The 57,671-nt window shown below is 69.0% G+C and carries 44 protein-coding genes, 5 pseudogenes and 2 CRISPR repeat arrays; of the genes and pseudogenes, 25 read left to right on the forward strand and 24 right to left on the reverse strand.

Features of this window, described 5'->3' with window-relative positions:
* Positions 1-726 precede the first annotated feature (726 nt).
* The 5 genes from dgoD to AB0K02_RS23975 are packed head-to-tail and all read right to left on the reverse strand — an operon-like array spanning position 727 to position 5,161.
* Positions 727-1,872, reverse strand: a complete 1,146-nt coding sequence (dgoD, locus tag AB0K02_RS23955; RefSeq protein WP_365994563.1) for a galactonate dehydratase — start codon at positions 1,870-1,872, stop codon at positions 727-729.
* Complete coding sequence (locus AB0K02_RS23960; protein ID WP_365994564.1) at positions 1,869-2,621, reverse strand: SDR family NAD(P)-dependent oxidoreductase; 753 nt, start codon at positions 2,619-2,621, stop codon at positions 1,869-1,871. Before AB0K02_RS23960 ends, dgoD begins: the two co-directional genes overlap by 4 nt.
* 40 nt (positions 2,622-2,661) lie before the next feature.
* Complete coding sequence (locus AB0K02_RS23965) at positions 2,662-3,603, reverse strand: sugar kinase (RefSeq protein ID WP_365994565.1); 942 nt, start codon at positions 3,601-3,603, stop codon at positions 2,662-2,664.
* On the reverse strand, positions 3,600-4,235 hold the full coding sequence (locus AB0K02_RS23970) for a bifunctional 4-hydroxy-2-oxoglutarate aldolase/2-dehydro-3-deoxy-phosphogluconate aldolase (RefSeq protein WP_365994566.1): 636 nt from the start codon (positions 4,233-4,235) through the stop codon (positions 3,600-3,602). Before AB0K02_RS23970 ends, AB0K02_RS23965 begins: the two co-directional genes overlap by 4 nt.
* Positions 4,232-5,161, reverse strand: a complete 930-nt coding sequence (locus tag AB0K02_RS23975) for an SMP-30/gluconolactonase/LRE family protein (RefSeq protein WP_365994567.1) — start codon at positions 5,159-5,161, stop codon at positions 4,232-4,234. The genes AB0K02_RS23970 and AB0K02_RS23975 overlap by 4 nt, the downstream gene beginning before the upstream one ends.
* A 138-nt stretch (positions 5,162-5,299) precedes the next feature.
* On the opposite strand from AB0K02_RS23975, the gene AB0K02_RS23980 reads away from it, so the two are divergent.
* Together AB0K02_RS23980 and AB0K02_RS23985 are read left to right on the forward strand one after the other, a co-directional pair.
* The gene (locus tag AB0K02_RS23980; protein ID WP_365994568.1) at positions 5,300-6,544 is read left to right on the forward strand and encodes an ROK family protein; all 1,245 of its coding nucleotides are present in this window, start codon (positions 5,300-5,302) and stop codon (positions 6,542-6,544) included.
* A gap of 190 nt (positions 6,545-6,734) precedes the next feature.
* Positions 6,735-7,274, forward strand: a complete 540-nt coding sequence (locus AB0K02_RS23985; RefSeq protein WP_365994569.1) for an ATP-binding protein — start codon at positions 6,735-6,737, stop codon at positions 7,272-7,274.
* Positions 7,275-7,409: 135 nt separating this feature from the next.
* On the opposite strand, the pseudogene AB0K02_RS23990 reads toward AB0K02_RS23985, so the two are convergent.
* Positions 7,410-7,574 (reverse strand): annotated as a pseudogene (locus AB0K02_RS23990) (IS5/IS1182 family transposase); the annotation flags it as partial.
* Between the two features lie 469 nt (positions 7,575-8,043).
* On the opposite strand from AB0K02_RS23990, the gene AB0K02_RS23995 reads away from it, so the two are divergent.
* The gene (locus AB0K02_RS23995; protein WP_365994570.1) at positions 8,044-8,637 is read left to right on the forward strand and encodes a hypothetical protein; all 594 of its coding nucleotides are present in this window, start codon (positions 8,044-8,046) and stop codon (positions 8,635-8,637) included.
* Between the two features lie 176 nt (positions 8,638-8,813).
* On the opposite strand, the gene AB0K02_RS24000 is transcribed toward AB0K02_RS23995, so the two are convergent.
* The 5 genes and pseudogenes from AB0K02_RS24000 to AB0K02_RS24020 form a co-directional block, all read right to left on the reverse strand.
* Positions 8,814-9,851: an ABC transporter permease gene (locus AB0K02_RS24000; protein WP_365994571.1), complete on the reverse strand. Its 1,038-nt coding sequence runs from the start codon at positions 9,849-9,851 to the stop codon at positions 8,814-8,816.
* Positions 9,848-11,356: a sugar ABC transporter ATP-binding protein gene (locus AB0K02_RS24005; protein WP_365994572.1), complete on the reverse strand. Its 1,509-nt coding sequence runs from the start codon at positions 11,354-11,356 to the stop codon at positions 9,848-9,850. Before AB0K02_RS24005 ends, AB0K02_RS24000 begins: the two co-directional genes overlap by 4 nt.
* Before the next feature lie 185 nt (positions 11,357-11,541).
* A complete protein-coding gene (locus tag AB0K02_RS24010; protein ID WP_365994661.1) occupies positions 11,542-12,582 on the reverse strand; it encodes a substrate-binding domain-containing protein in 1,041 nt (346 codons plus the stop codon).
* Between the two features lie 60 nt (positions 12,583-12,642).
* A pseudogene (locus tag AB0K02_RS24015) lies at positions 12,643-12,848 on the reverse strand (sugar ABC transporter permease); the annotation flags it as partial.
* Positions 12,849-13,359: 511 nt separating this feature from the next.
* Positions 13,360-14,343, reverse strand: coding sequence for a LacI family DNA-binding transcriptional regulator (locus AB0K02_RS24020; protein ID WP_365994573.1), 984 nt, complete (start codon positions 14,341-14,343; stop codon positions 13,360-13,362).
* A gap of 387 nt (positions 14,344-14,730) precedes the next feature.
* On the opposite strand from AB0K02_RS24020, the gene AB0K02_RS24025 reads away from it, so the two are divergent.
* Positions 14,731-16,167 (forward strand): RICIN domain-containing protein, encoded by a 1,437-nt coding sequence (locus AB0K02_RS24025; RefSeq protein ID WP_365994574.1) that lies wholly within the window; start codon positions 14,731-14,733, stop codon positions 16,165-16,167.
* A 117-nt stretch (positions 16,168-16,284) separates the two neighbouring features.
* Positions 16,285-18,705: an RICIN domain-containing protein gene (locus AB0K02_RS24030; RefSeq protein ID WP_365994575.1), complete on the forward strand. Its 2,421-nt coding sequence runs from the start codon at positions 16,285-16,287 to the stop codon at positions 18,703-18,705.
* 59 nt (positions 18,706-18,764) lie between these two features.
* On the opposite strand, the gene AB0K02_RS24035 is transcribed toward AB0K02_RS24030, so the two are convergent.
* Positions 18,765-20,516 (reverse strand): beta-galactosidase family protein, encoded by a 1,752-nt coding sequence (locus AB0K02_RS24035; protein WP_365994576.1) that lies wholly within the window; start codon positions 20,514-20,516, stop codon positions 18,765-18,767.
* A 90-nt stretch (positions 20,517-20,606) separates the two neighbouring features.
* Positions 20,607-21,266 carry a hypothetical protein gene (locus tag AB0K02_RS24040; RefSeq protein ID WP_365994577.1) on the reverse strand — a complete coding sequence of 220 codons (660 nt, stop codon included), beginning with the start codon at positions 21,264-21,266 and terminating at the stop codon, positions 20,607-20,609.
* On the opposite strand from AB0K02_RS24040, the gene AB0K02_RS24045 reads away from it, so the two are divergent.
* The 3 genes from AB0K02_RS24045 to AB0K02_RS24055 are packed head-to-tail and all read left to right on the forward strand — an operon-like array spanning position 21,235 to position 25,681.
* A complete protein-coding gene (locus tag AB0K02_RS24045) occupies positions 21,235-23,889 on the forward strand; it encodes a DUF6531 domain-containing protein (RefSeq protein WP_365994578.1) in 2,655 nt (884 codons plus the stop codon). The two genes, AB0K02_RS24040 and AB0K02_RS24045, sit on opposite strands and share 32 nt — an antisense overlap.
* Positions 23,890-23,900: 11 nt before the next feature.
* Positions 23,901-25,010: an RHS repeat-associated core domain-containing protein gene (locus tag AB0K02_RS24050; RefSeq protein WP_365994579.1), complete on the forward strand. Its 1,110-nt coding sequence runs from the start codon at positions 23,901-23,903 to the stop codon at positions 25,008-25,010.
* Positions 25,007-25,681, forward strand: coding sequence for a histone-like nucleoid-structuring protein Lsr2 (locus tag AB0K02_RS24055; RefSeq protein ID WP_365994580.1), 675 nt, complete (start codon positions 25,007-25,009; stop codon positions 25,679-25,681). The genes AB0K02_RS24050 and AB0K02_RS24055 overlap by 4 nt, the downstream gene beginning before the upstream one ends.
* A 144-nt stretch (positions 25,682-25,825) precedes the next feature.
* Here the strand turns inward: AB0K02_RS24055 and AB0K02_RS24060 are convergent, their stop codons facing one another.
* Positions 25,826-26,575, reverse strand: a complete 750-nt coding sequence (locus AB0K02_RS24060) for a transposase family protein (RefSeq protein ID WP_365994581.1) — start codon at positions 26,573-26,575, stop codon at positions 25,826-25,828.
* Between the two features lie 258 nt (positions 26,576-26,833).
* On the opposite strand from AB0K02_RS24060, the gene AB0K02_RS24065 reads away from it, so the two are divergent.
* Positions 26,834-26,989, forward strand: coding sequence for a hypothetical protein (locus AB0K02_RS24065; RefSeq protein WP_365994582.1), 156 nt, complete (start codon positions 26,834-26,836; stop codon positions 26,987-26,989).
* 38 nt (positions 26,990-27,027) lie between these two features.
* Positions 27,028-27,402 (forward strand): hypothetical protein, encoded by a 375-nt coding sequence (locus tag AB0K02_RS24070; RefSeq protein ID WP_365994668.1) that lies wholly within the window; start codon positions 27,028-27,030, stop codon positions 27,400-27,402.
* A gap of 54 nt (positions 27,403-27,456) precedes the next feature.
* On the opposite strand, the pseudogene AB0K02_RS24075 reads toward AB0K02_RS24070, so the two are convergent.
* The 3 genes and pseudogenes from AB0K02_RS24075 to AB0K02_RS24085 form a co-directional block, all read right to left on the reverse strand.
* Positions 27,457-27,537 (reverse strand): annotated as a pseudogene (locus AB0K02_RS24075) (AAA family ATPase); the annotation flags it as partial.
* A gap of 78 nt (positions 27,538-27,615) precedes the next feature.
* On the reverse strand, positions 27,616-28,482 hold the full coding sequence (locus tag AB0K02_RS24080; protein ID WP_365994583.1) for a GNAT family N-acetyltransferase: 867 nt from the start codon (positions 28,480-28,482) through the stop codon (positions 27,616-27,618).
* An 83-nt stretch (positions 28,483-28,565) separates the two neighbouring features.
* Positions 28,566-29,057 (reverse strand): hypothetical protein, encoded by a 492-nt coding sequence (locus tag AB0K02_RS24085; RefSeq protein ID WP_365994584.1) that lies wholly within the window; start codon positions 29,055-29,057, stop codon positions 28,566-28,568.
* A gap of 88 nt (positions 29,058-29,145) precedes the next feature.
* A CRISPR array of direct repeats spans positions 29,146-31,125; the repeat unit is 29 nt; unit sequence GGGACCATCCCCGCGCGTGCGGGGAGCAG.
* 349 nt (positions 31,126-31,474) lie between these two features.
* On the opposite strand from AB0K02_RS24085, the gene cas3 reads away from it, so the two are divergent.
* The 6 genes from cas3 to cas6e all read left to right on the forward strand — a co-directional run bounded on the left by cas3 (position 31,475) and on the right by cas6e (position 40,067).
* Complete coding sequence (gene cas3, locus AB0K02_RS24090; RefSeq protein ID WP_365994585.1) at positions 31,475-34,597, forward strand: CRISPR-associated helicase Cas3'; 3,123 nt, start codon at positions 31,475-31,477, stop codon at positions 34,595-34,597.
* Positions 34,598-35,034: 437 nt separating this feature from the next.
* Positions 35,035-36,681 (forward strand): type I-E CRISPR-associated protein Cse1/CasA, encoded by a 1,647-nt coding sequence (gene casA / locus AB0K02_RS24095; RefSeq protein WP_365994586.1) that lies wholly within the window; start codon positions 35,035-35,037, stop codon positions 36,679-36,681.
* Positions 36,678-37,259, forward strand: a complete 582-nt coding sequence (casB, locus tag AB0K02_RS24100; RefSeq protein ID WP_365994587.1) for a type I-E CRISPR-associated protein Cse2/CasB — start codon at positions 36,678-36,680, stop codon at positions 37,257-37,259. The genes casA and casB overlap by 4 nt, the downstream gene beginning before the upstream one ends.
* A 47-nt stretch (positions 37,260-37,306) precedes the next feature.
* Positions 37,307-38,446 (forward strand): type I-E CRISPR-associated protein Cas7/Cse4/CasC, encoded by a 1,140-nt coding sequence (gene cas7e, locus AB0K02_RS24105; protein WP_365994588.1) that lies wholly within the window; start codon positions 37,307-37,309, stop codon positions 38,444-38,446.
* Positions 38,443-39,237 (forward strand): type I-E CRISPR-associated protein Cas5/CasD, encoded by a 795-nt coding sequence (cas5e, locus tag AB0K02_RS24110; protein WP_365994589.1) that lies wholly within the window; start codon positions 38,443-38,445, stop codon positions 39,235-39,237. Before cas7e ends, cas5e begins: the two co-directional genes overlap by 4 nt.
* A 2-nt stretch (positions 39,238-39,239) precedes the next feature.
* Entirely contained in the window at positions 39,240-40,067 is an 828-nt protein-coding gene (gene cas6e, locus AB0K02_RS24115) for a type I-E CRISPR-associated protein Cas6/Cse3/CasE (protein ID WP_365994590.1), read from the forward strand.
* Positions 40,068-40,107: 40 nt separating this feature from the next.
* Positions 40,108-40,561: a CRISPR direct-repeat array (repeat unit 29 nt; unit sequence CTGCTCCCCGCACCCGCGGGGATGGTCCC).
* A 103-nt stretch (positions 40,562-40,664) separates the two neighbouring features.
* Here the strand turns inward: cas6e and AB0K02_RS24120 are convergent.
* Positions 40,665-41,126, reverse strand: a complete 462-nt coding sequence (locus AB0K02_RS24120; protein ID WP_365994662.1) for a DUF1877 family protein — start codon at positions 41,124-41,126, stop codon at positions 40,665-40,667.
* A gap of 293 nt (positions 41,127-41,419) precedes the next feature.
* Here AB0K02_RS24120 and AB0K02_RS24125 point away from each other — a divergent pair.
* The 6 genes and pseudogenes from AB0K02_RS24125 to AB0K02_RS24150 all read left to right on the forward strand — a co-directional run.
* Positions 41,420-42,136 (forward strand): annotated as a pseudogene (locus AB0K02_RS24125) (IS701 family transposase); the annotation flags it as partial.
* A 119-nt stretch (positions 42,137-42,255) separates the two neighbouring features.
* Entirely contained in the window at positions 42,256-42,879 is a 624-nt protein-coding gene (locus AB0K02_RS24130) for an SCO6880 family protein (RefSeq protein WP_365994591.1), read from the forward strand.
* A gap of 123 nt (positions 42,880-43,002) precedes the next feature.
* Positions 43,003-44,244 (forward strand): ATP/GTP-binding protein, encoded by a 1,242-nt coding sequence (locus AB0K02_RS24135; RefSeq protein ID WP_365994592.1) that lies wholly within the window; start codon positions 43,003-43,005, stop codon positions 44,242-44,244.
* 163 nt (positions 44,245-44,407) lie between these two features.
* Positions 44,408-46,273, forward strand: coding sequence for a TraM recognition domain-containing protein (locus AB0K02_RS24140; RefSeq protein WP_365994593.1), 1,866 nt, complete (start codon positions 44,408-44,410; stop codon positions 46,271-46,273).
* Positions 46,274-46,593: 320 nt separating this feature from the next.
* Positions 46,594-47,142 (forward strand): hypothetical protein, encoded by a 549-nt coding sequence (locus AB0K02_RS24145; protein ID WP_365994594.1) that lies wholly within the window; start codon positions 46,594-46,596, stop codon positions 47,140-47,142.
* Between the two features lie 332 nt (positions 47,143-47,474).
* Positions 47,475-48,430, forward strand: a pseudogene (locus tag AB0K02_RS24150) (transposase); the annotation flags it as partial.
* 37 nt (positions 48,431-48,467) lie between these two features.
* On the opposite strand, the gene AB0K02_RS24155 reads toward AB0K02_RS24150, so the two are convergent.
* On the reverse strand, positions 48,468-48,935 hold the full coding sequence (locus AB0K02_RS24155) for an SMI1/KNR4 family protein (protein WP_365994663.1): 468 nt from the start codon (positions 48,933-48,935) through the stop codon (positions 48,468-48,470).
* Between the two features lie 104 nt (positions 48,936-49,039).
* Between AB0K02_RS24155 and AB0K02_RS24160 the strand changes: the two genes are divergently transcribed.
* Complete coding sequence (locus AB0K02_RS24160; RefSeq protein WP_365994595.1) at positions 49,040-49,309, forward strand: hypothetical protein; 270 nt, start codon at positions 49,040-49,042, stop codon at positions 49,307-49,309.
* Between the two features lie 239 nt (positions 49,310-49,548).
* Here AB0K02_RS24160 and AB0K02_RS24165 read toward each other — a convergent pair whose 3' ends face one another.
* Positions 49,549-50,061 carry a hypothetical protein gene (locus tag AB0K02_RS24165; RefSeq protein ID WP_365994596.1) on the reverse strand — a complete coding sequence of 171 codons (513 nt, stop codon included), beginning with the start codon at positions 50,059-50,061 and terminating at the stop codon, positions 49,549-49,551.
* Positions 50,062-50,260: 199 nt separating this feature from the next.
* Between AB0K02_RS24165 and AB0K02_RS24170 the strand changes: the two genes are divergently transcribed.
* Complete coding sequence (locus AB0K02_RS24170) at positions 50,261-50,647, forward strand: hypothetical protein (protein WP_365994597.1); 387 nt, start codon at positions 50,261-50,263, stop codon at positions 50,645-50,647.
* Positions 50,648-51,183: 536 nt separating this feature from the next.
* On the opposite strand, the gene AB0K02_RS24175 is transcribed toward AB0K02_RS24170, so the two are convergent.
* Entirely contained in the window at positions 51,184-52,956 is a 1,773-nt protein-coding gene (locus AB0K02_RS24175) for a hypothetical protein (protein WP_365994598.1), read from the reverse strand.
* A gap of 1,264 nt (positions 52,957-54,220) precedes the next feature.
* Between AB0K02_RS24175 and AB0K02_RS24180 the strand changes: the two genes are divergently transcribed.
* Positions 54,221-54,763: a hypothetical protein gene (locus tag AB0K02_RS24180; protein ID WP_365994599.1), complete on the forward strand. Its 543-nt coding sequence runs from the start codon at positions 54,221-54,223 to the stop codon at positions 54,761-54,763.
* A 13-nt stretch (positions 54,764-54,776) separates the two neighbouring features.
* Here the strand turns inward: AB0K02_RS24180 and AB0K02_RS24185 are convergent, their stop codons facing one another.
* The 3 genes from AB0K02_RS24185 to AB0K02_RS24195 all read right to left on the reverse strand — a co-directional run bounded on the left by AB0K02_RS24185 (position 54,777) and on the right by AB0K02_RS24195 (position 57,605).
* Positions 54,777-54,911 carry a hypothetical protein gene (locus tag AB0K02_RS24185; protein WP_365994600.1) on the reverse strand — a complete coding sequence of 45 codons (135 nt, stop codon included), beginning with the start codon at positions 54,909-54,911 and terminating at the stop codon, positions 54,777-54,779.
* Between the two features lie 424 nt (positions 54,912-55,335).
* On the reverse strand, positions 55,336-56,241 hold the full coding sequence (locus AB0K02_RS24190; protein ID WP_365994601.1) for a phosphotransferase: 906 nt from the start codon (positions 56,239-56,241) through the stop codon (positions 55,336-55,338).
* A gap of 32 nt (positions 56,242-56,273) precedes the next feature.
* The gene (locus AB0K02_RS24195; protein ID WP_365994602.1) at positions 56,274-57,605 is read right to left on the reverse strand and encodes a helix-turn-helix transcriptional regulator; all 1,332 of its coding nucleotides are present in this window, start codon (positions 57,603-57,605) and stop codon (positions 56,274-56,276) included.
* Positions 57,606-57,671: the final 66 nt, after the last annotated feature.

The following is a 57,671-nucleotide window of genomic DNA, read 5'->3' on the forward strand; positions in this document are numbered from 1 at the left end:
GCTGTCAACGTGCAGCCGCCTGAGAAGTCCTGCCTGAGCACGCCCCGAGGCCAGGTGACGCATCATCCGATCCAGCACGGCGGCATCGCTGTCCGGTCTCAAACCACTGGTACTGGTCTTCCATCTGCGCATCGGCGTACCAGAGGGAGGGGCTGCGACATTCGTACCAGTACTTGGTGGGGACCTTCAGGGAGAGAGTCGCGGAGGCGATGACGTCGAACGGCGCCAGCGTCGAGGTGGTGCGCCCGATCTGGGCGGCGGTCTCCCTCGGTCCAGACAGCTGAGCATCGTTGATCCGGACGCTCGACCCTCCCTGGGTGCCCTTGCGGACCTCCGCGCTCGGGGCGGCCGTCGTGAGGGTCGTGCGCTTCGGCGACGTCGGACAGGACGGCGACCGCCTCGTTGAGTGGCAGAAGGCAGGACCCGTGTCGGCATCCTGCGAGGGCGCCTGCTTCAGGGAAAGCTCGTCGCGCCTGGGCACGAGGCCTGGGTGGACTCCTCTCGGGAGTGCCGACACTCTATTGAGCTGAGCCCTTACCGCCGCGCCCCCAACCGCCAAGAGAGGCGGTCAGGGCGCGGCGTTGCGGTCGCTGTTGGGAGCAGGCGACTACCGGCGGCGCGGGATGGTGAAGCGGGAGGGAAGTCCTGGTGCCGACGCCGAGGGCTGAGGCACGCGCCCCGGCCCCGCCCCGGCGGCGCTTGGCTTGCGCCGCAGAGCGGATCCCGTCACCATTCGGCGAGCGAGCCGTCCCGTCGGCGCCAGATCGGGTTGCGCCACCGGTGGCCCGTTTCGGCGGCACGTTCCACGGCCTTCTCGTCGACATGGATGCCGAGGCCGGGCTCGGTGAGGAGCTCGACGTGTCCGTCCTCGTAACGGAACACCGACGGGTCGACCAGGTAGTCGAGGAGGTCGGAGCCGGTGTTGTAGTGGATGCCGAGACTCTGCTCCTGGATGAGCAGGTTAGGCGAGGCGAATCCGACCTGCAGGCACGCGGCTAGCGCGATCGGGCCAAGCGGACAGTGGGGCGCGAGCGCGGTGTCGTACGCCTCGGCCATCGCGGCGATGCGGCGGACCTCGGAGATACCGCCAGCGTGCGACAAGTCCGGCTGGGCGATGGCGATGCCCTGACCCAGCACCTTCTTGAAGTCCCAGCGCGAGTAGAGGCGCTCGCCGGTGGCGATGGGGATGCTGGTCGACCGGACGATGTCGCCGATGTGGTCGCTCAGCTCCGGGACGACCGGCTCCTCGACGAAGAACGGCAGGTACGGCTCCAGCAGGGGCAGTACCCGGCGCGCCATGGGGATCGTGAGCCGGCCGTGGAAGTCGACGGCGATGTCGAAGCGGTCACCGACCGCCTCGCGAACGCCGGCGACGCGCTCGACGATGCCGTGCACGGCGTCGGGCGTGTCGATGAAGTCCAGCTGGGGCGAGGCGTTCATCTTGATCGCTGTGAACCCCTCGGCCTTGCGGACGAGGGCCTCCTCGGCGACGTCGGCCGGGCGGTCGCCACCGATCCAGCTGTACACGCGGGCGCGGTCGCGGACATTGCCGCCCAGCAGCTGCCATACGGGGACGCCGAGTGCCTTGCCCTTGATGTCCCACAGGGCCTGGTCGATGCCGGCCACGGCACTGGAGAGGATCGGGCCGCCCCGGTAGAAGCCGCCCTTGGTGAGCATCTGCCAGTGGTCCTCTATGCGCATCGGGTCCTGGCCGAGCAGGTAGTCGCTGAGCTCGTCGACGGCGGCGGCGACCGTGTGCGCGCGGCCCTCGACCACCGGTTCGCCCCAGCCGGTGATGCCTTCGTCTGTGTCGATGCGCAGGAAGCACCAGCGGGGGGCGACGAGGTAGGTGCGCAGGGATGTGATCTTCACTTGGACTCCTTCTTGACGGACCATCCGCCATCGACGGTGAGATCGGCGCCGGTGATGTAGGAGGCGTCGGCGGAGGCCAGGAAGGCGACGGCGGAGGCAACTTCGTCGGCCGCGCCGAGCCTGCCGAGCGCGGTAGCCCGGGCCGACAGCTGCTGGTCGGCCTCGCTCACCTGGTCCCATACGTCGGTGAGGATGGGACCGGGCAGCACGGAGTTGAACCGGACGTGCGGCCCGTATTCGACGGCCAGTTGGCGGATCAGTGCGCAGATGCCGCCCTTGGCGGCGGCGTAGGCGGGGCGGCCGGGCAGGCCGAAGTTGGCGTGCACACTTGAGGTGGCGACGAAGCAGCCGCGCGTGGTGCGCAGGTCGTCGACGAAAGTGCGGACCCCGAGGTAAAGGGCCTTGAGATTGACCGCTATCTCCTTGTCCCAGCCGTCGCCCGTCAGTTCGTGGGCTGCGGCGTCGACGTGGGTGAAGGCGTTGTTGTGGACGATGTCGACTGGGCCTGCGAAGTCGCGCGTGCGCTCGTGGAGGTACTGCCAGCTCGCCTCCGCGGAGACGTCGCAGTGGACGTAGGCGGCACGGCCGCCGTCGGCGAGGATGTTCTTGGCCACGGCCTCGCCGGCCGAGTCCGCGATGTCTGCGAGGATGACGGTGGCGCCCTCGGCCGCCAGCCGCAGGGCACTGGCCGCTCCGATGCCGGAGGCGGCTCCGGTGACCAGCGCAGTCTTTCCTGTGAAGCGTTGCATGGAAGTTCCTGTTCGTTCCGATCGGGTCGCGGGCGAGGGGTCAGCGGATGACGTCGTCGCCGGTGAGCAGCGGGAGTTCGCCCTGTCGCGGCAGGCCTTCCCAGTCGCCGTGGACGGAGACGGCGAAGGAGCCGCACGTCGCCGCGGTGAGCAGCCGTTCGGCGGGAGGTGCGCCGTCGAGGTGCGCCGCCAGGTATCCGGCGACGAAGGCGTCTCCGGCGCCGATCGGGTCGACGACCGTGACCGGCACGGCCGGCTGGGCCAGTACGTCGCCGTCGACGGCGACCAGGGCGCCCGCGGCCCCGAGCTTTACGATCGCCTGCCGGGGGCCGAGCGCGGTGAGCGCGCGGGCCGTCTGCTCCGGGGGCGCGTCGCCGACGAGGAGCTGCGCCTCCTGGGGCCCGGCGAACACGAGGTCGGCGTGGCGGACGAGGAAGCCGAGTTCGGCGGCCGCGTCGTTCCTGGACCACAGCAGCGAACGGTAGTTGACGTCGAGCGAGACGGTGACACCGGCCTCGCGGGCGACGACCACGGCGTGGCGCACGGCGCGCCGGGCGCTGTCGCTCAGTGCGGGGGTGATGCCGGTGACGTGCAGCAGTCGGGACGCGGAGATCAGTTCGTCGTCCACGTTCTCGGGGCCGAGGCACGAGCCGGCGAGCCGCTTGCGGTAATAGGCGGAGCGGGTGCGGTCGGCGGTGCGGCGTTCGCGCAGCATGAGCCCCGTCGCCAGGGCGGGTTCGGTGCGGACGCGGGAGACGTCGACGCCTTCGGCCCGCAGACCGGCGACGATCATCGCTCCGGCGGCGTCGGCCCCGACCTTTCCGATCCACGCGGCGGGGTGGCCGAGCCGGCTGACGCCGATTGCGACGGTCGCCTCGGCCCCCGCGAACGACAGACTGGCGATCCGGCCCGGTGCGAGCGGCCCGGGCTCGTTCGCGGAAACGACGACCATGGCCTCGCCCAGGGTCACGAGGCCGGTCATCGGGGTACTCCGTCCAGGAGGCCGAGGAGCCGGGCCGCGCGGTCACCCAGGGCGCCGAGGTCGCCGCCTTCGCAGGCGTCGCCGACGAGGGGGCTGCCCATGCCGAGGGCGGTGGCGCCTGCCCGGAGGTAGGCGGGGGCGTCCTCCAGCCGGATGCCTCCTGTGGGCACGAGCGGCACGTCAGGGAGGGGTGCGCGGATGGCGCGGACATATTCCGGACCCCCGATGGAGGCGGGGAAGAGCTTCACCATGGCAGCCCCCGCCTGCCAGGCGGTGAGGACCTCTGTCGGCGTCAGGGCACCCGGCAGCACCGGCACACCGAGCTGGCGCGCGGCGGCGACGACTTCCGGCGAGGTCGCCGGGGTGATCAGGTACTCGGCGCCGGCGGCGACCGCTGCTTCGGCCTCGCGGGGGGTGGTGACCGTCCCGGCCCCCAGTGCGAGCCCGTCGGGCAGGCTCTGTGCGTAGTCGCGCAGGGCGTCCAGTACTCCGGGGGTGGTGAGCGTGAACTCGACGGCGCGGACACCTGTCTGGCGCAGGGTGTCGGCGACTTCGGGGAACCGGTCCGCGCTGTGGGAGCGCAGGATCGCCACGACCGGGACGGCGGCGAGGGCGGACGAGAGCGTGGTCATGCCGTCTCCTGGTGCTGGGATGCGAGGTCGTCGAAGGGCACGGTCGGCAGCCCGGCGATGCCCGTCCGGCACACGAACAGCCGTCCGGCGTGCCGCTGTTCGCCCAGCTGGTCCTCGGTCAGTTCCTCGGTGGCCGTGGTGATCACGAGGGTGTCGAGCGCCGGGCCGGCGAACGCGACGCTCGTCACGTGCGAGGCCGGAACGTCCACCACGGTGTGGCAGACCCCGTCGGGCGCGAAGGCGCGTACGTGGCCGGCGCCCCAGACCGCGACCCAGATGTTGCCCTCGCCGTCCACGGTCAGACCGTCGGGTACCCCGCCGTCGAATGCGGCGAAGGGTCGGCGGCCGGCGGGAGTGCCGGTGGCGAGGTCGTAGTCGAAGACGTCGACCCTCCCCGTGGCGCTGTCGGCGTAGTACATCAGGGCGCCGTCGGGGCTCCAGCCGAGCCCGTTGGAGATGGTCACGGACTCCAGGAGCACCCGCAGTCCGTCCGGGCCCAGCTGGTAGAGCGAGCCTGCGCCGGGCGTCGCGTCGAAGGCCATGGTGCCCGCGAGCAGTCGCCCGCGTGGGTCGCAGGTGGCGTCGTTGAACCGTCGTCGCACGCCGTCGGTGGGGAGGGCCAGGGACGCGAGTTCCTCCTGGCGGCCGTCGTCTCCGACGCGGATGAGCGACGTGGACACTGCGGCGATCAGCGACCCGTTCCGGGTGGGCTGGACGGCGCCCACCGTGCCGCTGAGGGCGAGTGTGGTCCGCGGCAGTATGTCGGGCAGTCCGCCCCCGTCGGCGCGCGGGACCAGGGAGCCCCGGCAGATCAGGCCCGCTGTGATGTCGACCCAGAGCAGTTCCTGCAGGTCGTGGTCCCATACCGGGCCCTCGCAGAGCCTTCCGGGGTCGGGGCTGCAGGGGCGGGCCCTCAAGTGGCGCATATCAGTCTCCTTGTTCCATGGGTAACGCTAACCATTTGTCTAACCCTTGTACATAGTCTCCCTGGTGATTTTTCCAAGGGTCGGAATAAGATCGTCGTGACCAGACAAGCCCGGCACGACACGCGAAGGACGAGACACGTGGCCCACCGCACCTCGCAGGACATCAGGTTCCTGAACCGGTTCGAGGTGATGCAGCGCTTCTACGCGGACGGCGGGGCGAGGACCCGGCAGGAGCTGGCGGCCGCGACCGGGCTCTCCTTCGCCACGGTCGCCAACCTCACCGCCGAGCTCATCGACGCCGGGGTGCTCGTGGAGTCGGGGAGGCTGGAGTCCGGCGGCGGACGCCCCCGGGCCCTGCTCGCCGTGAACGCCGAGCGCGGCGCCCTGATCGGCGTCGACGTGGCCGAGACCTCCGTACGCACCGAGCTCTTCGACCTCACACTGCGCCAACTGCATGTCATGGAGCGGCCGCTGCCTGCGGACGGCGTGGCGCCGGATGTCGTCGTGGCGGCGATCGAGGCAGGCGTCGACGCCGTGCTGGCAGCTACCGGGACGCCTCGCGAGCGGGTGCTCGGTGCCGGGGTCAGCGTCCCCGGCCTCGTCGAACGGGAGGGCGGAGTCTCCACGTACTCGCCCTACTGGTCGTGGCGCGACGTGCCGATGCGCTCCCTGCTCGCGGAACGCCTCGACGTGCCACTCCATCTCGACAATCCGCTCAAGGCGAGCACGCTGGCCGAGATGTGGTTCGGCGGGGGGCGCGAGGTGGACGATCTCGTCGTCGTCACGCTCCGCGCCGGCGTCGGGGCCGGCTTCGCCATCGGCGGCACGCTGTACCGGGGCGCCACCAACAGCGCCGGCGAGTGGGGCCACACCTGCTTGGTGCTGGACGGCCGCCCCTGCCGCTGCGGAAGCCGCGGCTGCGTGGAGGCGTACGTCGGAACCCGCGGCGTCATCGAGACGCTGCGCGCCGTGGCCCCCGCGGACCCACTGGCGCACCTGCCCGACGACGCGGCGACGCTACGCTCCCTCGCCCTCCGCGCGGCGGACGGGGACAGTGTCGCGACCGAGGTGATCGCACGCACGGGCAGGTATCTGGGGGCAGCGGTGGGGAGCCTCGTGAACCTCTTCAACCCCCAGGTGATCGTGCTCGGCAACCAAGTGATGGAAGGGCTCGGCGAGCAGCTGCTGGCCGCGACCCGCTCGGCCCTCGCCGACCACGCCCTCGCCCAGCCCCTGCGTGCCGTCGACCTGCGGCGCAGCGCTCTGTCGCACAACGCGGTCACCTGGGGCGCCGCAGCGTTCGCCCTGGAGGGGTTTCTCGGGGACCGGGAGCTGTTCGGCTCGGTCAGCCGCACCAGAGCCGCACGCAGCCGCACCAAGTGACGCCTGTCACGCCTTGAGAAGGGTGCGAAAGGGGGCTACTGTTTACGTAAACACACGCTGTTTACGTAAACATCCGTCGGCGATCGACTACCTCGAGATCGTCCACCCCGGTCGAAGCCGCCGAGGAACACGCCCGGCGTTCGCGGACCGTCGTCCCCCCGCCGCCCCCTCTGCCCCCTCAGAGGTAGCCATGTACCTGAGCACCAGCGCCCACGGATCCCAGTCGTCCCCCGCCAGGCCCCGCGACGCGCACGTCGCGCTGCTGGCCGTGCCGGCCGACGCGGCACACGTCCCCGTGGCGCGCCACTTCGTGACTGCCGTCCTATATCGGTGGGGGCTGGTACAGGAGTCGTGCGAGACAGCCGAACTCGTCGTGGCCGAGCTCGCCGCCAACGCGGTCCAGTACGGAGGCGGGGAAGTGACCCTGCGCCTCTCTCACTCCCGGGAGACCGGCTACCTGTACGTCGCCGTGCTGGACTCTGGCCACATCCCTCGCCCAAGGCTGGGCCGTGACTGCGACCCGTGCGAACGCGGTCGGGGCATGGGCATCGTCGAGTTCGTGGCGCAATGGGTGCAGATCGAGCAACGCCCCGGCGGCCGCTGCGTCACGGCCTGCATCAGTGCACCGGCATCGGCGGTCCGCCCCCTCCCGGGCCGCGCTGCCGCAGGAGCCGCAGTGGGCGCAGAAGCCGAGCGGACCGTCTCCGCCCAGTACTGCAAGCGTGCTTGAGTATGACGGGGCGGCAGCTCTACGGGCTGCGGCCTCGTCGCATGTCATGGCTGCGATGGGCTGGGTGCTGCTCACCGGCGACGCACAAGGGACCAGCGCAGAATGAGCCCGGTGCCGTGGCGGGCACTGCGGGCGTATGCGGTGCGTGATGCCGCGCCCGCGTAACCATCGCCGCAGGTGAGGGTGATCGTAGTCCTGGCCTGCGGGCTTCCTCGGCAAGAGCGGATCGCGGTACGCCTTTCACCAGGGGGATCAGGGCCTGGCTGTCGTGCAGGTTCGCCCCGAAATTCCGACGGACAGACTCGGTCGCCGACACCTGGCCGGCCTCCCACGCCGACGGGATCGCCTGCGTCACCGGCGATCCCGCGGTCAAGGCGATGTCGGCTCGAGCTGTCCGGTTCGGCGAGGGCGCCGAAGGAGGGGCCGACCGCTTGTGCCGCGATGATCCGATGCCCCGGCAACTCGTCATCCTCACGAGCCCCGAGGCGTCGGCCGAGGCGACGTGATCGTCGGACGACGATCACGAGGACCGCCTCCGGAACACGACCCCGTGGCTGCGTGCGCGAGAAGGGGCAGCACTTGACACCAATTTGGGAGGCACCAGGCCGTCGGGGCAGGGGCTGGATGTTCACCAGTTCCGACAGCAGCGGCCCTTCTTGGGAGTTGAGGAGTATCAGGCTGGTAAAGGGCTTGCACTCTCCGTGACGAACTACTCGTACTGACGATGCGCCACTGCTTGAATGACGCCCACGGGGAAAGGGGGCCCACAGTGGACCAGGGGATCGCGGCACTTGCGGGAGCAGCGATCGGCGGCGCGACCGCCACACTGGCTGCGCTCATCATCAGCCGGGCCACACGCCACCAGGCCCGCGCCCAGCACCACCTGTGGCGGTCCCAGACTCGCCGAGAGGTTTACACGGCATACGCCGCCGCGCTCGACGCCGCCCTGGACGCCATCGCCCCCGTACGGATGCAGGCCACCAAGCTGCTGGTCGCGTACCTGCGGCCGACCGGCGCGGTCGAGAGCGTCGCGCTGGAGCAGTCCGGGGAAGCAAGGACGGAGGAGAGGCGACGTGCCCGCGAGCTGGTTGCCGCTTTGCGTCCTTTCAGTGCCAAAGCCGCCGTTGAGGGGCCGGAACCTCTCCGTGAGGCGGTGCGTAAGTTGACGCGGAATACCGGCGCCTACCTGTCCTCCTGCATGGCCACGCTGGAGTCCTCATCCGCCCTGACAGACGAGGCGTTGCGGACCCTGGCCCAGGAGACGATGGAAGAGGCCCACCGAGCCGTCGATCGCTCACGCAAGGCGTTCTTCGAGGAGGTCAGCAACGCCCTGGAGAGCAAGCCCGGGCCGCATCGCAGTTGATGAGGAACGGCGGCGCCTGCCTCGGGGTGCCTCCCGTTCCCGTGAACATCGACGCGAGATCGATCGGGCCGCCTCCCGAGACGGTGAACAGATGCTGTCGGAAGTCGTGAACATGGCCAAACCCGTCCGTCGCCGTTGTGAGCGGCGCCGGACGGGGAAACAGTGTGGGCGGAGCGTCAGTGAGGCAGGCCGACGGCCCGTTCGCCGCTGCGGCGCTGCTGGATGACGACGGCGATGACCAGGAGCGCGCCTTGGGCGACGTTCTGCCAGAAGGTGTTGATGCCTTCGACGGTCAGGCCGTTCTCGAGGCAGCCGAGGAGCGCCACCGCGAGCAGCGTGCCACCGATGCCTCCCTTGCCTCCCTTGAGAGCAGCGCCGCCGAGTGCGGCGGCGGTGATGGCCTTGAGTTCGAGGCCCTCGCTGCCGGAGACGGGCTGGCCGGAGCCGGTGCGGGCGGTCAGCATGATGCCCGCGACGGCGGCAACCACGCCGATGAGGGTGTAGACGAAGATCAGGTACTTGTTGATGCCGATGCCGGCGAGCCGGGCGGCGGTGTCGTTGCCGCCGATGGCGTACAGGTTGCGGCCGATGTCGGTGTACTTGAGCAGCAGGTGCGCGGTAACGGCCACGACGATCAGGATCCAGACCATGACCGGCAGACCGGCGATCTTGCCGCGTCCGAGGAAGACGAAGACGTCGTTGTTGAGCACGTAGCCCTGGGCGCGTCCGTCGGACAGCAGTTGGGCGAGTCCCTTGTAGGCGGCGAGCCCGGCGAGTGTGGCGATGGTCGGGTTGACCCGTCCGTAGACGATGATCAGGCCATTCAGCGCACCGATGGCCACACCGACGCCGATCGCGGCGGCCATGCCGAGGAAGGCCCCCGAGCCAGTGCTGGTGAAAACCATGGCGCTGACGACGGACGCCACGCCGACCTGCGAGCCGACGGAGATGTCGAGGCCGCCGCAGATGATGACGACAGTCTGCACGATCGCGAGCAGTCCGGTGATCGTCGCCGCCTCGGCGATGACCTGCATGTTGGACAGGCTCAGGTAGTTGTCGTTGAGGACGCCGAACAGGACAAGGACGACGACGAGCGCACCGATGAGGCTGATGTTCTGACCGCCGATGCCGGCGACGAGCTTCGGCCGGCCCGACGCGGGGCCGTCGCCCTGGGGCCCCTTCACGGCCGGGGAGGAAGTGCTGGTGAGGGTCATGATGTGGCTCCGGGGGCGGTGCCGACGATGTCATCGGCCATGGCGAGTTGGAGGATGGACTCTTCGGTGGCTTCGCTGCGGTCGAGCTCGCCGGTGATCCGGCCGCCCTGCATGACGACGACCCGGTCGGCGAGGCCGAGGAGTTCGGGCAGTTCGGAGGAGATGACGAGCAGCGCGACGCCCTCGGCGGCGAGGTCGGCGATGATCTGGTGGATCTCCGCCTTCGCGCCGACGTCGATGCCGCGGGTCGGCTCGTCGAGGATCAGGACCTTCGGCTTGCGGGCCAGCCACCGGGCGAGGACGACCTTCTGCTGGTTCCCGCCCGACAGCTTGCGCACCTCGTGGTTGATCGACGGGGTGCGGACCCGCAGCCGGTCGGAGTACTCCTGCGCGAGCCGGCGTTCGGCCGTTCGTCGCACGAAGCGGAAGCGCCGCAGCCTGTCCAGTACGACGAGGGAGGTGTTGTCCCTGATGGACTGCTGCAGAAACAGCGCCTGGGCCTTGCGTTCCTCAGGGGCGAGCCCGAGGCCGGCGCGGATCACGTCGCCCGGCCTGCCGCTGCGCAGGCGTGCCCCGTTCAGGGTGGCGGTGCCACTGCGGACGGGCAGGTCGCCCGCGAGCGCGAGGGCGAGTTCCGAGCGCCCGGCCCCGATGAGGCCTGCCAGGCCGACTACTTCGCCGGCATGGATCCGAAGCGAGATGTCGGTGACGTCGTCGGTCGTCAGGTTCTGGACGTCGAGCACCAGCCGGTCGGTGGCGACACGTCGGCGTACGAACATGGCGGACAGGTCGCGGCCCACCATCAGGCGCACGAGTTCGCCCTCGTTGGTGAACCTGGCGTCCTGGACGCCGACCAAGCTGCCGTCGCGCAGGACCGCGATGCGGTCGGCGAGCTGAAAGATCTCCTGCATGCGGTGGGAGACGTACACGATCGCGATGCCCTGTTCGCGCAGCCGTCGGATCAGCGCGAACAGTGCGTCCACCTCGTGCTCCGACAGTGACGAGGTGGGCTCGTCGAATGCAATCAGCCGTGCGGTCGTCCCGCCGGTCAGCGCGCGCATGATCTCGACCAGCTGCCGCTGCGCGGGCGTGAGCTGCGACCCGAGCAAGCCTGGGTCGAGAATGTGTGCGAAGCCCAGCCGCTCGAGGTCGGCCCTGATGCGCCGGTTCAGTTCGGTCCGGTCCAGCATCCGTCCGTGCTTGCGGGGCAGGGCGCCCGCGTAGACGTTCTCAGCGACCGAGATGTGCGGGATGATCTCGGGCTCCTGCGGGATGATCCGGATACCGGCCGCCCGGGCGCGGGCGGGGGTGTCAAGTTCGACGGGCTCGCCGTCGACGAGCGTGTGTCCTTCGGTCGGCTGATGGTCGCCCGTGAGGATCTTCAGCAGCGTCGATTTTCCCGCGCCGTTCTCTCCCATCAGGGCGGTGACCTGCCCGGCCGGGAAGTCGAGGGTGACACCGCCGAGTGCCTGCACCGCGCCGAAGCGCTTGGTGAGACCCGCCACCCCGACGGACGGGGGTGGAGGTGCCGCGTCGGACGTGCCGCCTGAGGGTTTCGGGGCGGGTGTCGGGGGATGCGCTTGGGTCATGGATCGGTTCACCTCGAAGGCATGGTGCAGGCGTGGTCGGGAGGCGCGGGGTGGGGTCACCGGCCGGCAGCCGTTCGGTGGCGGCCGCCGGCCGGGAGTACTCAGCTGCAGGTGAGTCCGGCGCCCTTCCACGAGGCGTGGTCGACCATGGTGGTCGGGGCGAACGCTTCGGCGGGGAAGTCCTTGCCATTCTTGAGCTTGTCGTACATGGTCTGCACGGCCAGGGCGCCGACGTCCTTGCCGTTGATGAACAGCGCGGCCTTCATGCCGGTCGGCTTGTCCGACTGCCATTCCTTGCAGGCCAGGTAGGCGCCCAGGCCCACGCCGACGACCTTGTCGGGCCCGACGCCGGCGTTCGCGAGCGCGGTGACGCCGCCCATGACGTTCTCGTCGTTGCAGCCCCAGATCACCCAGTTCTTGACGCCGGAGTTGGCGGTGACCGTCGCGGCAATCTTGTCCTGGGCGCCGGTGGGCGTGTTGTCGGTGGGCACGTCGATGGTCTCCACGCCGGGCACGGCCGCGTCGAACGCCTTCTTCGCCGCGGCGACGCGGTCGCCGCAGACGGTCACGTCCTGCTTCCACGCCGAGACGACGCGGGTGTCGGCGGCCGTCCAGCCGGCCTTCTTGAACTCGGCGGCGGCGCGCTTGCCGACCTCCCCGCCCATCTGTGCGCCGCTGAACCCGATCCTCGGCACCAGGTCGTCCTTGCCGCAGGCGTCGGGATCGGGGCCGGTCTTGCAAATCTGGTCGTCGGACGTCAGCAGCGCGACCTTGCCGTCCTTCGCGGTCTGGACGACCTGCGGGCCCACGGCCGGGTCCGGGACCACGATGATGACGCCGTCGGTCTTCTGCGCAATCGCCGACTGCACTTCGCTGACCGTCTTGTTGGCATCGTTGCCCAGATTGACGATCTTGAGGTCGATGCCGAGCTCCTTCGCCTTCTCCTTCGCGCCCGCGGCCTCACCGATGAAGTACTCCTGGTCGCCCTGCTTCTGGAGGTAGGTGATCGAGATCTTGCCGTCGGCCCTGGCGACCGGATCGTCGGTGGTGGCCTCCTTGCCCGACGAACAGGCCGTGCTCAGGCCAAGGGTGAGCACAAGGCCGGTGGCGGCGGCCACGCGGCGAGAGGGGGAACGGAACATCAGGAGCTCCTTTGTGCTGCCAGCAACCGCCGCGTCAGGGACATTCGGGGGCGGTACGAGGAGAGGCACGAAAGACCTGCCGCCGATCAGCCGGTCCCGGAAGAGGCTCAGATGGGCGGCGTATCCGATCGGCGCCAGGAAGACGAGTCCGAAGACCGCGACGAACGGGCCGGCGAATCCCCACCCGACGAGGCCGTGCCTCCCGGGGGGCGGCGCCGTCGTGGCCTGGGTGGGACTGCCTGTGCGGACGTCGACAGGAGCGTCATGGTGGTTCCTTGCGTCGTTGACCGACCGGTCTGGAACGGAATGAGGGAGGCAGAAGCCTCGGGCCGGAAGGTCCGGAAGAAGACTGTTCCGATCACCGATGTTTACGCAATCATCGGTGACGTGATGGTGACACCACCGTCAGACGGGCGTCAAGCACTGCGCGGGAGCGAATAAATGGGATTTTTTAGTGATGAACATGAACATCGTAGCCACTCCAGGAGGGGTGACGTCGCCCTTCCATACAGGGCAGGGCGACGCCCGAGGCGGATTCCGCCAGGCTGCGCACCGACGGCCGAGGAGACGCAGCCGAGGACGGATGGGCAGCACCCGCAGCCCCCCTTCCTGCGGTCGGGAGGAGGCGCGATGCCCGGTCCGGCCGAAGAGAGCGGGCGGCAGGAGGCGACGCCGCGCCGGATGAGAATGGCCTGGTCAGCCGCGCGAAACCGGTCGTGCCCGCAGCGGCCTCGCCGGCACGCTGCGCCGCCGTGCGCCGTCGGCCGGAGCGGCCCGTCAGGCGGACGGAGGCGCGGTGCTGGCCCGCACCACGAGCGTGGGTTCCACGGCGAGCCGGTTGGGACCGTTGCCGCGGCGTTCTATCTGCTCCAGCAGCAGGGTCACGCAGTGCCGGCCCACCACGTCGAAGTCCTGGTGCACCGTGGTCAGCGGCGGCTCGAAGAACCTGGCCTCGGGCACGTCGTCAAAGCCCGCCACGCTGACCTCGTCCGGCACGACCCGTCCCGCCTCGTGCATGGCGCGGAGCACGCCCAGTGCCATCTGGTCATTCGCCGCGAACACGGCGGTGACGTCGGGGATCTGCGCGAGCGTCCGACCGGCCAGGTATCCGGACTCGGCGGTCCAGTCCCCGTACAGGGTCGGGCGCACGGGGGCTCCAGCCGCGACGAGGGTGCGCTCCCATGCCTCGGCGCGCCGCTGCGCGGCGAAGGAGTCGCGCGGGCCGCTGACGTGGTACACCGTGCGGTGCCCCAGCTCCAGCAGGTGGCCGACCACACTCTGTGTGCCGCGGGCCTGGTCGAAGTCGACGTTGGGGTAGCGGTGCCCGGTGTCGCCGTCGGCGACGACCACCGGCATCGTGGGCGGAAGGTTCAGCGACGGCGTGTCGAGCATCTTCGACTCGATCAGCACTATGCCGTCGACGGACTGCAGCGTCAGGTGCCGGAAGGCCTGCCGCACGGCGGCCTCGGTCTGCGCGCGGATGCCCATGAAGTTGACCGAGAAGCCCGCCTCGCGCGCCGCTTCCGCTATGGCCGCCAGCGTCCGCGCGTTGCCGTGTGCGCCGACGTCGAAACTGACCACGCCGAGGGCTCCGAACTTGCCCGTGACCAGTGCGCGGGCCGCCGCGTTCGGGCGGTACCCGAGGGCCTGCATCGCGTCCAGCACCTTGGCGCGAGTGGTCTCGTCCACATTGTCGTGGTTGTTGGCCACACGTGAGACGGTCTGGGAGGACACGCCCGCCTTCGCCGCGACCTCGGCCATTGAGGGCCACTTCCGTGGTGCGCGCGAGCGGCGTGCTCTTGCTGCCTTCTCCGCCACGTCGACCGCCTTTCCCCGGGCCCCTCGCGGGTCTGCACACAGTGCGCCACCCCTACGCAATGTTGACGCAAACACGCTCGCGGGTCAAAAACCTGGACCGGCTCCGTCCAAATCCTTGACAGCACCTCTCGCCGCCCACAAACTTCCGGCTACATCATGTTTACGCAAACATTACGTAGATCCGGTGATCGAGACCGTCTCGGCCGGCCCCTGCTCCCCCGGCCCGGCCGCCTCCTCCAGGCGCCTCACCGCTCCGATATGCCGGGCGGCCGTCACCCGCGCTGCCCGCGCGGGAGCACCCGGTCCGAAGACACCACGAGGTATCGCGACATGCGACTGAAGAAATCCGGGACGGCGGCATTCCTCTCCGCTCTTGCCGCCCTCCTTCTCTCCCTGCTCACAGCCGTGGGTACCGCGCACGCCGCCCCGGTGACCATCACCAACGGGACGCAGTTCACCGACCCGAACGGCAACCCCGTGCACGCGCACGGCGGCGGCGTGATCAAGGTCGGCACCTACTACTACTGGTTCGGCGAGAACCGGAACGCCGACAACTCCTTCCGCTACGTCTCCGCCTATCGGTCGACGGACCTGAAGACGTGGGAGTTCCGCAACCATGTCCTGACCCAGGCCACCCATCCCGAGCTGCAGTCCGCGAACATCGAGCGTCCCAAGGTCATCTACAACGCCGCCACCGGCAAATTCGTCATGTGGATGCACAAGGAGGCCGCGTACGACTACTGGGAGGCCCGCGCAGCCGTCGCCGTGTCCGACACCGTGGACGGCGACTACACCTGGAAGGGAAGCTTCCGGCCCGTGGGGCAGATGTCCCGCGACATCACCACCTTCGTCGACACCGACGGCACCGGCTACATGGTCTCCGCCGCCGCCGACAACGCCGACCTGCACATCTACCGGCTGACCGCCGACTACACGGCCATCGACGCGCACGTCAAGAAGCTGTGGCCGGGCGCCTACCGTGAGTCGCCGGCGCTGTTCAAGCGCGACGGCGTGTACTTCATGCTGACCTCCCATGCCACCGGCTGGTCCCCGAACCAGCAGAAGTACGCCACCGCCACCAGCATCACCGGTGACTGGAGCGACCTGAAGGACATCGGCGACTTCCGCACCTACGACTCGCAGACCGCCTACGTCCTGCCCGTCCAGGGCACCTCCGCCACCTCCTACCTCTACATGGGCGACCGCTGGGGCAACTCCATGGGCGGCATGGTCAACGACTCCCAGTACGTCTGGGCGCCGCTGCGCTTCCCCACCCCCACGACCATGACCATGGACTATTACCCGCAGCTCACCATCGACACCGCCGCCGGCACCATCCAGGGCGTCGGCACCTGGGAGAAGCTGACGGCCGTGCACAGCGGAAAGTGCGCCGACGTCGCCGACCGCAGCAACGCCGAAGGCGCCGGCCTCATCCAGTGGGGCTGCGGCACCGCCGTCAACCAGAACTACTGGTTGAAGAGCCTGGGCAGCGGCCGCGTGCAGATCGTGGCCCGCTTCAGCGGCAAGTGCCTCGACGTCAACGGCGGCTCCACCGCCGACGGCGCCCGCGTCGTGCAGAAGACCTGCTCCAGCGCCACCAGCCAGCAGTGGGCGCTGAAGAGCAGCGGCGGCCAGATCCAGCTCGCCGCCCGCCACAGCGGCAAGTGCCTCGACGTCGCCGACCAGTCCTGGTCCGACGGCGCGTGGCTGCAGCAGTGGACCTGCAACGGCGGCGACAACCAGAAGTGGCGGCGGACGGCAGCCTGACCCGTCCACCGTCCTACGGGCCCGCCGGAACGCGCCCCGCCGTCTCTGTCAGGGGCCGCGCGCCGGCGGGCCCACCCCTTCCCCCTGTACCACCTCCCCTGTTCGAAGGAGAACAAGGTGCAACGTTCGTCCCTCGCCCCGCCCGCACCCGGGCCCCGCGGCAAGGGCCGGCCGGTCCGTGCCCTGGCCGCCGCGGCCGGCGTGGCCGCCCTCACCCTGGGCACGCTCGGCTCCCCTCCGGCCGCGGCAGCCGAGGGCCCGGCCGCGCTGACCGTCCGCCTCGACCCCAGCTACCAGCAGCCTTCCTTCGAGGGCTGGGGCACCGCCCTGGCCTGGTTCGCCAATGTCACCGGCGGCTGGCCCGACGCCCAGCGCAACGCGCTGGCAGACGCCCTCTACGGGGCTGACGGGCTGAACTTCACCATCGCCCGCTACAACATCGGCGGCGGTGACAGCCCCGAGACCACCCCGTACATGCGCGCGGGCGGCGCGATCCCCGGCTACTGGAACCGGCCCGGTCCGGAAAGCCCGAACTGGTGGAACCCAAACAATCCCGACCACTGGAACGCCACCGCGGACGCCAACCAGCAGTGGTGGCTCAGTGCGGCCAAGGCCCGCGGCGCCGACACCTTCGAGGCCTTCTCCAACTCCGCTCCCTACTTCATGACCAACAGCGGAGTGGTCTCCGGCAACTGGGATCCCGGCCAGGACAACCTCAAGCCGGACCAGTACGAGAACTTCGCCGCCTACCTCGCCGGCTCGCTCCAGCGAGCCCAGCAGGTCACCGGCGTCACCTTCGACTCGCTCTCCCCAGTCAACGAGCCGAACACCAGCTACTGGAAGGCGTACGGCCGTCAGGAGGGCTCGCACTGGGACCCGGCCTCCCAGGCCCGCATGATCAGCACCACGCGCGTGGCCCTCGACGCGAAGGGCATGACCACTCCGATCGCGGCCATGGACGAGACCAACCCCGGGATGTTCCGCACCAACTGGGAGCAGTACGGCCCCACCGTCCGCGGCGAGGTGGGTCGGCTGAACACCCACACGTACGCCACCGGCGGCCGCACCGGGGTGCGTGACATCGCCAAGGGCGAGAACAAGCCGCTGTGGATGTCGGAGGTCGACCTCGGCGGCAGCGTCGGGCAGAGCTTCACCGACATGAGCCCCGCCCTGGACCTGGCCCGCCGCATCAACGACGACATCCGCGAGCTGGAGCCGCGGGCCTGGGTGCTGTGGCAAGCGATCGAGGACTACGAGAACATGACCCCGGGCCGTGAGAACTCCAACTGGGGCCTGGTCCAGACCGACTTCACGCCCGAGGACGCGGCCACCGAGCCGCTGCGCAAGAACAAGAAGTACTGGGCAATGGCCCAGTACAGCCGCTTCGTGCGGCCCGGCGCCAAGGTCATCGCCACCGACGACTGGGACACCCTCGCAGCCCTGCGCCCGGACGGCGGAGTCGTCGTCGTGCACACCAACTCGACCGGTCAGGCGCGTGACGTCACGCTGGACCTCGACGGGTTCCAGACCACCGGCGGAGCCGTCCAGCGCTGGGTCACCGACGGCAGCCGCAACCTCGAACGGCAGAGCGACCTGACCGCCGCCGGGGCCGTGCGGACGACCGTCCCGGCAGGCTCCGTGACCACCTTCGTGCTGCCCGGCGTCAGCGGCGTCGACACCACCACCACCTCCGTGCCCACCGGCGCCCGGCAGCTGCTCAACGACCGCAGTGGGCTGGCCCTGACCGCCGGCACCGTCAGCGGCAAGAGCGCGCCGGTGCAGCAGACGCGCCGCGCCGGCGACACGGCCCAGCAATGGACGTTCACCAAGCTGTCCGCCACCGACTGGGGCAACACCGCCACCTATCGGATCGCCAACGCCAAGACCGGCAAAGCCCTCAACGTCGCCCAGGGCGCCCTCGGCTTCGCCTCCCCAGGGACCTCGACCTCCCAGCAGTGGATCCGCTCGTCCGTGGGCGACGGCCACACCACCCTGATCAACAAGGCCACCGGTCTGCTGCTGGAGATCACCGGTGAGTCCACCTCCGAGGGCGCTCCCGCGGGTGTCTACCGGCCGACGACCGGCAGCCACCAGTCCTGGAGCGCCCCCTCGACGGCCGCCGAAACCTGGCGGCCGCTCACCTTCCGTCACAGCGGAAAGTGCCTCGACGTGAGTGGGGCCTCGACTGGGGACGGCGCCCAGGTGGGGCAGTACGGCTGCAACAGCGGCCTCAACCAGCAGTGGTTGCTGCGCACGACGGCCACCGGTTTCGCGGAGGTCGTGGCCCGGCACAGCGGCAAGTGCCTGGACGTCAGCGGCCTGTCGACGGCCGAGGGCGCCCAGGTGTTCCAGTACGGCTGCAACGGCGGCCGCAACCAGGAGTGGGCCGTGCGGGACGCCGGCGACGGTCACGTGACGTTCAGGGCGCGGCACAGCGGCCTGTGTCTGACGGTCAGCGATGCCTCCACGGCCGACGGAGCCGCCGCGGTGCAGTCCGCCTGCACCGGCGCCACGGCACAGCAGCTCAAGATCGGCTGATACACGCGAAAGAGGCCGGGCACCGGTTCCGCCGGTGCCCGGCCTTCGTATGCGCGCTCTCACTCCTCGGTCGGCCCGAGGTCCGCTTCCTCGCGCAGCGACACGGTACGGGCGCGATGGGCCGCGTGCAGCTCCAGGACCACGATCTCGTTCTCCCCCTGGCGCAGGACCGGGGCCGGAACGAAGAGTGAGCGCTGGGGGCCGCGCGACCAGTGGCGGCCGAGGTGGAAGCCGTTGATCCAGGCGTTGCCCTTCGTCCAGCCCGGCAGGTGGAGGAAGGTGTCGGCCGTCTCGGTCAGCTCGAAGACGCCGCGGTGCAGCGCGGGGCCGATGGGCGTGGCCGTCGTCGGCGCGAAGGGCACGTCGGCGAGGGAGTCGAGCCTGAGGGGACGGCTGCTCCACCCGCGCAGTTCGCGGCCGTCCAGCAGGATGTTGCCCAGCAGGCCCTTGCGGTCGTGGATGCCCTGCCCGTAGTTCACGCGCCCCTGGTTCTCCACCAGCAGGGTGAGGACGCAGCCCGGGCGCGGCACGGTGAACGCGAGGGCGTGCTCGTGGTTCTCCCGCTCCAGCACGCCGGCCGGCTCGCCGTCGAGGAAGACCTGGGCGCGGTCGCGGACCTGCTCCACCTCCAGCAGTGCGGGGCCGACAGCGGGCAGCACGGTCTCGTACTGGACGAAGCCGAAGTCCTGGCCGAGCTCCTCCATGGTCAGGGGGCGGTCCGCCTCGACGGCGCCGCCGAGCTTCGCGGCGCAGGAGAGCAGTTCGGCGGTTTCGGTCAACCGCACATTCTCCAGAGAGAGTTTGGGCCCCTTCGGCGGCAGCGGCGCGGCGGGCACGCCGGTGTGCCTGGCGATGACGTCACGGAACGCCGTGAACTTCTGGGTGGGGTCACCAGCCTCGTCCAGGGGCGCGTCGTAGTCGTAGGAGGTGATGGTGGGCCGGTAGGTGTGCTTGTCGTTGGCGCCGTTGGTGAAGCCGAAGTTGGTGCCGCCGTGGAACATGTAGAAGTTCACGGAGGCGCCCGACGCCAGGAGTTCGTCGAGTTCCCGGGCCGCGTCGTCGGTGTCGCGGACCACGTGGTGGCCGCCCCATCGGTCGAACCAGCCGATCCAAAACTCCGTGGTCATGAACGGGTCGTCCGGTCGTCGTTCACGCAGGTTCGCCAGGTGCTGCCCGGAGCGGCTGCCGAAGTTGGCGGTGGCGAGGGTGTCGGGCAGCGCGCCGCGCTCGAGGTCGGCGGGCTGGTCACAGGTGAACAGCAGGACGTCGACTCCGCAGCGGCGCATGGTGTCGGCGAGGTGTTCCAGATAGGCGGTGTCATCACCGTACGCCCCGTACTCGTTCTCCACCTGCACCGCGAGGATCGGGCCGCCGTTGGTGGCCAGCCGGGACCGCAGAGGAGTCATGAGCCGGGTCAGATAGTCGTCGGTCGCGGCCAGGAACCGGGGGTCGCGGGAGCGCAGCTCTATGTCTGGTTGGGCCAGGAGCCACGAGGGCAGGCCGCCCCCTTCCCACTCGGCGCAGATGTACGGACCCGGCCGCAGCAGGACGTACAGTCCCTCGGCGGCGGCGAGATCGATGAAGCGCGGCAGGTCGAGCGGGCCGTCCATCACGAACGTGCCCGGCCGCGGCTGGTGGAGGTTCCACGGGACGTACGTCTCCACCGTGTTGAGCCCCATGAGGCGCGCCTTGCGCAGGCGGTCGGCCCACTGGTCGGGATGGACCCGGAAGTAGTGCAGCCCGCCCGACAGGATGCGGAAGGGTTCTCCGTCGAGCAGGAAGCCGGACGAATCTCGGTGAAGGACGGGCATGGGCTGCGACTCCTGTTCAGGGGATCGGGCGGCCGAGAGGCCGCCCATCACTATGTTTACGTAAACACCACCGCGCGGCAAGCCTTCTTCTCATAGCGGCAGGTACCAGCCGGTGAGCAGCTCCCGCACCGCCTCGGCGCGGTGCACCTCGTACAGCCGATCTTGGGCTGCCGCGTCGTAGGCGATCCGCCCGTGCAGCGCGTACCGCAGCCGCATCCCGCCCCAGGCCCGGAACGGGGCACCGTAGGCCGCCACGTTGGCCGCGGCGTTCTCGGTCACCGTCATCACCGGGCGTACGGCGCCGCGCTCGGCGGCGGCGGCCAGCACCGCGACGTGCAGCCCGGCCCGCGGGTCCAGCACCATCCCCTCCAGCCCGAGCGACGCCAGACTCACGCCGTGGTCACGCGTCCGGGACAGGACCAGCAGCCGAGGAACGTCGTGGGCGATGTTCAACAGGTGCGCCGGGGTCCGGGCGCCGGCGGCGTGGAAGTCCCTGCGTTCGAGCACCAGGCCGTGCGCGGCGCGGTCGAAGACCAGCAGCTCCCGACGCGCTCCCAGGGCGACGCCGTGCCCGCAGGCCCGGCAGTCCTCCGCGACCGTGCCGGTCATGTGCCCGCACCGCGCGCACAGCCGGACCGGCATCTCCCGTACGGCCAGCACCCCGTCGGCGAGCAGGGCCTCGGTCATCTCCAGCGCCAGGTTGGCCACGACCGGCGCGGTGTCGGTGAGCAGCGCCGTCAGGACCATCAAGGGCGGCAATCGTAAGGACGAGTGCGACCTGGATGGCGGCTCCGGACCGGGCGGGAAGCGTACGGGAGCTGACGGCGGACGTGCCAAGCCGGACCGCCTGGATGAGGCGAAGGAGGATGCGCGTCGTAACGCGATCTCGCTGAGGAAGAAGACCTGCGAGACGGACCCGGTCGATGTCGCGACCGGTGAGATGGTGCTGCCGCAGACGGACCTGTCGTTGCCTGGTGTCCTTTCCCTCGTCCTGAGCCGTATCCATCTGTCTGAGTACCGTTACGGCCGGTGGTTCGGGCGGAGCTGGGCATCCACGCTGGATGAACGTATCGAGCTGGACACGCGGGGGCAGATGGCGATCTGGGCTCGGGAGGACGGCTCGGTGCTGATCTATCCGCGGCTGCCGGGGCCTGGTGACGGTGAGGGTGTTCTTCCGGTGGAGGGTCCGCGGCTCGCGTTGGTGTACGCGGGCCAGGAGAACGCGGTGACGACGTACCAGGTGTTCGATTGTTCCTCGGGATTGACCCGGTTCTTCACCGGCAGTCCGTACAGCGAGTCCTCCGCCTACTGGCTGTCCGAGGTCCAGGACCGCAATCACAACGGCATCACCTTCGTGCGCCGCGGCGACGGCGCCCCGGTCAGGGTGGTACACGACGGTGGCTATCAGGTCGCCGTGGCCGTCGAGGACGAGCGCGTCACCGAGTTCGCGCTGCGTACGCCCGAGGGTCCGGTCACCGTCAGGCGCTTCGGCTACGACCAGCAAGGCAACCTGGAGACGGTGGTCAACTCCTCCGGGCTGCCGCTGCGGTACACCTACGACACGGACGCGCGTATCACCTCATGGACCGACCGAAACGACTCGACCTACCAGTACGTCTATGACGATGCAGGGCGTGTGGTGCGCACGATCGGCCCTGAGGGGTTCTTGTCGTCCGCCTTCGCCTACGAGTCGCATCCCCAGACCGGCGGACGGATCACCCGGTACACAGACTCCACCGGTGCCACCACCGTCTTCCAGCTCAACGACCGGCACCAGATCGTCGCCGAAACGGACCCGTTGGGCAACACCACCCAGTACACCTTCGACGCCTACGACCGGCTTCTGGCGGTCACGGACCCCCTCGGACACACGACGCGGCTCGAACGCGACGGGGCGGGCAACATCATCGCCATGACCGCGCCGGACGGAGAGCGCACCACAGCAATCTACGACGATCTGCACTTGCCGCTCGAGATAGTCGAGCGCGGTGGGGCGCGGTATCGCTACGAGTACGACGCGGCAGGCAACCGCACGGCCGTGACCAGCCCCGCCGGCGAGCGAACGGATTACATGCATGACAGCTCCGGCGCGGTCAGCGAGATCCGTCCCCCGGCAGGTGGTCCCGTCCGCGTCACGAACAACGCGGCCGGCCTGCCTGTGCTGGTAACGGCGGCGAACGGGGCCACCGCCACCTGCACCCGGGACGCATTCGGCCGCATCACTGCTGTCACCGACGCGGTGGGCGGCACTCTTCGCCAGGGATGGACGACCGACGGATGCCTGTCCTGGCGCGAACTGCCGGACGGCACCCGCGAGGAATGGTCCTGGGACGGTGAGGGCAACCTTGTGGCCCATACCGACCGGATGGGGCGCACCAGCACCCACAGCTACACCCACTTCGACCTCCCGGCCGCCACCCACAGCGCCGACGGAGTCGGCTACGCCTTCGCCCACGACAGCGAGCTGCGCCTGACCAAGGTCACCGACGCCCGAGGCCGAGAGTGGACCTACGTCTACGACCAGGCGGGAAGGCTCATCGAGGAGACCGACTTCGGCGGCCGCACGATGACCTACCAGCACGACGCTGCCGGACGCCTGACCATGCGCACAAATGCGGCAGGTCAGAGCCTCGCCTACGAGCGTGACGCCCTCGGCCGGGTCGTCCAGGTGTCCGACAGCAACCGGGCACTCTCGGCGTTCTCCTACGCGCCCACGGGCAGCATCCACGAGATATCCAGCGCTGACGCGCACATCACCCTCGAAGCCGATGCCGCCGGCCGTGTCGTGGCCGAGACGGTCAACGGGCGCACATTCCACTACGCATACGACGCGCAAGGCCGGCGCACGTGGCGACGTACCCCCTCCGGTGCCGAGAGCAGGCTCGACTACGGTCCCGACGGCCTTGCCGCATACTCCGTCGGGGAACACACCTTCCGCTTCGACCGTGACGCGCTCGGCCGGGAGACCTCCCGAACCCTCGACAATTCGCTAGCCATGCGGCAGGACTGGGATCCGGTCGGACGGATCACCCGCCACAGCCTCAGCAGCGCCGACGCGGAGATTCTCGAAAGAGTCTTCACCTACCAGCCCGACGGCACTCCGGTCGGCATCGACGACAGCATCATGGGCCGCCGCACATTCACCCTGGACACAGCTGGCCGCATCACCGGCGTGCAGGCCCGCGGCTGGAGCGAGCAGTACTCCTACAACGCTGCCGGCGACCAGACCCGAACCGAGCTTCCCTCACCTGCGCCTGGCCAGGACAGCGCAGGCGACCGCCGCTACGACGGCACCCGCCTCACCCGTTCCGGTAGGACCAGCTACTCCTATGACGCGCAGGGCCGACTGACCACACGCAGCATTCGAACCTGAGCGGAAAGCAGTTGACCTGGTCCTTCGAGTGGAACGCCGAGGACCGCCTGGTCCGGGTCGGCACCCCGCGGGGCACCGTGTGGCGCTACCTCTACGACGGCCTCGGCCGCAGGATCGCCAAGTCCCACCACCGCGCGGACGGGACCCTCATCGAAGCGATCGACTACTGCTGGGACGGCGCTCAACTGGCCGAGCAGCGGTCCGGTGGCACCACCCTCGTGTGGGACTACGCCGGCTTGTACCCGCTGGCCCAGCGGGAGGCGAAGAGCAGGAACGAGGACCAGCAGGACGTCGACCGGCGTTTCTTCGCCATCGTGGCCGACCTGAGCGGCAGTCCGAGATACATGATCGCGCCCGACGGAGCCGTGTGCTGGCGGGCGCGGAGCACGGCATGGGGAGCAACGCAGTGGAACAGCGATGCCAGCGCGTACACGCCGCTGCGATACCCGGGGCAGTACTTCGATGCCGAGACGGGACTGCACTACAACGTCCACCGCTACTACGACCCGGAGACCGGCCGCTATATCAGTCCCGACCCCCTGGGCCTGGCACCGGCAGCGAACCACTACGCCTATGTGCCCAATCCGTTCACACTGGCGGATCCCCTGGGGCTGGCCGGCTGCTCCCCGGACCACACGTGGGGCGGCAAGGTCGTGTTCGTCCGTGACGAGCACGGCCGGCCGTTCGAGATGCATGCCACGATCACGCGCGACATGCTCGACGAGGGCACGGATGCCAACAGCCGGCTCAAGCCGCCGGGCTTCGTTCACGGCACCGATCACAATCAGGCTCGTGGGCACATGCTGGCCAGGATGCTGGGCGGCACCGGCGATCACCTGGACAACCTGTTCACCATCACGCAGGACCCCACCAACAGCCCCCATATGCGGGACCTGGAACAAATGATCTACAACGCTGTCGCGGGTGACCCTGCTCGGGGTATAGCTGGTCAGACGGTCCAGTACAGCGTCTACCTTGAGTACAGCGACGACAGACCGGACTCGGTGCCGTCCCGCATCTACATGCAGGCAGACGGATCCAACGGTTTCCACCTCGACACCGACTTCGCCAACCCCGACCACGCAGCACAGCAACGCCGACGCCGCCTAGGAATCCAATGACCGACCTCACTGACCTCACCCGGCTCTGTCCGCCTCCCAACCCGCCCCTGAACATCCGCTGGGACACGGTCGAAGCCGAGCTCGGCATGCCCCTGCCCCAGGACTACAAGCAGCTCGCCGAACGGTACGGGCCCGGGAAGTTCTGCGACTACATCCACCTCTTCCACCCCCACGGAGTGACCGAATTCGTCCAGCTCACCGGCCCCATGCCCAGCTGGATCCGAGCACACCTGCGCAAGGACCACGACCAGGGCACGCACCCCGTCCCCCACCACCCCGACCAGCTCTTCGCCTGCGGCTCGACCGACAACGGCGAGTACCTCTTCTGGATCACCGACCCCGCCGCCGCGCCCGACCGCTGGCGCATCGCAGTCAACGAGGCCCGAGGCCCGCGCTGGTTCACCTACGACGGGACCCTGACAGCCTTCCTCGTCTCCGTCCTCAGCGGGCACACCCAGGTCCCCCAGTTCCCACCCAGCCTCCTGGAGACACCACCGGAGTTCACGCCCTCCCACCCCACCCTCTGGAAACCCGGCCCCGTCTCCGACGAACAGCCCGTCGACACCGGAGCAATCCGCACATGGGCACGCGCCAACGGCTACGACGTACCGCCCCGCGGACGGATCCCCCAAGAGATCCGCGAAGCATGGCAACGCGCCCACCAACCCTGAACCGACCGTCCCCACCGTGGCGGCTCGCGGATCGACCATGCAACGAGCACGCAGAAGCATGACAGCCGTACCGAAGGTTGAGTCGATCACAGCTGCCGATTCCCCAAGTCCACTGATGAAGAGAAGTGGGGACATTGAGCTTCTTCAGCGTTGCCGCTCCAGGGTGAGGACGGCTTTGGCGATTGACGTCATGCGGTTCGGACTGCATCGGGATCTGCGGAAGGTCCGCCAGGACTTCAGGCGGGCGACGCCCCTTTCGACCAGGGCTCGTGCCGTGGCCAGGGCTCGGTTGACGGTCTTCTCGGTAAGCGTGAGTTCCTGCAGGGGCCTGCGTTTGATGCCGGTGGTCAGCCACGGGCCGGCGCCCTGGTAGGCGAGATCCGCCAGGATGGGGACGCCCTGGCGTTCGCAGATCCGGATGATCCGGTGGGTGCGGGCGGCGGTCAGGTCATGGATGCGGCCCGGCAGCGTGGGCGAGAGCCACAGCAGCCGGCCGTCCGGATCGGTGATGACCTGCACGTTCACCCCGTTCCGGCGGTGCTTGTGGGAGTAGTCGGCCCGGCCGTCGCCGACCCGGTCGCCCTCGGCGAGGGTGCCGTCGAGGAGGCCGAAATCGGGTTCGTGCTCGCGCAGGACTTTGAGCAGGCCCGGGGCGCGTTCGGCGAGCAGGCGGACGACCGCGCTGGTGTAGGCGTGGGCGGTGGACTCGCTGATCCCGAACCCGGCTGCGATCTCCGCGAGAGTGGTGTGCTCGCGCAGGTACACCAGTGCCACCATCGCGCGCTGAGACGGACGGAGCTTGCAGCGCCGGTCGCCCTCACGGGTGACGATCAGCATGGTGACCCACTCCACGAGTGCATGCGGCAGGTCGAGTGCGGCAGGATGGATGACCAACGAGGCCCCCGAGCAACGTGATTGAGACGTCAGACATCTCGATAAACAGCCCGGGGGCCTCGTTCGTTGCGCTTCCGGCCCATCAACCGATCGGTGGCCAACTCGAAGAAGCTCATTGGCTGCTACAGGGGTCCATGCGGGTGCCCAGCCGTGGCAGTATGACCTCATGTTGATCCGAAAGGGCGATGCCGCGTAGGCGTCCCAAGGCCGTCCGTGCAGATTTCGCACGTCCTTGACGACTGTGGATACCCGCCCCGCATGATCCGCAGCACCCGCCTCGTCGACCTGGTCAACACCATGGACCCCAAGCTCGTCGCTGCCGCCTTCGGCATGGACCCGCAGGCCACGCTGATCTATCTCGCCAACCATGTCGACGAGGGCAGACTCCCTGCCTCGGAGCCGGGCCGGAAATGACGCGAGACACCACAGGAGGCTCACGCAGAATTGCGGCCATGACCGTCTTCTCGTGCAGTGCCTGTCAGCAGCGATTCAGCCCCGACCTCCGGGAAGTGCCGATGCCGCCTCCGGTGAAGGAGGAAGCCCCGGGACACAGGTTCCTGCCACCGCTGATGCCGCGCGGGTCGTATGCGGTCAGCCCTCACACGGGCGTGCTCGTGCTCAATCCCGACGACATCTCGGGGGTGGCCAGACACCGTGAGCGTGGGCGCCTCAACGGCTGTTGCGGACTCGACGGCTTGGACGGCCCCAACCTCGTCTGCGATGCCTGCGGAGCCGAGGTCGCAACCCAGCAATCGGATTGCTGGTCTCAGCAGCTGATCGCGTTGATCCCCGACGCGGTGACGACGGCCGTCTCGCCCTCCGCTTGAACCCGTGCTGTTCAGCCGCTGACTGGCACGGGTTCGCCGGAACATGTGCGCTTTACTGAAACTCTCGTTCGAAGCGATCGCGACACTGTTCTTCTCCTCGCGCTCGGTCAGAACCTGAAACAGCAGCTCAGCGCCCCCTGCTGTTGACAACATGGAATTGCTGGCCGAGAGCTACGCGTGGCCCGCGACCTCCTCGGGCAGGGCCCTTGCGGATCAAAGCTTGGTGGCGCAGATGAAGCCGAGTGAGCGGAGACCTTCCGCTTGGCAGAGGCGGTCGGAAGCGCCGCCTGTTTCGGTCTGTAGGAGTTGATAGTCGGCGCCGTGAGCGGCGCCCCAGGCCATGGCTGCCCGCCACAGTGCCCGGCCGTAGCCGTGGCCGCGGTGTTCGGGCAGGACGCCGAAGTATTGCGGCAGCAGGCGGGTTCGCCCGGCGGAGTCGGTCATGGTCTCCATGGGGCCGATCGCTCCGACCACCCGCTCCGCCTCAGTGACGGCGAGGACGGGGCCGACCATGCCCGCCTGCATCTGGCGATGGAGGAACGTGAAGCCGTCGCTGGTGAGGCGGTCGGCGAAGGCGGCGAAGGCGGCCTGCACGGACCCTGGCAGGCTGTCTACGGGCTGGACCCGGCCTTCCTGGTCTTCGGATTGGGACCGGTGGAATTCGCGTAGCTGGACGCGGATGGCTGCCGTTCCGGCTGGCGGGTCCTCGTCGGGCCGCTGGAAGGTGATCACGCGGGCCGTGGCAGTGGCGTGGTCGGCGGCGAGCTTGGCGGCCAGGGCTGCCGCCTCCTCGTTGCCGGGCCCGTAGCTGTAGACCGTGAGGACGCCGTGGCCGCGGCGGGCCAGGGTGGGGATCAGGGTGCGGACGCTGGTGTGCTCGATCGCGTCGGGAAGGACCGTCTCGTCCTTGCGCTCGGCCCACCGCTGGTCCTTGTCGTACGGGAGGAAGATGCCGGTGCCGGCGACGCGGACGATGTCGGCGAAGAGGGCGGGGGCGAGGGCGTCGGGGTGGACGGGGCCGATCGTCGGCACGTACGGCACCCGCATCACGGGCAGCAGCCAGTCCCCGGTCAGTCGCATGAGGTTCACGCTACTCGCCCGGCACACAGGGCTCAGGCCCCGGCGCGAATGCGCCGGGGCCTGAGCGGCTTGACCGGATCGGGTCAGTGGGGGTTGTCGTCGCCCGCGTTGCACGAGCACTTGATGGTGTCCATCACCGTGTCCGGGTCCGCGACGGGTGTGATCACGGTGACCGGCGGGGCGGCGGCCTCGACCGGCCGGGTCAGGTACGGGTCTGCACACGGTGCAGGACCCGGAGAGCTGGCGGCCGGAGCAACCACCGGTGCGAAGCATGAGGCGGTCCGCGATCTCGCCGAGGCGGGCGAGGCCCTCGGTTCCTTCGGCGGGCAGGCTGGAAGAAGGTGTGGCCCGCGTTGCAGCCGGTGAACGGCTTGCGCATCCGCAGGGTGATCTTTTGACTGGGCGGTCAGTGATTCGGCGCCGCCGTAGATCGTGGGCGTCATGTTGGTGAAGACGTTGTACTCGACGCCCCACTGTTCGCACAGGGCGGTCATGGCCTGTTCCTCTCGGGCGTTGTCCTCGGTGACGATGACGCTCATCCGTGGTGGCAGGCCGGCCGCGCGGGCGGCGTCCATGCCCTTGAGGAACAGGTCCCAGGCGCCCTTGCGCTAGGTCAGCTCGTCGTAGCTGTCCTTCGTCGCCCCGCGCGGCAAGTCACGGAGGAGAGCAGTCCCCGCGCGTGCGGGGAGCAGCTGGGCCAGCAGTAGCCGTAGGGGTCCGTCCAGGGACCATCCCCGCGCGTGCGGGGAGCAGCTCCGTCCGGCGGTCGGGGCCGGGCTCCGCCGGGGACCATCCCCGCGCGTGCGGGGAGCAGGGGTGCCCGTTCGGCATCGTGCGCGACCTCGTGGGACCATCCCGGCGCGTGCGGGGAGCAGGATCCTCTCGGGTCTGAGCGCGGGCGCTCGCGGGGACCATCCCCACGCGTGCGGGGAGCAGACGGTGGCGCTGAGCCATCCGGCGCCGAGGTCGGGACCATCCCCGCGCGTGCGGGGAGCAGGCGGACACGGCGGACACGAGGATCCAGGACACGGGACCATCCCCGCGCGTGCGGGGAGCAGGGCGCTGTGCTGGTCGCTGTCGAGCGGGGTGAGGGACCATCCCCGCGCGTGCGGGGAGCAGTTCGCCAGAGACGGAGCCGGGGATCCGTATCCGGGACCATCCCCGCGCGTGCGGGGAGCAGGGCACCGGCTGCCGCAACTACCCGGTCACGAAGGGACCATCCCCGCGCGTGCGGGGAGCAGGACGGCACCCGGGGCGATGACGGCGCGTTCACGGGACCATCCCCGCGCGTGCGGGGAGCAGTCCGGCTGGTGCTGCGAATCCGGAGACGGTGCGGGACCATCCCCGCGCGTGCGGGGAGCAGTCCCTCAGGTGTAACCGCGCCCAGCGCGTATCGGGACCATCCCCGCGCGTGCGGGGAGCAGGGCGGACGGCCCGGAGGTGCGAACTCTGGGCCGGGACCATCCCCGCGCGTGCGGGGAGCAGATGGCCCGTGAACTGCTGGGCTTGTGGTGGGCGGGACCATCCCCGCGCGTGCCGGGAGCAGTTCGCCTGCCATTAGGCGGCGCTCCTCTGCGGGGGACCATCCCCGCGCGTGCGGGGAGCAGGCAACCGGCTTGGTGACCAGGGCCACGGCCTGCGGACCATCCCCGCGCGTGCGGGGAGCAGCACGCCGCTCACGGCGGCACCGCGTGACCGCAGGGACCATCCCCGCGCGTGCGGGGAGCAGGCCGAGATCGACCAGCTGCCCACGCCCTGCTGGGGACCATCCCCGCGCGGGCGGGGAGCAGCGCTGCTCGAGCGTGCCGGTGACGATGGCGCGGGGACCATCCCCGCGCGTGCGGGGAGCAGACGAGCGACGGCGCGACCAGCCTGGTGTGGGAGGGACCATCCCCGCGCGTGCGGGGAGCAGCTGCTGCTGGTGTGCCGGGTCTGCAACGGCTGGGGACCATCCCCGCGCGTGCGGGGAGCAGCACCGGGTCCGGCCGCCGCTGGAGACCAGGGTGGGACCATCCCCGCGCGTGCGGGGAGCAGCGCAGCAGCATCGGCAGCGCGGTGCGGCAGTAGGGACCATCCCCGCGCGGGCGGGGAGCAGCAGGTGACGTTGAGCATGCGGAACGCGCTGTCGGGACCATCCCCGCGCGTGCGGGGAGCAGAGCTTCTTACCGTCGAGATTCCCAGTACGCGTGGGACCATCCCCGCGCGTGCGGGGAGCAGAAGCCGCGCTCACGGCCCGGGCGGTAGCCGACGGGACCATCCCCGCCCGTGCGGGGAGCAGGCAGCGTGTTCACTCTATCGGCCTACGTCAGGGGGACCATCCCCGCGTGTGCGGGGAGCAGCTGCCGGCGCTTGGCGCGCTGGGCTTCGGTGACGGACCATCCCCGCGCGTGCGGGGAGCAGCTGCCGGCGCTTGGCGCGCTGGGCTTCGGTGACGGACCATCCCCGCGCGTGCGGGGAGCAGCACGTCTCCTGTGGTCATGGCCCTCGGCTGGTGGGACCATCCCCTCGCGTGCGGGGAGCAGGCTGGAGCCGGGGGAATCGCCGGCCTCCTCGAGGGACATCCCCGCGCGTGCAGGGAGCAGGTGGCGATGACGCCGCGGCGGGAGTCGTACAGGGGACCATCCTCGCGTGTACGGGGAGCAGAACCAGGTCTTCGCGCGGCGACCGCTACCCGCAAGGACCACCCCCGCGCGTGAGCAGTGGTGGAACTTCGACAGCGGCTGGTCGATGCGGGGACCATCCCCGCGCGTGCGGGGAGCAGACCGTGCCGAGGACAAAGTTCACCGTGTGCTGGGGGCCATCCCCGCGCGTGCGGGGAGCAGCGCGGTGTGGCGAGCTGCAGGTTGGTGATGTCGGGACCATCCTCGCGCATGCGGGGAGCAGCAGTTGACGTCGGCGAGTGCGATGCGGGTTCCGGGACCATCCCCGCGCGCGCGGGGAGCAGCGCTTCAACACCCTGGAGCCCAAGATCTACAAGGGACCATCCCCGCGCGTGCGGGGAGCAGTATCCGGTCTCGCCGGGGCAGGAGTACGAGGCGGGACCATCCCCGCGCGTGCGGGGAGCAGTCGTCTGCCAGCTTGTCCAGCCGGCCCTCCGGAGGACCATCCCCGCGGGTGCGGGGAGCACACTTCACGACATGCGATTTTATCCAAAGCACTGCGGCTGACTCCCACCTGTGGCGACTCGGCCCGCATCCTCGGGAATCACGAACTCAGGTGCGACGAGCCCCATCCGTACCTGTCCGCCTGGATGCGCCCGGACAAGTTGTCAGCGCCGGGCCGTACCGTTCGGGTCATGCTGCAGATCTGTGACCGCCTCGGGCTGACTACTGAGGAGATAGCCCGCTTGGGAACCCTGTGGGGGAAATCCGCGGAGAAGGGCGGCGGGACGATGTCCCTGCTGCTCTGCCACATGCTCGACACCGCGGCCGTCGCAGAGTTCATGTTCGACCGTTACCTGGCGCCCGCCACCCGCGACATGCTTGCACGGTTGTCCGATGGGAACGGCCGCCGGTTCTTCGCATGGCTCTGCGGGATTCACGACTGCGGCAAGGCAACTCCCGCGTTTCAGCGGAAGTCCAGAGCCGAGGCCGCCGCGCTAGCCGATGTCGGCCTCACCTGGCGTGCCGGCATGGTGACCGCCGACACTTCCCGTCAGTGGAGCCACGACAAGGCCGGGGCGTTTCTCCTCCGCCAGTCCCTCAAGGACGTTGGCCGGTGGGAGCGGCGGCATGTGGACTGGGTGTGTCCGCTGGTGTCTGGACACCATGGCACCTTGCGTGGCGCCACGGCGAAAGACATCACACATGCGCGCGGCAACGCTCACGGCAAGTCCCATGAGTGGAAGCGGGCGCAATCTCTGGTCGTCGAGGTGTTCACTGCCGCGCTCGGCTACGACTCACTCGCCGACGTCCAGCCCGTGACAGTGCCGGCGCGCGCCGAACAACTTGGCCTGCTCGGCCTGGTCGTCATGGCCGACTGGATCGCCTCCGACGCCACGCAGTTCCCTGGCATTCCCGAGCTGGCACGTATCACCCTCGCGGTCGCGCGGCGCCGGGCTGCGGCCGCCTGGCGGCAGGGGCGTTTCGGCGGGGGTCTGCGCCGCCTGCAGCCGACCGACGGAACCGATCTGGTGAAGCTGCGGTTCGGGCACGATGCCCGTGCCTCGCAGGCCCTTGCCGTCGATGTCGTCCGGGCGATGGGTGCGCCGGGCTTGGTGTTCCTGGAGGCCCCGATGGGCGAGGGCAAGACGAAGACGGCACTGGCCGCGGCGGAGGTGCTGGCCGAACGGTTCGGTCTGTCCGGCGTGTTCGTCGGGATGCCCACCCAGGCGACCGCCGACCCGATGTTCACGAACGTCCGCGCCTGGGCTGCCGCAGCCGAACCAGGCAGCGAGGACGACGTCGTACTCCTCCACGGCAAGCGCGCCTTCAATCCCGAATGGAAAGCCATCCAGTCAGGAGACTGGACCACTGCCGACGCCCGGTTCCGGACAGTGCAGGAAGACGGCCCCGACTCCTGCTGTGCGAACCGGCAGGGCCCGGCCGACTGGTTCCTCGGGCCCAAGCGTGGCCTCCTCGCACACCTCACCGTGGGAACCATCGACCAACTCCTGTACGCCGCCACCCGCACCCGACACGTCATGCTGCGCACCGCCGGACTCGCCGGAAAGGTCGTCATCCTCGACGAGGTCCACGCCTGCGACGTCTACATGTCCCAGTTCCTCAAGGAGGCCCTGCATTGGCTCGGCCAGGCCCGCATTCCGGTCCTGCTGCTGTCCGCGACCCTGCCGCCCACGCAGCGTGCCGAGCTCGCCGACGCCTACATGTCCGGTGCCACAGGCAGTGCCGACGGCCTCCAGCTGCCCGCCCCCGGCGGGTACCCAAAGGTCACCGCCGTCTGGCCCGGCATGACTTCCCCCCTCGTCGCCCACACCTCGACCTGGCGCGATGACCTCCCTGTTCGGGTCCGTGTTCTGCCTGAATCGCCCGCCCGCAGGAACGACCCGCGCACGGACCGGGACATCGAGCAGCCCATCATCGATCTCCTCACCCGCAAACTCGCCGCCGGCGGCGTTGCCCTCGTCATCCGCAACACCGTCAGGCGCGCACAGCGCACCTACCGCGAGCTCGCCGCGGCCTTCCCCGAAGAACGTGTGATCCTGCACGGGCAGCTCACCACCAGCGCCCGCGCCGACCGCACCGAACTCCTCCTCGACCAGCTCGGCCCCAGCAGCACGCCCCGCCCGGATCGGCTGATCCTGGTGGCCACCCAGGTCGCCGAGCAGTCATTCGACATTGACGCCGACCTGATCGTCACCGACCTCGCGCCGATCGACCTCCTCCTCCAGCGCATCGGCCGCGTCCACCGGCACACCGCCACGGAGCGGCCCGGCCACCTGCGCCGACCCACCGTGTACGTCACCGCCATGCAGCCCCGCCTCGACACCCCTCCCGGGATCGACCGCGGTGCAGAGTTCATCTACGGCCGTCACCTCCTGATGCGCACCGCAGCTGCTGTCCTCGATGCGGAGCGTGCCGACGGCTGGAGCATCCCCTCACAGGTCCCCAGCCTTGTTGCCGCCGTCTATGGCGAACGGGACCTCGTGCCCGACGCCTGGGCTACCGCTGCCGAACAGGCCCAAGCGGACTGGGAGACCAAGCAGAACGACCGCCGCCAGGCTGCCGGCCCCTTCCTCCTGTCCAGGCCCGGCGAGCGCGCCCTCCCGCACCTGGACGGCCTCCACTACGCGGCCACCGGAGCTGCCACCGAGGAGCACCTCGCGGCCACCGTCCGAGACGGCGACATGTCCCTCGAGGTCATCCTCCTCGTCCAGGACTCCGCCGGGTACCGCACCCTCGAGGGGCATCGCCTCGGCCCTGGTGGAACACCTAGCGGCGATCTCCTCGAGACTCTCGCCGGGGACATGATGCGCCTGCCACAGCGCCTCACGCCGGCCGCGATCGACAACCTGAGTCCACTGCCCGGATGGACCGATCATGTCTGGCTCCGCAACACCCGCGCGCTCGTGCTCAGCCCCTCCCTCATTGCCACGATCGGCGAGTACGCAGTGAGCTACGACGCCGAGACCGGACTGGCATACACGCGCGTCTGAGCTGTAACCCGTTCAGCGCCTGGCAGACTGTCGGCCAGGAAGCCCCGCCCCGCGCCCGCCTGCATGCCACCTGCAGGTGGGAGTGATTGGCCAGCCCCCCCGCATGCGTGGGGGTGCCTTGCACGATGGACGGGGACGGGATCCCGCCCGGTCGCGGGATCCCGCTTGTCGCACCGCGCAGCCCCCGCGCATTTCGCTCCGCGCAGCCGAGGGCGAGCAGCTGCCCTGACGGATCGTTGATCGCGTAGTCCCACGCATCAGGGGGATGCCTTAGGGTTTCGTTCCCCCCATGAAAGCGGTTCGGCTCTTCGGACGGCAGGGATTGCCTGAATTCGGACCTGATTGTCAGACCCCTCCTGTATGTATGTCGTCGGGTCGCGCGGAACGCGAGGCCCGGCTGATGCCTGCTCAAAGGCAGCGCTAGGGAGGGGACTTCGTTGGATCCGAGGTGGTGTCTGGTCGACAGTCTTGACTGGCTCCCTGTTGAGGGGCCCGACGGGCCGAGAGAGGTTCCGTTGCGCGAGGCCCTCCTTAGGGCACACACGTTCACGAGGCTGGCGCCAGACATGCCAACCATGGTGCCAGTGCTTCTGCGGCAGGTCCTCGTGCCGGTTGTTCTCGACGCACTGGGACCCATCGACCCGGGTGCGTGGGCGGACATGATGAACGGAGGCGGATTCACTCTCCAGCAGCAGGAGGCGATCGGCCGCTATCTGGACGAACGTCTAGACCGCTTCAACGTGTTCGACGACACGGCGCCGTTCGGCCAGGCCGCCGGGCTGAAACACCCGGGGGGAAAGGTCCATCCGGTGTCGGTGCTGATGCAGCACGTGGCGACCGGCAACAACACTCCGTTGTGGGATGCCCGGTTGGTGTCCGACCCGGCACCGCTGCCTGTGGGGACAGCGGTGCGCTGGATGCTGCATGCTCAGTGCTGGGACACCGGCGCGATCAAGACGGCAGCGGTCGGTGACCCGCAGGTGAAGGCGGGCAAGACCACAGGCAACCGTACCGGCCCGCTTGGAAAGCTGGGTGTGGTGACGCCCCTGGGCCGCACCCTGTTCGACACGATCGTGCTGAACCTGCCGCAGGGCGAGCGGGCTGCCGGGGACCGGCCGCAATGGGATCGGGCGCCGATGGGCCCTTCCTGGCAGATGCGGGTGCCTTCGGGGGTACTGGACCTGTTCACGTGGCAGGAGCGCCGTATCCGGCTGATCCTCGAAACGTCAGATGCCGGCGGCGCACCAGAACAGGTTCGGTGGGTCGTGATGTCGGCCGGGGACCGAGTCGACGGGCCGCAGCCGGAGGATCCCCATACTTGCTGGACGATCAAGACAGACAAGGCCAAGGGCAGCGTCCGCTACCCGCGCAGGCACCTGCCGGGAATGACGGGGTGGCAGGGTCTGGACGCGTTGCTGACGATCGACCGGGACACCGCCGGGTACGAGACATCTGGGCTGCTGATGCAGGCTGCCGCCGGGACCCTGCTCGGGGACCTGCCGCCGGACTACCCCCTGCGGGCAGCGACATGCGGCATGGTGTACGACACCAAGGGCGCCATCGTCAAGGACGTCCTCAGCGACGAGGTACCCATCCCCGTCGGCGCGCTCCGCTCCGACCTCGCCGTACGCGGCTCGGTGATACTCGTAAGTGAGCAGGCCCAGGCCCTTGCCCGCGCCGTCCATCACCTGGCCGAGAACCTGCTGCGTGCGATCGGCGGCAAGCCGCCAGCCCAAGGCAAAGGGCAGCACGCCGGCACCAAGCTCCTCCACGTCCTCGACCCACTGGTGCGCAGGTTCCTCACCGGCTGCCAGCGCAACCCCGAAGACGACGAACTCGACCAGGCGCACAAGGCCTTCGAGACCCTCGCAGAGCGAGCGGCGCGAGCGGCCGCCGAGGAACTCCTGCATCGTCTGCCCGGCAAGGCGTTCACCGGCCGGGCCGTCACGAAGAAGGACCGCGGCAAGACGGTCACGACCATCTACCAGCAGGCGAGCGCCGAGCGGTACTTCTACGCCGCCGTGCGGAAGACCCTGACCCATCTGTACCCGCAGCCGGCCATCGCCGAGGAGACCGCAGCATGACCACTCCCGAGACGAATGCCGGCACATCCGGCACGGAAGCACCCTGGTACTGGGCACAGTTCGAGCCCGGACGGCCCAAGGCCGGTTCGATGCCCCCTGGCGGCGAGCTGGCCGCACTGCGTCTGGGCCTGACCGTCGATGCCGGGCAGGTGCCGCAGATGTGGCCGTTCTACCGGTCCCGGGTCGATGACGAACTGGCCGCACGCGGTCTGGTTCCCGACCGGCTGGTGGCTGAGCACATGGCGCTCGCCCTGTTCGCCGCCCACCAGCAGGGCCAGCCGCGGCTGATGCACCGACCCGGCGTGCGCCTCGGTACCGCCATGCGGGCGCTGCACGACCGGTTCAGCCGGGAAGGCGTCGACAGCCGGATGGCCGCGGCCGCGCAGGCCCGCACCATGGGCACGGCCTTCTACCACCTGCGCGGCTTGGTCTCCCAGCTGGCCGTCACGGGACAGCCCCTCGACTACACCCGGCTCCTGGCCGACCTGCGGTCGTGGCCATTCCCCGACTCCCGGGCACGCACGGTCCGCACCTGGGGGTCGGACTACTACGCGTGGGCCAAGACCCCGGAGAAGTAGCTCCGCCCCGCAGCCTCAGTACGTTCCATCTCAGCAAGGAGTTCAGCATGTCCATCGGCCTGACCCGTCGCCGGTTCATCGACGTTCACGTGCTGCAGACCGTGCCGCCGTCCAACCTGAACCGGGACGACGCCGGCGCTCCGAAGGAAGCGACCTACGGCGGGGTACGCCGGCCGCGGGCTTCCTCGCAGGCGTGGAAGCGAGCAACCCGTATGGTTTTCTCCTCCCTCGGGATCGGCGAAGACCAGCTCGGTACCCGCACCAAGCAGATCGCCGACCACCTCACCGGCCGCATTGCCGCCCGCACCGGACTGGACGAGACCTCGGCCGGCCGGCTCGCGGTCGCGGTGCTGGCACCGCTCGGGATCTCTGCCAGCAAGAACAAGGAGGAGGAAAGCGCGTATCAGCTGTTCTACGGCAACAAGCAGATCGAACAGCTGGTGGACCTGGTCGCCGACCGGGCGGCCCAGCTCGCCGCCCTGGACGACAAGAAGCTCGCCACGGAGTTCACCGCCGCCCAGGCCCGAACGGCCCTGATGACCGGTCACCCCATCGACGTCGCACTGTTCGGCCGCATGGTCGCCAACCTGCCCGACATCGACGTCAACGCCGCATGTCAAGTCGCACACGCCATCGCCACCCATGGCGCCGAGCTCGAGTTCGACTTCTACACGGCCGTGGACGACCGGCAGGGACCCGATAGCAAGGGCGCCGGCATGATGGGCCGGATCGGCTTCAACTCCGCCACCTTCTACCGCTACGGCGCTGTCGCCCTGCACCAGCTCGACACCAACCTCTCCGACCCGGCCGCCGCAGTGAAGGCCACCATCGCGTTCGTGTCCGCCTTCGTCCGCTCCATGCCCACCGGCTACGGCAACTCCTTCGCCCACCGCACCATGCCGCAGCTCGTGGCCGTCACCATCCGCGACGACCACCCCGTCAACCTCGTCACCGCCTTCGAGAAGCCCGTCACCGCGTACGGCTCCACCGGCTACGCCGCCCCGTCCGCGGCCGCGCTGGCCGCCGAGCAGACCGCCATCGCCACCACGTGGGGTGCCCCGGCTCTGTGGACCGGTGTCACGCACGCGTTCACCGACACCACCGCTAAGGCCCTTGACGAGAGCTTCGGCCAGCCACTCACGTTCCCCGGGCTGCTGGACGCACTGACGGCGGAGCTCTCCCGGTGACCGGCACGGCCACACTGCTGCTGCGGCTCGCCGCCCCGCTGCAGGCCTGGGGCGACCACCGCGCCGTCCTCGACAGCCGGCACACCGCCCCACAGCCGACGAAGTCCGGCGTCATCGGACTCCTCGCGGCCGCGCTCGGCCGCGACCGCGACGAGCCCCTCGGCCAGCTCGCCGACCTCACCATGGGCGTCCGAGCCGACGTACCGGGCACCCTGCTGCGCGACTACCACACCGTCAGCGACTACCGAGGCGTCCCACTATTGTCGACGAACCTCAACGCCAAGGGCCGGCAGAAGCCAACGAGCAAGCCCCGGTACATCCAGCCCACCCAAAGGTTCTACCTCCAGGACGCTGCATTCCTCGTCGGCGTGAACGGCCCGGCCGACGTCATGGACGAACTCGCCGCTGCCGCAAAGGCCCCGGCCTGCCTCCTCGGCCTCGGCCGCCGCTCCTGCCCACCCACCTTCCCTCTCGTCCTCCGCCTCACCGGCAGCCCTCTGATCGAGGCCCTGACGGAGCAGGACTGGCTGGCCTCTCCGCACGCCCGGACCATGTGGCAGAACCGCAACCGCGGAGCCAGCCCCGCCACGATCGGCCTGCCGGCCACGATCGACGACCCCAACGGCGACACCGTCCTTCACGACCAGCCCATCAGCTTCGGCCTCGGCCAGCAGCGGCACACCACCCGGCGCGTAGCCCACCGGCTGATCACCGTCGCCACGGGCTTCACATCCGTCTCCGGGACACCGGCCAGCGAGGAACACGACCCCCTCGCGCTCCTTGGATGGTGACCATGACTTACCTCTCCCGCATCCCCCTTGCGCCGCTGCGCGACGGCGCCCGCAAACTCCTCAGGTCGCCCCAGGCCATGCACGCCGCCGTCCTAGGCGCCGTCGCCTACCATCCCGAACCCGGCCGCACGCTGTGGCGCCTGGACGCCGACAACCCCCACCGCCCCTACCTGTACGTGCTGACACAGCCCGAACCGGACTGGACGGCCCTGGTAGAGCAGGCTGGCTGGGCCGTCGACCACGCCGGTGCCAAGCCTGCCGTCGCCGAATACAAACCGCTCCTCGCTCGCCTTCAAGCCGGGCAGAGCTATTCGTTCCGGCTCACCGCCTCCCCGGTGATAAGCACCAAACGCACGGAGCTGCTGAATCCATCACAGGCTGCCCGTCAGGAAGTCACCCGGACGGGAGCCAATCCAGCGCACCGGTTGTCGCACCGCGTCGCCCACCGCACGACCGAGGCACAACTCGCCTGGCTAACCAGCCGCGTCCACAAGCACGGCTTCGAGCTACTGCCCATACCCGGCACCGCCGACCCGGCGCCTGGCATCTTCCCCTTCGCCGACACCGAGACAACCGCCGAGCCGATCCTCGACGTCCGCCTCGTCCGCCGCGACAAACACGTCTTCACCAAGACCGTGACCAACGAGACTGGAAGCAAGACTGGAACAACGAAGGTCACCATCGCGGCCGCCACCTACGAGGGCACCCTCCGCGTCACCGACCCCGTCGCCCTGGCCCGCAGCCTCATCAGCGGCATCGGCCCGTCCAAGGCCTATGGCTGCGGCCTGCTCACCCTCGCTCCACTGTCCACACAGAAACCAGCGCCATGACAGCGCATCGGCCACGCACCGGTGCGCGCGAGCTGGAAGGCATCGGCCCTGTGCCGCAGGGATGGTCCCATCGGCGAGCTGGTCGGTAATCTGCGCCGGCTGCTCCCCGCACCCGCGGGGATGGTCCCCAGTCGACGGGCTCGACCGTTCCGATCGCCGTCTGCTCCCCGCACCCGCGGGGATGGTCCCAGCCCGCCTGACACCCGCAGAAACGGGGGTGCCTGCTCCCCGCACCCGCGGGGATGGTCCCCTGACCGCGGACAAGCCGACCGTGAGCGTGCACTGCTCCCCGCACCCGCGGGGATGGTCCCAGGCCCCAGCAACCGCACGCGGGGCAGGCGTGCTGCTCCCCGCACCCGCGGGGATGGTCCCAGCAGCGGAGTGGTCACGGCGTCGCGCACCACCTGCTCCCCGCACCCGCGGGGATGGTCCCACGTGACGTCTCAGAAAAGGTTGAACGTGCGTCCGCTCCTCGCACCCGCGGGAATGGTCCCACCTAATACTCCAGCCGTAGATCATGATCTTGCTGATGGGGGGTGCGATTGGGCGTTTCAGTCGGCCAGTTGAGCGGCCACCGACCTGGGAGTCGCGGGCTGGTCAAAACGAGAAATGCTTGACCACCGCCCAGCCCCGCTCCGCCGACCTGCAGTAGAAGGCCCGTAGGTCCTCGTGGTACCGCGCCAGGCGCTCCCGCAGCTCCTCATCCGACTCGGACGAGGGCAGCTGCCGCCACTCCTGCCACCGGTCCGGGAACGACACCCCCTCCAGGTACGCTGCCGCGCGCGCCACCTCCGGCGGCTCGAGCACCACGTGGCCCGGGCCGCTGCCGGGGTCCGGTATGTGCCGGCCGCCGAAGACGGGGAGCTCCCGGTCGCCACCCGGCTCCGACGGGGGCCAGTAAAGCTCATTGAGCTGGAAGAAGCCGCTCTCCAGCCATACTGCACCTCCTGTGCGGACCCGCCGCCTCAGCTCGTCGAACTCCACATCGAATAGGGCTTCAAAACCCGCCACGTCCCCGGGCAGCCCGGAGGATTCGAGCCCTTGAAAGTAGATCCACATACTCACAACCCGGCAAACTACCTGGCGCCACTGACGCCAACACCGTGGCAACAGCACACCGCAGGCACGAGCGGCACGGCGAGGAAACACTCAAAACAGCCATCCGCGACCAGATCTGCCGGTTCTGCCTGGCCAACGCGCAATTGGCCAACCGGGGTGCGCAGTTACAGGGGGATGGCTGAGATACGGGTGCGGTCACCGTTGATCATCGGCGTGTGAAGACTAACGATCTTGCGGTGGCCGCGGGTCACAGCGTAGACCCTGCCCGCTGGCAGGAGGCGTTTGAGGTCCTGATGGGCCGGATAGCCGGCCGGTTCGCGCGAGTGGAGCCCCGGCGCCGGGTGAGGGACTTGGTGCTGGGGCTGCTGTCGGACCTGCCGCGCAAGAACTGCTGGTCGATCGCCGAGTGGGCCGGAGAGGCCACCCCGGACGGCATGCAGCACCTGCTCGGCCGGGCCCGATGGGATGCCGACCGCGTGCGTGATGACGTGTGCGAGTACGTGCTGGAGCATCTACACGACGAGGATGCGGTGCTGGTGGTCGACGAGACAAGGGACGTGAAGAAGGGCACGCACACCGTCGGCGTCCAGCGCCAGTACACCGGCACCGCCGGGAGGATCGAGAACGCCCAGGTCGCCGTCTACCTCGTCTACGCCGGCCGCCGCGGGCACGCGGCGGTGGCCCGCGAGCTGTACATCCCGCGCTCGTGGACATGCGACCCGGACCGCTGCCGGGCCGGCGGACTGGCCGAGGACACCGTCTTCGCGACCAAGCCGGAGCTGGCCACCCGCATGATCGGCCGATTCCTCGACGCCGGCCACCGCGTGGGCTGGGTCGCAGGCGACGAGGTCTACGGCGGCAACCCGAAGCTGCGGGCCGCGCTGGAAGAGCGCGGGGTCGGCCACGTGCTCGCGGTGGCCTGCTCAGCCGAAGTCACCACCGGTGCGGGGAAGTTCCGCGCGGACGCCCTGGCCGCGAAGGTGCCCAAGCTTGGGTCGATGAACCGGCCGCACCAGAGAGCTCGGCGCGTGCCGCCGGATCCGTTCGATGTACTGGTGGTCCGGGACCGGGCTGGCTCCAGCCTCAGGACTTCGGTGACCCTGCGACCGCCGAGATCTGGGACGGCAATTTGGACGAGCCCGGGCTCGCTTCGCTCATCCACCACAGCTATGCGCCCGACCACTGGATCAATGACACCCGCGGCATGGACCGCGTCAGTTGCTGGCCGGCCGAGATGGACGCCCGGGAGCCCACCCGCATGGCGGCCCGCAGCTGGGAGGGCGCCGATCCGTGGTACACGTCCACGGCCTGGATCAAGCAGTTTCCCGTGCTGCCCGTGGGCGTCAACTTCATGGCCCCGCTGCTGCTGTACGTCAGCGACGTGATCTTGACGGTCGGGGTGACGATGCGGCTGCTGCCGGCCGACAAGGCCCTTGAGGACGCGATGGCGGACGTCACCAACGAGGCGGGCCAGGCCGACAACCACCCAGGGAAGATCATCGACCCGCGCGAGGAGCGTGAGCTGGGGGCGTCCGCCTCCACCATGCACGACCTGGCCAACGGCGCGGCCGGCGTGCGGCTGACCGGGTGGGTCACGGTCACCGCGCCGTCTCCCGAGCTGCTGGTGCAGCACCGCAACACGGTGCGGGCGGCCGCGGTCAAGTCGCAGCTGGCGCTGGAGTGGTGCGACTCCGAGCAGTACCGCGCGTTCGCCAACACCCTGCCCATGGTCACTGGACTGCTGAAGGACTGAGGCGCCATGCTCGAGCTCATACGCCGCCAGTCCCTGACCAGACGGCGAGCGCTGCGGACCACCACTGCCACCGCGTCCGGGCTGTACCCCGCGGTGGGCGCCCCGTCCTCGGATCCCCGGGGGGTGATCATCGGTCGGGAGATCTACTCCGGCAAGGCCTACATCTACGACCCGTTCATCCTCTACGACCCCAGCGCCCGCGAGCGTCTTCCCAGCGGGCACGCGCTCGTGCTCGGCAAGTCGGGCTTCGGCAAGTCGTCGCTCGAGAAGTGCTATGTGCTGCGGCAGTTGCGCTTCAGGGACCGCTCGTTTTGCGTCCTGGATGCCCAGGGCGAGGACGGTGTCGGCGAGTGGGACAGCATCGCGCGGGCCCTGGGCGTCACCCCCGTCCGTCTGGTGTACGGCGGTGAGGACGGCGAGGGGGTGCGGCTCAACCCGCTGGACCCCCGGATTCCCGCGCAGTACCAGTTCAAGATCCTCTGCTCGATGGTGGAAATCATCGGCGGCCCGCTGAGCAGCGAGAGCGAGTTCGCACTCTCGGTCGCCCACGCGGCCGCGCAGGTTCGGGCCGCGGCCGAGGAGCGGGTTGCGGTCCTGTCCGACATCCACGACGCGCTGACCAACCCCGAGCCGGCCATGCTCGGCCGGCGCGAGGTCGGCGTCGAGGACATGGTCGAGTGGGGCCAGCCGGCCAGCCTGGCGATGGACCAACTGTGCAGCCCCACGCGGGATCTGGCCGGGTTGTTCAACGGTCCCACCACGCCCGGGATCGACCTGGACGCGCGGCTGATCGTCTTCGACCTCACGCGGTTGCCGCGGGAGGGCGAGGCCATGCCGTTGCTGATGAGTGTGATCGGCCCGTGGCTGCGCTACGCGTGGATCAAGGCCGGGGACAGTGTCAAGCGCACGTTGATCGTCGAAGAGGCCTGGCACATCCTCTCCCATCGCCCCGTGGCCAGGCTTTTTGAGGAATTCGTCCGGTATGGACGGCGGCTTGGTCTGTCGTTCTGGGCGATCCTGCACCACCTCGGCGACCTGATGGTCGACGAGGCACCCGAGGCTGCGGCCATCTTGAAGCTCACTGCCACCCGGGTGCTCTACCACATGGACAAGGCCGAGGCCGACATCACGGCGGACTACCTGCAACTGCCCGACTGGGCTCGCGAGGCGCTGGTCGACGGCGCGAGCCGCTGCTCGCCGGGGCGTGCCGTGTGGCAGGTGGGCAACCGGATGCACCTGGTGGAGCACATCCGCAGTGCCACCGAAGCCGAGTTGACCAACACCAACCGCAAGATGACCGAGGCCAGTTCCGGGAGCCAGGCGCCCGCGGCACCGCTCATCTCGATGCGAAAGAGCACAGCCTGATGACTTCCTTGAACCTTGCCGCACGCGCGCCGTTTCGGCACACCACGACGCTGTCCACCCGGTCGCCTGATGATCCCCGCCGCGGTGCCCGCGCCGGTGTGGCGCCCACGGCCGGTCGGCCGACCAACCGTGGCTCGATAACCGCCGGTGGGGGTGCACGGTAGTGGCCAAGGTCGTCACCCCGCACTCGGGCAACCGCCTGCACGTCTACAAGGACGCATGGTGGATCGCCTTGTGCGTCGCCGCGGTTGCACTCACCCTCTGGACCTGGGTTGCCGCCGTCGTCTCCGGTCTGCTGGCGCACGCCTCCCCTGCCCTGGTGTCGTGGAACGAGACGGCGGCCGCCATCCCCGCCCTGCTGTCCGATCCGCTGAGCCCGCAGGACGCCTACCCGGCCGGGGCCGGAGTGGGCGGGCCGCTCGCCTTCTACCCGCCCTTCCTCGCCGCAGCGGCCGGCACCTGCTGGGGAGCCCGGACCGGGTGGCGGCGCTGGCGTTCGATGCGGGACGAGGGCACCGACGGACTGGCCACCAGCGGCCAGCTCGAAGAGGCCATGGGCGAGGCCAAGGCCCTGTCCCGGCTCGGCGCGCTGCGCCCGAGTCTGGCCACACCGCGGCCCTCCCTCGACAAGGCGGGCGGACCCGCCCGTGCGCTGCCGTGGCGCTCCAGCGCGCCGCCCAAGGTGACCGATGTACCGGTGACGGAGGTCGCGGTCTTCTGCGGCACCGCGATCCCGACGGGCGTCAAGCTGTACATTCCGTTCGAGGAAACCGTCTTGATCGTCGCTCCTCCCCGGGAGGGCAAGACGTCGCAGCTGATCATGCCGTGGATCCTCGACTTCCCCGGCAGTGTGCTGGCCACCTCCTCCAAGACCGACGTCCTGTACGCGACGGCGAAGTTCCGCGAGAAGTACGGGCCGGTCATGGTGCTGGACCCGACGGGGTTGTCCAATTGGCCGCTCCAGCTGCAGTGGAGCATCGTCGACGGTTGCGAGGACTTCACCGTCGCGCGCAAGCGCGCCGAAACGCTCACCGGCACGACCAAGTCGGATGAGGGGACAAAGAACGGCGGTTACTTTGTCATGAACGCCCAGATGCTCATGACATGCTGGCTGCACGCCGCTGCGCTCGATGGGCTGAGCGGCATGGACATCCTGCGCTGGGCCACCGCGCCCACCGAACGGCAGCCGGTCGACATCCTCGCCGCCCACGGCCAGGAGAACCTCGCTCGGGCCCTGGCCGCCCAGCATGCTGCGGCGCCTGAGGAGCGCTCGGCGAGCTGGCGCACCGCCGAGCAGTCCATCCTGGCCCTGTACGACCACAAGGTAGCGGCGATCTTCGGCAAGTCCCCACGCGATGAGAAGAACTTCTCCATCACGAAGTGGCTCACCGAGGGCGGCACCGTCTTCCTCATCGGCGAGGAAGACGAGGGTTCCAGCCTGGCGCCCATCATGGCGGCGTTCAGCCGGGCGATCCTCGACACCGCCAAGGTGATCGCGGCCCGGATGCCCAACGGCCGTCTCGACCCGCCGCTCGCGCTGCTCGGCGACGAGCTGGCCAACGTGGCACCCCTGCCGCAGATCCCCAGCCTCATGTCCGTCTCCGGATCGCAGAACATCTTCATGGTCGCCGTCTTGCAGAACTTGGCGCAGGCGCACGAGAGGTGGGGGGAGCTGGGTGTGAGGAAGATGTTCGCCGCCGCCACCATCAAGGTCATTCTGGGTGGTGTCTCGGACGAGCAGGAGCTGAAGACCTACTCCCAACTCGCCGGCGAGTTCGAGGAAGACACCGAGTCGATCAGTGACGACGGAGACCGTGCCTCCATCAGCATCTCCACCCGGCGCCGGGCCGTGCTCGAGCCCGGGGACATCCGGCAGATCAAGGAACGTGAGGGCCTGGTCGTACATCGCCGCACCCCCGTCACCCGGGTCAAGTTCGAGCGTATCCACGAAGGCCCCCGCGCCAAGGAGATCAGCGAAGCCACCAAGGAAGCCCTCAAGAAGGTGAACAGCCATGCCGCCAGCAGCTGAGTGGTCCGAGGACGTCCTGTCGTCCATTCACGGAGAACTGGTCAGTCTCGCGCGGCGCATTGCCCGCCTGGAGGAAGGGCCCTCCCCCAGGCCTGCGCCGCCCCCGCGCAAGGACGACGATCCGCTTGGCCCGCTCTTTCACGCTCTGGAGTCCATCAGCAGCGAACTCACCGACTTCGCCGAGCGCCTGGCCCAGCTCGAAGACGCCGGGCCCCGCTCGCGGCGCCGACCCCGCTTCCCCCTGTTGGTGATCTCGCCTGGGACGTCCGCTGCGGCCGTGCGTGCGGCGCGAAGCCGGCGGGCACGAAAGGCGGTGCACCGTGCCTGATCCACTCGGCCCGCTCTTCGACGCGCTGGAGTCCATCAACGGTGAACTCACTGGATTCGCCGCGCGTCTGGCCCGGCTTGAGGACGCCGGGGCCGTGCGTGGTGCGGGGAAACAGGGGGCCTCCGGCGAGGACGGCGACAGCGCCCGTGTCCGCGGCGCACCTATCACGTGGCACAAGGTCAAGAAAGAGGAACGGGAGGAACTGTGGGGCGAGTTCACCGCGTGGGTGATCCGAATGGCCGACACCTACGAGCTGACCACCGAACAGCTGCCGCATGCCTGCTGGTGGGAGCACGGCGCCGTAGTGGCCGAGCTGACCGCGCTGTGGACCGGCTGGGAGTCGGCCTACGGTAACGAGGAAGACGCGGCCGCCGGCCCCTACCTGTGGCATGACGCCTGGTCACGCGGCATCGATCGGATCAGCCGCACGTGGCTCGGCGAGTGCACCAACGGATATCACCAGACCAAGTCGCGCACCGTCTGGGGCACCGACCCCGCCTACCGCAAGAAGATCATCGAGGCCGGACCGCCCGGAGTGTAGGGTCTCAGAGTTCGTGGCCAAATCTCAGACCAGATGGCCACTGTTTGGCCAGTTGGCCACGTCGCTGAGACGCGCACGTTGTCTTGTCGCACTGAGGTTGTCGGATTCTCACCGCTTCTCGTTTGCGCTGTCGGATTCTCATTGCGTCGCGCGCTGAGCGACGACGTTTGCCCCGTACGTGGGGTTTGATCTCATTTTCCTGGTCCGGTTCTCGTTGTACCTGGCACGGTCGTTTTCGGCAGGTACGCGGAGCCGGGGGTGGCGATGGATCTGGGGCTGGTCGATGTCGAGTGGGCTGACGATGAGGGCGGCGGGCTGCGGAAGTCCGTGCTGTTGCCGTCGGCCAGTGGCGGCCAGGTGACCCCGAGGTTCTGGTCGTCCTGGACGCCGGATACGACGCCCCGCGCATAGCCCACCTGCTGGCCGGACTGCCTGTCGAGATCCTCGGCCGACTCCGGTCCGACCGCGTGCTGCGGCGGCCGACACCGCCGCGGGTCTACGACCCCAAAGGTGGCCGGCCGCCCAAGCACGGAGGCGAGTTCGTCTTCGGCGACCCTGGCACCTGGGGTGCTGAGCAGGCCGTGACGACCACGGACACCCGCCTCTACGGGAAGGCGACCGCGCAAGCGTGGGACCGACTGCACCCGCGGCTCACGCGCCGGGCCGCATGGCTTGACCACGACGGACCGCTGCCCATCATCGAAGGCACCGTCATCCGCCTGGTCGTGGAGAAGCTGCCCAGCGGCGGGGTCAACAAGCCGGTCTGGCTGTGGTGGTCGAGGATTGGCGCCACCGATGCGGACTCGACCGCTGCTGGCAGTCGTTTCTGCGTCGCTTCGACCTGGAGCACACGTTTCGCCTGTTCAAGCAGACACTCGGGTGGACCAAGCCTCGGCTTCGCAGCTCGGAAGCGGCCGACCGGTGGACCTGGCTGGTGATCGCCGCCTATGCCCAACTGAGGCTCGCCCGCCCGCTGGCCACAGACCTTCGCCGACCGTGGGAGAAGCCGGCCCCGCCGAACAAACTGACACCCGCTCGGGTCCGAAGGGGGTTCAGACACCTCTGCACGAAGACCGGCTCTCCGGCTGGTGCGCCGAAACCATCTCGTCCTGGCCTTCCAGGACGGCCCCTGGGCTCGAAGAATCGCCACCCGGCCACCCGTCATGACGGGGGCCGGGTCCTCGCGACCGGCGAGGCGTTCAGCCGCCCTGCCCACCACAAGGTCGGCACCAAACCCCGGCGAACGGGTCAAGAAGAAACTGGTCGGAAGGGAACCGGACCTGCCTGATCGTCCGAAAGGGGCCCAGGTGCGCGATTACCCTGCTTCAGCACGCGGGTTCAGTGTCCAGGATGCCCTGGACAGTCAGCGCTCCTTCGATAGTTGCGCTCAGCCACTCTGCCAAGTTGATGCCCTGAGGCCAGTGCTGGCCCTCATGCGTGCACCACATCGGACCGGCGGGCTCCCGGAAGTCAACCAGGGACCAGATGGTGCAGCCCCAGTCATACACCGGCACCAGGCCGGCAGGGATCCGACCGGAGGGATCCGGTCCGTCTTGATATATCTCTGCCAGGTCATTCCAGTCGCCTTGGGAGGCTCCTCCGCGCACTCCCAGGATGCCCTCTGCCGGACCGAAACCCCCGTTCGCCACCTCCAAGTAGAGGCGCCGCAGCAACGGCGGGAGAGGGAAGCCAATCAGCTTCTCTGCCTCCGTGACCGCCTCCGGTGTCGCCGGCGCAGGCAGGCTGCCCAGACCAGCGCTACCACGGACAGCCTCAACGATCGCTTCATCCATCACGCCGGCAGCATCGCAGACCCGCCATGGCAGGTGACTCTGGGGCGTTGAAACGGAGCGCCAGTCAGACGTCGTGACGTTAAAAGACAAGCTAAGTTCGGCTCGTGGACAACACAGAGATCACGATCAAGCTCACCCCCGACGAGGCGCTCGTCCTCTCGGACTGGCTGGAGCGAGTTCAAATGACGGATCTCAGCCGTCTGGTCGACGATCCGGCCGCATGGGCCCCGATCCACAAGCTCGCGGGGACGTTGGACAAGGCACTTCCCGGGATCTTCGCTGCTGACTATGCAGAGCGTCTGGACTGCGCACGGCGCCGTCTGAGGGAGACCATGGGCAGCTTCGCTGAGGAGCAAGACGGCCGAGTCGGCTGACCTGTCCGTCAGCACGATTCCGCGAAAGCCATGTCGAGTGAGAAACCCACGGCCAGCGTTCTCAATGAACATGGCACCCCACCAGGTCAGCGGCTCGTCATCTGACAGATGCACGTCGACAGGACACACGTCAGCGGCATCACTCGTTCGGCCTCGCCTGGCTCCCCGGCACCCCCTCACCGTAGGACGCAGAGAGTCGGGCCGCGCTCCGGCCGTGGGGCACACGGACCTGGCGGCAGTCACAGGCCCTGAGCCAAATCGTTGAGGGACTGCTCGGCCTGCCAGCGGGCACGCACCACCCCGTCGCTGTCGGGCATGACAGCAGTGAACAGAGGGACGCGTTCATCGGCGTACACGGATAGAAGCGATGCAGCGTCGGCACCGGAGATACGGGCAGCCAGCCCCGGGAAGTCGTCTTCGTCAGCCACAGCGCTGTGGATCTGGCCGTCCGCGTCCTGCCAGACAGCCTCGACGAGGCCCTCGGTGGGCAGGGTGCCGAGAACTGCGCTGATGTCGGAGAACAGGGCTGGCCACACGGCCAGACGGGCACGGGGAGCGAGTCCGGCGCGAACCGTGTCGATGGTGTCGCTGGTGAGGCGATGCCATCGCGAGGCGTTCTCGACGTATCTCTCTTCCAAGAGGCCGGCGCGGCCACAGGCAACCGCCCGGTGCAGGCCAGCCCAGAACTCGTTGTCGCCTGGTCGCTGGACGCCTTGTTCCTCGGGCTCGAAGTCGTATGGGGAGGCGTCCATGCGTTCGGGAACAGCCGGAGCTCGCGGGTGCGGGCGAGTGCCACCCGGCACGGTCGGTTGCTGCTGACGTAGAGGTACTGGTCCCACCCGACGTGCACAGCGAATTCCCCCTCCCCTTCCGCCGGCACCAGGCACCGCTGTCCCGCAGCATGAGCCGCACAAGCTCCAACGCAGTATCCAGCGGCACCTCTGCTCCGTCGTGGAAGTCGGCAAGACCGCTCGGAAGCAGCCCGTCGAGCCCGAAGCCGTCCAGAGGCCGCTCGAGGCCGAATTGAGAGAGCAACGAAACCTGTGGCTCGCGGACGGCCAGTCGGACGATGCTCGTGTCCGCGGCGAACGCCTCGACCGCCTGAAGATAGCCCGCCTCGATCTCGCCGTGATCGCTGACGGTGTCCTCGGCGCCGGTGTAGTGCCCGTGATCGTCACGGTCGGCGGGGTCGTACTTGGTGACGCGGTAGACGTAGGGGAGTTGCACGTCGCCATCTTCCAGCGCATCCCCCAAGAAGTGCCACGAGATTTGAGACAAGGCGTCGGCACGCACTCTGAGACCGATCCCAAACATGCTGGTCAGCGCGCTGTCTCGTGACACCAACGGCGAGACCCTCCACAGCAGCAGCGGTGGTTCGGCCAAACCCGAGGCTGAATAGCCGCATCCGGTTACTGATGCCGCATGCCGGGCGCCCAGCCAACAGGACGCGATGAGGCCCGACCGTTCTGGTCGGGCCTCATCGGCGGATGGGGGCGGGGTTGCGGCTTGGCGGGGGAGGCCGACGGGCCGGGCTCAGGGTGCCAGCGGGCGGCTCTCGGGCACGGCCGGTGGCAGCGGACAGGCGGCGAGGGCGCGCCCCGTGGCCCCAGCTGGTCACCTCGTTCAGCGGATGCCTGTGTAGGAGTACATGGGAAGTTGCGATAGTGCGGCTCCTTGGTGGGACGGTCAGCCGCACGGCGCTCCTGGTCCGAGGCCTCGCGGTCTTGCTGCCGTAGTCGTAGGGCCGCGGTGACTTTCCGCCTGCGGCGTTCTTCCTCCTGCTCCCGCAGCCTCTCCTGTCGCGTGTGCTCGTCGCACTGATCGTTTGCCATTCTGGGTATCCCTTCTCTGTTCTGGCCTCATCGCATCGGTGTTCAGCGCACCGTGACACTGGCGGTCCGCTCAGCCAGCTGCGGCTGGGTGAGGTGTTGTGCTTCATCCCTGGTGGTGGCCTTGGACGGGGTGGTCTCGGCAGGTGCGGGATACTCCTCTGCGCGCCCGTTCCTGCCGGCGATGAGGGTCTCGCTCACTTCCTTGATCCGGTCCTGCTCGCCTTCCAGGAGTTGCGTCAAATTTTGAGCGGGAGGTGCTTCAGCAGTTGAATTGCGAGGGACACCGAGATTGCCCGGGTGGCGACGTTCCCTGGTTCGGTCGCGGCGCGGCAGCTCTGGAGGCGCGGCGGCAGGGGCGCGTTCAGCGGATGCAGTCGGCGAAGCTGCAACGGTAGTCGTTGTCTGGGCCTGGTGTGGCCCTTGATCGGCGGTGATGTCGGCGTTCCGTGCATCGGCGGTGAGGTGGGGCGGACCCGTAAGCTCCTGGGTGAAGCGGTCCTTGACAGCGTTGAGGAAGGCCGCATCGCGGTGGTAGGGATTGTTTTCCACCCGTCGGCGCAGTGCTGCGATGAGGGCGAGCCGTGTTTCCTCTGGAGTGTTGGTCTCCATTCCGGCGACGTATTCTGCGGGCAGATAGAAGGGAAAGGGGCGGGTGCCCCACTCCTGATCTCCGTGTATGGCTGCGTGGAGGTCTCTCTGGGCGAGGAGGAACCGGATCTGCAGGTCCGTGCGGACTTCCGGTAGCAGGTGCTTCGCGCGCAGTTCCATGACAACGGCATGTGACTCTTCGTAGAGCGCCCCAATGTAGCGATCGGGCGGATCGGATTCGTAGTGGCCTAGCTCGCGTTGCTCGTCCGCGCCAAGGGTTCCTCGCATGCGTTCGAGGCGCTGCTCCGCGTAGTGGACGATCATGGAAGCGATGGTGCGGCGCCCCTCGCCACTCCGGCCTTGGTTGTCGTAGCGCCGCATCACGGCCCTCGCGCTCGCCGAGATGATCTCGAAGCCGCGAAGCTGGGCTGCTTCGACCATGCCGTGGAGGCGCACGTCGAGGGTCAGGCGGTGTGCGGCGCGCCGGGCCTGTGCGGCGAGTTCGCTCAGGGCGGTCATCAGCCGGGAGGCTTCGGCGAGCTCTGGATCGGCCGTGGCGCCAAGGCTGAGGGCGCTGTCCAGGGCGGGGTCGTCCGGGGTGTCTAGGTCTACGTCCTGGGTACTGGCTTGGGCCGGTTCGGCGCGCTGCAGTTCCTTGTTCAGTTTGTGTATGTGCGCGATGAGCAAGCGTGGGGTGTCGAGGGCCTGTCCGTCCTCGAGGCCCGCTGCCTGGGCGGCGTGGGTCTCTGCAGCCCTGACGAGGGCGTGCACGGCCTCGGCGGCAGGGGAGTCCTGCAGGTTCCGGTTCGCGAGGTAGCTGCTGACCTGTGCGGCGTGTCGGGCGATGAGACTGGCGGCCAGGGTCGTGATTCGGGCGGCCTGTATCGCCGCCTGAGGAGTGCGCTCGGCTTGCCCGTTCAAGTCGCGGAGTGTCTCGGTGGCTTGCCGGTGGATCTGGGTGAGGGCGTTCCAGCCGGGCTGGCTGAAGTAGATGCCAAAGTTGGCGTACGCGCGGCCTATCGCCTCATCCAGGCCACTGAGGTCACGGGGGCCGGTGGCCGGGGGTGCCCCCTGGTGTTCGAGAGAGCCGGCGCGGCGCACGCCTGGCGGGTTCTCCAGCTTGGCCCGGCGCTCGAGGATGTCCAGCATCTCATCCGCGGACGCCGCGGCGCGCAGCGCGGGACCAGATGTGGTCGTTGCGGGCTGGGTTGGGGTTGGCGTCGTCATCAGGATCTCCGCGTCGGGACCTAGCTGGGTGTGAGTGTGGTGGGCTGGCAGGCTGCTAGAGCGTTCGTCCCTGCCTCGTGGTGCAGGGCTTTGCGGGCGTGTGGCGTAGGAGTGGTGCGGTGCGCGAGGTCGGTCCCGCCACGGGTCTCGCTGCGTTCCTGTTGATCGGCGCGACGCTTGCGGCCCCACCGGTTCCAGATCCGCGCGTCGAGTTCGTCGGAGTCCATCCCCGCAGAACCCAGGCTTCGGTAGCCGGCACCTGAGACGGCTCGTCTAGCAGGCGGTGGGGGGCGCGGGACGGGCGAGCACGGCGTCGATGCCGGCCGGGCGTTCGCGGGGCAATAAAGACGTCGGGCGCGGAGGCGGACTCCACCACGGCGAGCCCGAGGACGGCTCGGGAGGAGGTGGGCCCGGTCGAGAGCGGCTCGAAAGTCCTCGGCGTGGTCGCCTCCCGAGTTGCTGCCGCCCCTGTCGTCCCAGGTGTCGACCGAGCCGAGGTCTCCATACGGGGGCGCTTTGGTTCTCATGTGCTGAGGGAGTATTTCCGGTTGCGGCCGCTTGGTCGGCAGTTTCACCGGAGCCTTCGCAGCAACCGAGGTGCGCAGCGCAGAGGATGTGGTTGAGCCCTGTTCCTGGGAGATGTTCGGTGCTGTGGACCCTGGATGTCCACGGGCATCCGCGTCAGGGCTGCGGCGCGAGGACCCGCGGCAGTCGGAGGAGGCGGACTCCGGCGCGTTCTCAGCGACAGCAGAGGGAACCCTCGGTCTCGGGGCCCACCTGCCCGATGTGCCGTCGGGGGCTGCGGGAGCCTCCTCGTCGCCCCAAGCGTCTGCGTGGTGCTGGAGCGGGAGTTCTTCGGGAGCGGTGGCCAATTTCGTCACCTCGTCGACGATCACGGATGGCGGCCGCGCCGCCTGCTTCCCCTGCGGCAGGTCAGTTGCCCTTCGACGCTAGGGTCACGCCCGAAGCAGAGGTGGTCCGAGGGGCAGCCCTCCCGCCTGGGGGGATGCGAAGCGCGAATATCTTGTGGCTGGTCCCTCCCTACGGTCCGGTCGCGCTAGCGGCCCCGGACCGGTGCCGGTCTGCCGCGCGTGGTCGCTGAGGTGAGGCTGGTGCTCGGGCTCCTCACCCCAGAGAAACGCCAGTCCGGGCGAAGGCTTCGGACTGGTGGCGGCGCCACCTTCGATCGGGTCACTAGAGATCTTCAATGGTGCGGGTTACGTCGGGCCGTGACGGTGAGCTCCGCCTCCGTCAGCTCGACGGCTTGAACGTGTTCAAATTCTATGCCAGGCTGCGGAACACGTCCTTGATCTCCCCGGTCGCGCACGCGACCTGTAGAAACCGCTGGAGGTGGAGCGTGTTGCGTTCCTGCCGGACCGCGCTGGTCCTCCTTTCCATGGCGCTCGCACTCACGGCCTGCGGCAGGATCTGGAACCGGCCGCCGCCCGAGGGCGAATCCGTCGTTCTGAAGCCGGCCGAACTCACGACCACATGGACCGACGCCGAGGGCGGCACCCTGACGCTGAAGCCAGATGGAACTTTCACCGCCACCAACGTATGCGGCGACTGGATGGGCGCCTCGGACGGGAACTGGACAGGACCCCGGTCAGGATCGGGCACCTGGAAAGACGACTCCGACAAGACAGGGACCGCGGTCCGGCGGTCGTTTGACACCAAAGGCCCCGAGGGGGATGACGTGGAAGATGCCCTCAGCGCTCTGCGGTATGGGAAGACTCTGATGCTCTGGACCCGCGTGGGCGACGAAGACAACGACGATCCCCACTGCATTCTGACTAGAGATCTTTGACAGCTGACGGCGGTCAAGAGTCGAGCCCGGTCTGGGGGATGAGACCCTCGATGAGGCGGGGGCGGTACTGCATCCGTTTCACCCGTGTCTTCACCAGCGCAGTGAGCTGGTCGAGGCTGTGTTCGGTGAGATTGGCCAGCGATCTCATCAAGTGCGACCACACGCCCTCGACGGGGGTTGAGCTCGGGAGCGTACGGCGGCAACTGGTAGACGGTCAGCCATAATCGGGCGGCGATCAGCTCGCGCAGGGTGCGGCTGACATTTAGGACGCCGGGGCCTGGCAGCCTTCAAGGGTTTGTCACCCGTCCGGCAGCTCACCCTGCTCTGGGCGAGATCTGTTTGAAGACGCGTCCGAGCCGCCGTCAACCTGCTGCAGCATCGCTTCCGCGGGCGAGTGCCGTTCACGCCTTACATGATCACCGGCGCCCTCGGCGTATCTCTGCGGCTGTCGTGAAGCCGTAAACCGAGAGGCGGTGGGCGCCCTGGCTTCAGGGCCACCACCCTCGGCTATCCGCGGACTCGGAGACGACTTCCCAGGTCAGGCCGCTGGCCGGGGTCAGGAGTCTAGCTCTCTAGAGCAGGTTCCAACGCAATGAGGCGTCGTTGCTCCGAAGGCCTTCGATGCGACGTTCCACCTCGGCCAGGCTCCCAGGCGCATGCCCCGTTTTGCGGGCATTTGTGGTTACCATGCGAAGTTCTCGAATGGCCGCGAGAGTGGTGTACCCGGGCCAGCGAACGATGTCGAATCCGTAAGTGTCGGCGAAGGCCTGGTAATGCGGCTGACCGTAGCCAAACCGCCGACAGTGAACCTCTATGGTGACCAGGTCCCATTCCGGTTGTCCCACAGCTACGGTGTCCCAGTCGCAGAGCACGGCACCGCCGTCGGGGGTATGCAACGCGTTCCGGTGTTGGGGATCGCCCTGGATAACCCCCTCTGGCAGGACAAAAGCTACGCCGCGAAGTTCCTCCTCAAGACGGTCGGCCAGGTCCTGAAGGAATCGGAGGCCGCTCGCTGGCACCGAGGTGATCGCGGAGAGGGATCGCCGGATAGCCCGGATGTTGTCGTGCTTGGGTAGCTGGAGCGGACGCGGTGTCAGGGTATGCAGCGCGTAGAGGGGCTTGGCGAGCTGCGCCGCATCCACCGGCTTCTCCGGCTGAGGAAGATAGGTCCAGAAGGTGGCCGCATGCTGACCGATGACAACTGGTTGATCAATGTCGAGCAGCGGCACGGTAGGAAAGCCGACGCTCATCAGTTCTCGAACGAACTGGACAGTTCGCGACACGTCCTCGATTCGTGAACCTCTCCGTGCGATCTTGACAACCACCGGCTCTCTGCCGAGACGGATGACGGCGTTGGTCTGCCCTCGCAGGAGGTGCGCGCCAGCGCTGTCGAGGCCAGCTATCGCGCAGACTTCCTCCAATATTTGGTACATCTCGGACTCATCGAACCCGCCGGGAATCGGTGCTGCTGCTGTCATGCGACCAGGCTCGCTGACACTCCTGCGTGCTGTCACCTTTGCCCAGGCGGGAGCGCGAGGATCTCGTGTAGCTCGCGTGCCGCCCGGCTGCCACGCACCGCTGCCGGGAGCGCCTGGATGACGTCGCGGGCCCGTTCCTCGACGATCGGCGTTCTGTGGGCCGGTACAACGCGCAGGAACACGGTTCCAGCCAGTTCGCAGGCCTCTGCCGGACTGTGCTCGAGGGCCAGGCAGATGGCCGCTTCAAGGCTGAGTAGCGTCGGATCGATTCCCGTCTCGGCGGGGTAGAGCGCCAGCGCTTGCGCCTGAGCCTTTCGGGCCTCGACAGTGCGGCCGAGAGCGGTCAGCGTGCCGCTGCGGTAGAGGAGGAACCGCCGCTCAGGGAATGAAAAGGCGTCATCTTCGCCACGCGATCCCACTTGCTCGAACATCTCTGCCGCATAGCGGAGGGCCGCTTCTGCGCCTTCACTGTCGCCTAGCTTCGCGAGGGCGCGCGCCTCGGCGGCTGCGGCGAACGCCCCGGTGGCGGTCGGCCGGCCGCGGCAAATCATCCGGGCGTCCCGTGAGAGCGCGACGGCTGCGGAGAGCGGGCCGTAGTAGAAGGGCAGCATGGCAGCTTGAGCTCGCACCCTGGCCCGCAGCTCCGTGTTGCCGCTGTCGTCTGCGGCATGCCGGGCGGTTCCGTACCATGCTTGGGAGCGGTCGAGTTCGCCCAGTTTCATCAGGGCGTCAGCAACGAGGGTTGCCAGCATCGCGGTCAGTTCTGAGAGCCGGACCTGCACGGCAGCTGGCTGGCGATCGGCCGCCAAGTTCTCAACGTCGCTCAGGTGGCGAAGTAGCACGGCCAGCATGGGGCCTGGGGGTGTGTAGACGTACTGCTGGCGGGCCCACAAGACCTGCTCGTCGAGGAGGTCGAGTTGACCGCTGCTAACAGTCGAAGCGGCCAGGGTCCGGTCGACCGCGCGGCGAGCTGCATCGACGGAGGTCAGGCGGTTTGTCAAGGACACCTTTCGGGCGACCGCTGTGGCTTCAAAACCCAGCTCACCGGGGCTGCATTCGTAGAATTCGCACAGAAGGGCGATGGCCTGCGGCTTCGGATGGTGCCGGCCGGACTCCCAGTGCGCCAGTTGGAATGCGTCGGCCTTCGGGGCATGTTCGCCGAGTCCCATACCGAGAGCTCGGACCCCCTCCGCTACTTCCTTCTGCGTGAGGCCTCGCGCCAGGCGATGAGCTCGTAGCGGCGAGACGGAGCAGTGGTCCTGGATTGTCTGTGCGATCTCGAGAAGGGTCTGTCCTGCGGCGGCGCCTTGCAGTCGTAAGCGCTTCGCGCAGGATGGGCCATGCGGCTTCACACGTTGTTCCATGTGAGGTTCCCTCCTCCTCGCTTCGTCGAGAGTAGTAATGATGGCCTCACGTTGTGTTCGGTTCCC

This window comes from Streptomyces sp. NPDC049597 (assembly GCF_040675505.1).
Lineage (GTDB): Bacteria > Actinomycetota > Actinomycetes > Streptomycetales > Streptomycetaceae > Streptomyces.

Bases quoted from the DNA above. Each gene is read 5' to 3' on its own strand.
- casB (WP_365994587.1), top strand. From the start codon at position 36,678: ATGACCACTCCCGAGACGAATGCCGGCACATCCGGCACGGAAGCACCC.
- AB0K02_RS24155 (WP_365994663.1), bottom strand. From the start codon at position 48,935: ATGGATGAAGCGATCGTTGAGGCTGTCCGTGGTAGCGCTGGTCTGGGC.
- AB0K02_RS23970 (WP_365994566.1), bottom strand. From the start codon at position 4,235: ATGACCACGCTCTCGTCCGCCCTCGCCGCCGTCCCGGTCGTGGCGATC.
- AB0K02_RS23960 (WP_365994564.1), bottom strand. From the start codon at position 2,621: ATGCAACGCTTCACAGGAAAGACTGCGCTGGTCACCGGAGCCGCCTCC.
- AB0K02_RS24020 (WP_365994573.1), bottom strand. From the start codon at position 14,343: ATGGCCGAGGTCGCGGCGAAGGCGGGCGTGTCCTCCCAGACCGTCTCA.
- AB0K02_RS24165 (WP_365994596.1), bottom strand. From the start codon at position 50,061: ATGGACGCCTCCCCATACGACTTCGAGCCCGAGGAACAAGGCGTCCAG.
- AB0K02_RS24120 (WP_365994662.1), bottom strand. From the start codon at position 41,126: ATGTGGATCTACTTTCAAGGGCTCGAATCCTCCGGGCTGCCCGGGGAC.
- AB0K02_RS24055 (WP_365994580.1), top strand. From the start codon at position 25,007: ATGACCGACCTCACTGACCTCACCCGGCTCTGTCCGCCTCCCAACCCG.
- AB0K02_RS23965 (WP_365994565.1), bottom strand. From the start codon at position 3,603: ATGACCGGCCTCGTGACCCTGGGCGAGGCCATGGTCGTCGTTTCCGCG.
- AB0K02_RS24000 (WP_365994571.1), bottom strand. From the start codon at position 9,851: ATGACCCTCACCAGCACTTCCTCCCCGGCCGTGAAGGGGCCCCAGGGC.
- AB0K02_RS24195 (WP_365994602.1), bottom strand. From the start codon at position 57,605: ATGGAACAACGTGTGAAGCCGCATGGCCCATCCTGCGCGAAGCGCTTA.
- AB0K02_RS24025 (WP_365994574.1), top strand. From the start codon at position 14,731: ATGCGACTGAAGAAATCCGGGACGGCGGCATTCCTCTCCGCTCTTGCC.
- AB0K02_RS24010 (WP_365994661.1), bottom strand. From the start codon at position 12,582: ATGTTCCGTTCCCCCTCTCGCCGCGTGGCCGCCGCCACCGGCCTTGTG.
- AB0K02_RS24065 (WP_365994582.1), top strand. From the start codon at position 26,834: ATGATCCGCAGCACCCGCCTCGTCGACCTGGTCAACACCATGGACCCC.
- AB0K02_RS24035 (WP_365994576.1), bottom strand. From the start codon at position 20,516: ATGCCCGTCCTTCACCGAGATTCGTCCGGCTTCCTGCTCGACGGAGAA.
- AB0K02_RS24175 (WP_365994598.1), bottom strand. From the start codon at position 52,956: ATGACGACGCCAACCCCAACCCAGCCCGCAACGACCACATCTGGTCCC.
- cas7e (WP_365994588.1), top strand. From the start codon at position 37,307: ATGTCCATCGGCCTGACCCGTCGCCGGTTCATCGACGTTCACGTGCTG.
- cas6e (WP_365994590.1), top strand. From the start codon at position 39,240: ATGACTTACCTCTCCCGCATCCCCCTTGCGCCGCTGCGCGACGGCGCC.
- AB0K02_RS24085 (WP_365994584.1), bottom strand. From the start codon at position 29,057: ATGGACGCCGCCCGCGCGGCCGGCCTGCCACCACGGATGAGCGTCATC.
- AB0K02_RS24070 (WP_365994668.1), top strand. From the start codon at position 27,028: ATGACCGTCTTCTCGTGCAGTGCCTGTCAGCAGCGATTCAGCCCCGAC.
- AB0K02_RS24190 (WP_365994601.1), bottom strand. From the start codon at position 56,241: ATGACAGCAGCAGCACCGATTCCCGGCGGGTTCGATGAGTCCGAGATG.
- AB0K02_RS23985 (WP_365994569.1), top strand. From the start codon at position 6,735: ATGTACCTGAGCACCAGCGCCCACGGATCCCAGTCGTCCCCCGCCAGG.
- AB0K02_RS24185 (WP_365994600.1), bottom strand. From the start codon at position 54,911: ATGAGATCGCTGGCCAATCTCACCGAACACAGCCTCGACCAGCTCACT.
- AB0K02_RS23975 (WP_365994567.1), bottom strand. From the start codon at position 5,161: ATGCGCCACTTGAGGGCCCGCCCCTGCAGCCCCGACCCCGGAAGGCTC.
- AB0K02_RS24080 (WP_365994583.1), bottom strand. From the start codon at position 28,482: ATGCGACTGACCGGGGACTGGCTGCTGCCCGTGATGCGGGTGCCGTAC.